The organism is Paenibacillus sp. FSL R5-0490 (genome assembly GCF_001956215.1).
GTDB lineage: Bacteria > Bacillota > Bacilli > Bacillales > Cytobacillaceae > Cytobacillus.
This window is the reverse complement of sequence record NZ_MRTQ01000004.1, coordinates 1-57,671: the sequence shown is the minus strand read 5'-3', so window position 1 is coordinate 57,671 and position 57,671 is coordinate 1. Positions and strand designations below refer to the sequence as shown.

Annotated in this window: 58 protein-coding genes (1 of these 58 running past the window's edge); 17 read left to right on the top strand and 41 right to left on the bottom strand. The window is 45.5% G+C overall.

The window, feature by feature from the left end; genetic code table 11:
• From BK139_RS04330 to BK139_RS04315, 4 genes are all read right to left on the bottom strand, one after another.
• Positions 1-247, bottom strand: the 5' end (the start) of a protein-coding gene (locus tag BK139_RS04330; RefSeq protein WP_076257077.1) for a UDP-N-acetylglucosamine 1-carboxyvinyltransferase. The gene continues 1,040 nt to the left of window position 1, outside the view; 247 of the gene's 1,287 nt are visible here — the first part of the coding sequence; the start codon lies at positions 245-247; its stop codon lies beyond the left edge, outside the window.
• Between the two features lie 963 nt (positions 248-1,210).
• Positions 1,211-1,855 (bottom strand): fructose-6-phosphate aldolase, encoded by a 645-nt coding sequence (gene fsa / locus BK139_RS04325; RefSeq protein ID WP_048009439.1) that lies wholly within the window; start codon positions 1,853-1,855, stop codon positions 1,211-1,213.
• A gap of 146 nt (positions 1,856-2,001) precedes the next feature.
• Positions 2,002-2,859 (bottom strand): class II fructose-bisphosphate aldolase, encoded by an 858-nt coding sequence (locus BK139_RS04320; RefSeq protein ID WP_048009440.1) that lies wholly within the window; start codon positions 2,857-2,859, stop codon positions 2,002-2,004.
• 257 nt (positions 2,860-3,116) lie between these two features.
• Positions 3,117-3,491, bottom strand: coding sequence for a response regulator (locus tag BK139_RS04315; RefSeq protein WP_172581936.1), 375 nt, complete (start codon positions 3,489-3,491; stop codon positions 3,117-3,119).
• A 211-nt stretch (positions 3,492-3,702) separates the two neighbouring features.
• On the opposite strand from BK139_RS04315, the gene BK139_RS04310 reads away from it, so the two are divergent.
• The gene (locus tag BK139_RS04310) at positions 3,703-4,224 is read left to right on the top strand and encodes a DUF2529 domain-containing protein (protein ID WP_076257076.1); all 522 of its coding nucleotides are present in this window, start codon (positions 3,703-3,705) and stop codon (positions 4,222-4,224) included.
• Positions 4,225-4,301: 77 nt separating this feature from the next.
• Here the strand turns inward: BK139_RS04310 and BK139_RS04305 are convergent, their stop codons facing one another.
• The 10 genes from BK139_RS04305 to BK139_RS04265 form a co-directional block, all read right to left on the bottom strand.
• Positions 4,302-5,909 carry a CTP synthase gene (locus BK139_RS04305; RefSeq protein ID WP_076257074.1) on the bottom strand — a complete coding sequence of 536 codons (1,608 nt, stop codon included), beginning with the start codon at positions 5,907-5,909 and terminating at the stop codon, positions 4,302-4,304.
• 275 nt (positions 5,910-6,184) lie between these two features.
• Positions 6,185-6,769, bottom strand: a complete 585-nt coding sequence (rpoE, locus tag BK139_RS04300; protein WP_076257073.1) for a DNA-directed RNA polymerase subunit delta — start codon at positions 6,767-6,769, stop codon at positions 6,185-6,187.
• 242 nt (positions 6,770-7,011) lie between these two features.
• A complete protein-coding gene (locus tag BK139_RS23835; RefSeq protein ID WP_175609058.1) occupies positions 7,012-7,188 on the bottom strand; it encodes a hypothetical protein in 177 nt (58 codons plus the stop codon).
• Between the two features lie 135 nt (positions 7,189-7,323).
• Positions 7,324-10,590 carry a fused isobutyryl-CoA mutase/GTPase IcmF gene (gene icmF, locus BK139_RS04295; protein ID WP_076257072.1) on the bottom strand — a complete coding sequence of 1,089 codons (3,267 nt, stop codon included), beginning with the start codon at positions 10,588-10,590 and terminating at the stop codon, positions 7,324-7,326.
• 72 nt (positions 10,591-10,662) lie between these two features.
• The gene (locus BK139_RS04290) at positions 10,663-11,283 is read right to left on the bottom strand and encodes a TetR/AcrR family transcriptional regulator (protein WP_076257070.1); all 621 of its coding nucleotides are present in this window, start codon (positions 11,281-11,283) and stop codon (positions 10,663-10,665) included.
• Between the two features lie 31 nt (positions 11,284-11,314).
• Complete coding sequence (locus tag BK139_RS04285; RefSeq protein WP_076257068.1) at positions 11,315-12,454, bottom strand: acyl-CoA dehydrogenase; 1,140 nt, start codon at positions 12,452-12,454, stop codon at positions 11,315-11,317.
• A gap of 53 nt (positions 12,455-12,507) precedes the next feature.
• On the bottom strand, positions 12,508-13,638 hold the full coding sequence (locus BK139_RS04280) for an acyl-CoA dehydrogenase (protein WP_076257066.1): 1,131 nt from the start codon (positions 13,636-13,638) through the stop codon (positions 12,508-12,510).
• Between the two features lie 48 nt (positions 13,639-13,686).
• Complete coding sequence (locus BK139_RS04275) at positions 13,687-14,538, bottom strand: 3-hydroxybutyryl-CoA dehydrogenase (RefSeq protein WP_076257064.1); 852 nt, start codon at positions 14,536-14,538, stop codon at positions 13,687-13,689.
• Between the two features lie 99 nt (positions 14,539-14,637).
• Complete coding sequence (locus BK139_RS04270; protein WP_076257062.1) at positions 14,638-15,828, bottom strand: acetyl-CoA C-acetyltransferase; 1,191 nt, start codon at positions 15,826-15,828, stop codon at positions 14,638-14,640.
• A 324-nt stretch (positions 15,829-16,152) separates the two neighbouring features.
• Positions 16,153-18,264, bottom strand: a complete 2,112-nt coding sequence (locus BK139_RS04265) for a (Fe-S)-binding protein (protein ID WP_076257060.1) — start codon at positions 18,262-18,264, stop codon at positions 16,153-16,155.
• A gap of 278 nt (positions 18,265-18,542) precedes the next feature.
• Between BK139_RS04265 and cls the strand changes: the two genes are divergently transcribed.
• On the top strand, positions 18,543-19,724 hold the full coding sequence (gene cls / locus BK139_RS04260; protein ID WP_076257279.1) for a cardiolipin synthase: 1,182 nt from the start codon (positions 18,543-18,545) through the stop codon (positions 19,722-19,724).
• Positions 19,725-19,910: 186 nt separating this feature from the next.
• The gene (gene uvsE / locus BK139_RS04255; protein WP_076257058.1) at positions 19,911-20,867 is read left to right on the top strand and encodes a UV DNA damage repair endonuclease UvsE; all 957 of its coding nucleotides are present in this window, start codon (positions 19,911-19,913) and stop codon (positions 20,865-20,867) included.
• A gap of 28 nt (positions 20,868-20,895) precedes the next feature.
• Here the strand turns inward: uvsE and BK139_RS04250 are convergent, their stop codons facing one another.
• From BK139_RS04250 to speE, 7 genes are all read right to left on the bottom strand, one after another.
• A complete protein-coding gene (locus tag BK139_RS04250) occupies positions 20,896-21,438 on the bottom strand; it encodes a cysteine dioxygenase (RefSeq protein ID WP_076257056.1) in 543 nt (180 codons plus the stop codon).
• A 26-nt stretch (positions 21,439-21,464) separates the two neighbouring features.
• Entirely contained in the window at positions 21,465-22,367 is a 903-nt protein-coding gene (locus tag BK139_RS04245) for a DMT family transporter (RefSeq protein ID WP_076257278.1), read from the bottom strand.
• 371 nt (positions 22,368-22,738) lie between these two features.
• Complete coding sequence (locus BK139_RS04240; protein ID WP_035328032.1) at positions 22,739-22,918, bottom strand: XapX domain-containing protein; 180 nt, start codon at positions 22,916-22,918, stop codon at positions 22,739-22,741.
• A 128-nt stretch (positions 22,919-23,046) separates the two neighbouring features.
• Positions 23,047-24,714: an arginine--tRNA ligase gene (argS, locus tag BK139_RS04235; RefSeq protein WP_076257055.1), complete on the bottom strand. Its 1,668-nt coding sequence runs from the start codon at positions 24,712-24,714 to the stop codon at positions 23,047-23,049.
• Entirely contained in the window at positions 24,701-25,153 is a 453-nt protein-coding gene (locus tag BK139_RS04230; RefSeq protein WP_076257053.1) for a YwiB family protein, read from the bottom strand. Before BK139_RS04230 ends, argS begins: the two co-directional genes overlap by 14 nt.
• 435 nt (positions 25,154-25,588) lie before the next feature.
• Entirely contained in the window at positions 25,589-26,467 is an 879-nt protein-coding gene (gene speB, locus BK139_RS04225) for an agmatinase (protein WP_076257277.1), read from the bottom strand.
• Positions 26,468-26,527: 60 nt separating this feature from the next.
• Entirely contained in the window at positions 26,528-27,355 is an 828-nt protein-coding gene (speE, locus tag BK139_RS04220; protein ID WP_009332318.1) for a spermidine synthase, read from the bottom strand.
• A gap of 258 nt (positions 27,356-27,613) precedes the next feature.
• Here speE and BK139_RS04215 point away from each other — a divergent pair, with 258 nt between their 5' ends.
• A complete protein-coding gene (locus BK139_RS04215) occupies positions 27,614-29,677 on the top strand; it encodes a transglycosylase domain-containing protein (protein ID WP_076257051.1) in 2,064 nt (687 codons plus the stop codon).
• 224 nt (positions 29,678-29,901) lie between these two features.
• Here the strand turns inward: BK139_RS04215 and BK139_RS04210 are convergent, their stop codons facing one another.
• Together BK139_RS04210 and BK139_RS04205 are read right to left on the bottom strand one after the other, a co-directional pair.
• Positions 29,902-30,414 (bottom strand): YwhD family protein, encoded by a 513-nt coding sequence (locus tag BK139_RS04210; RefSeq protein WP_076257049.1) that lies wholly within the window; start codon positions 30,412-30,414, stop codon positions 29,902-29,904.
• Between the two features lie 37 nt (positions 30,415-30,451).
• Complete coding sequence (locus BK139_RS04205) at positions 30,452-31,111, bottom strand: site-2 protease family protein (protein ID WP_048009457.1); 660 nt, start codon at positions 31,109-31,111, stop codon at positions 30,452-30,454.
• Positions 31,112-31,293: 182 nt separating this feature from the next.
• Between BK139_RS04205 and BK139_RS04200 the strand changes: the two genes are divergently transcribed.
• Positions 31,294-31,479 carry a 2-hydroxymuconate tautomerase gene (locus BK139_RS04200; protein ID WP_009332324.1) on the top strand — a complete coding sequence of 62 codons (186 nt, stop codon included), beginning with the start codon at positions 31,294-31,296 and terminating at the stop codon, positions 31,477-31,479.
• 198 nt (positions 31,480-31,677) lie between these two features.
• On the opposite strand, the gene BK139_RS04195 is transcribed toward BK139_RS04200, so the two are convergent.
• The 3 genes from BK139_RS04195 to BK139_RS04185 all read right to left on the bottom strand — a co-directional run bounded on the left by BK139_RS04195 (position 31,678) and on the right by BK139_RS04185 (position 34,038).
• Positions 31,678-32,187, bottom strand: a complete 510-nt coding sequence (locus BK139_RS04195; protein ID WP_076257047.1) for a YwgA family protein — start codon at positions 32,185-32,187, stop codon at positions 31,678-31,680.
• A gap of 41 nt (positions 32,188-32,228) precedes the next feature.
• On the bottom strand, positions 32,229-33,530 hold the full coding sequence (locus tag BK139_RS04190) for an HD domain-containing protein (RefSeq protein ID WP_048009459.1): 1,302 nt from the start codon (positions 33,528-33,530) through the stop codon (positions 32,229-32,231).
• 283 nt (positions 33,531-33,813) lie between these two features.
• The gene (locus BK139_RS04185) at positions 33,814-34,038 is read right to left on the bottom strand and encodes a YuzB family protein (protein WP_048009460.1); all 225 of its coding nucleotides are present in this window, start codon (positions 34,036-34,038) and stop codon (positions 33,814-33,816) included.
• A 357-nt stretch (positions 34,039-34,395) separates the two neighbouring features.
• On the opposite strand from BK139_RS04185, the gene BK139_RS04180 reads away from it, so the two are divergent.
• Positions 34,396-35,148, top strand: a complete 753-nt coding sequence (locus BK139_RS04180; RefSeq protein ID WP_076257046.1) for an RsfA family transcriptional regulator — start codon at positions 34,396-34,398, stop codon at positions 35,146-35,148.
• A gap of 326 nt (positions 35,149-35,474) precedes the next feature.
• Here BK139_RS04180 and lipL read toward each other — a convergent pair whose 3' ends face one another.
• Both lipL and pta read right to left on the bottom strand, forming a co-directional pair.
• A complete protein-coding gene (lipL, locus tag BK139_RS04175; protein WP_076257044.1) occupies positions 35,475-36,317 on the bottom strand; it encodes an octanoyl-[GcvH]:protein N-octanoyltransferase in 843 nt (280 codons plus the stop codon).
• 185 nt (positions 36,318-36,502) lie between these two features.
• Positions 36,503-37,480: a phosphate acetyltransferase gene (pta, locus tag BK139_RS04170; protein WP_076257042.1), complete on the bottom strand. Its 978-nt coding sequence runs from the start codon at positions 37,478-37,480 to the stop codon at positions 36,503-36,505.
• Between the two features lie 350 nt (positions 37,481-37,830).
• On the opposite strand from pta, the gene hemQ reads away from it, so the two are divergent.
• Positions 37,831-38,574: a hydrogen peroxide-dependent heme synthase gene (gene hemQ, locus BK139_RS04165; protein WP_035328069.1), complete on the top strand. Its 744-nt coding sequence runs from the start codon at positions 37,831-37,833 to the stop codon at positions 38,572-38,574.
• A 183-nt stretch (positions 38,575-38,757) separates the two neighbouring features.
• Complete coding sequence (gene gerQ, locus BK139_RS04160) at positions 38,758-39,267, top strand: spore coat protein GerQ (protein WP_076257040.1); 510 nt, start codon at positions 38,758-38,760, stop codon at positions 39,265-39,267.
• A gap of 96 nt (positions 39,268-39,363) precedes the next feature.
• On the opposite strand, the gene BK139_RS04155 is transcribed toward gerQ, so the two are convergent.
• From BK139_RS04155 to BK139_RS04140, 3 genes are all read right to left on the bottom strand, one after another.
• Positions 39,364-39,735, bottom strand: coding sequence for a DUF423 domain-containing protein (locus tag BK139_RS04155; protein WP_035328075.1), 372 nt, complete (start codon positions 39,733-39,735; stop codon positions 39,364-39,366).
• Between the two features lie 26 nt (positions 39,736-39,761).
• A complete protein-coding gene (locus tag BK139_RS04150) occupies positions 39,762-40,037 on the bottom strand; it encodes a YwdI family protein (protein WP_076257038.1) in 276 nt (91 codons plus the stop codon).
• Positions 40,038-40,399: 362 nt separating this feature from the next.
• Entirely contained in the window at positions 40,400-41,077 is a 678-nt protein-coding gene (locus tag BK139_RS04140) for a uracil-DNA glycosylase (RefSeq protein WP_076257034.1), read from the bottom strand.
• Positions 41,078-41,260: 183 nt separating this feature from the next.
• Between BK139_RS04140 and BK139_RS04135 the strand changes: the two genes are divergently transcribed.
• Positions 41,261-41,590, top strand: coding sequence for a YflT domain-containing protein (locus tag BK139_RS04135; RefSeq protein ID WP_076257032.1), 330 nt, complete (start codon positions 41,261-41,263; stop codon positions 41,588-41,590).
• A 110-nt stretch (positions 41,591-41,700) separates the two neighbouring features.
• On the opposite strand, the gene BK139_RS04130 is transcribed toward BK139_RS04135, so the two are convergent.
• The 5 genes from BK139_RS04130 to mobA all read right to left on the bottom strand — a co-directional run bounded on the left by BK139_RS04130 (position 41,701) and on the right by mobA (position 44,651).
• Positions 41,701-42,099 (bottom strand): hypothetical protein, encoded by a 399-nt coding sequence (locus tag BK139_RS04130; protein ID WP_076257029.1) that lies wholly within the window; start codon positions 42,097-42,099, stop codon positions 41,701-41,703.
• A 106-nt stretch (positions 42,100-42,205) separates the two neighbouring features.
• Positions 42,206-43,225, bottom strand: a complete 1,020-nt coding sequence (locus BK139_RS04125; protein ID WP_076257027.1) for a thiazole biosynthesis adenylyltransferase ThiF — start codon at positions 43,223-43,225, stop codon at positions 42,206-42,208.
• A 34-nt stretch (positions 43,226-43,259) separates the two neighbouring features.
• Positions 43,260-43,490: a molybdopterin converting factor subunit 1 gene (moaD, locus tag BK139_RS04120; protein WP_076257025.1), complete on the bottom strand. Its 231-nt coding sequence runs from the start codon at positions 43,488-43,490 to the stop codon at positions 43,260-43,262.
• Entirely contained in the window at positions 43,483-43,947 is a 465-nt protein-coding gene (locus BK139_RS04115; RefSeq protein ID WP_035328092.1) for a molybdenum cofactor biosynthesis protein MoaE, read from the bottom strand. The genes moaD and BK139_RS04115 overlap by 8 nt, the downstream gene beginning before the upstream one ends.
• A gap of 92 nt (positions 43,948-44,039) precedes the next feature.
• Positions 44,040-44,651: a molybdenum cofactor guanylyltransferase gene (mobA, locus tag BK139_RS04110; protein ID WP_076257023.1), complete on the bottom strand. Its 612-nt coding sequence runs from the start codon at positions 44,649-44,651 to the stop codon at positions 44,040-44,042.
• 277 nt (positions 44,652-44,928) lie between these two features.
• Between mobA and BK139_RS04105 the strand changes: the two genes are divergently transcribed.
• The 4 genes from BK139_RS04105 (at position 44,929) to bshB2 (ending at position 49,065) form a co-directional block, all read left to right on the top strand.
• Complete coding sequence (locus BK139_RS04105; RefSeq protein ID WP_286147870.1) at positions 44,929-46,827, top strand: N-acetylmuramoyl-L-alanine amidase; 1,899 nt, start codon at positions 44,929-44,931, stop codon at positions 46,825-46,827.
• 190 nt (positions 46,828-47,017) lie between these two features.
• Complete coding sequence (pdxK, locus tag BK139_RS04100) at positions 47,018-47,845, top strand: pyridoxine/pyridoxal/pyridoxamine kinase (protein ID WP_076257018.1); 828 nt, start codon at positions 47,018-47,020, stop codon at positions 47,843-47,845.
• A 176-nt stretch (positions 47,846-48,021) separates the two neighbouring features.
• Positions 48,022-48,369, top strand: coding sequence for a YojF family protein (locus tag BK139_RS04095; RefSeq protein ID WP_076257016.1), 348 nt, complete (start codon positions 48,022-48,024; stop codon positions 48,367-48,369).
• 30 nt (positions 48,370-48,399) lie between these two features.
• A complete protein-coding gene (bshB2, locus tag BK139_RS04090) occupies positions 48,400-49,065 on the top strand; it encodes a bacillithiol biosynthesis deacetylase BshB2 (RefSeq protein ID WP_076257276.1) in 666 nt (221 codons plus the stop codon).
• 31 nt (positions 49,066-49,096) lie between these two features.
• On the opposite strand, the gene BK139_RS04085 is transcribed toward bshB2, so the two are convergent.
• Positions 49,097-49,531, bottom strand: a complete 435-nt coding sequence (locus tag BK139_RS04085; RefSeq protein WP_076257014.1) for an SRPBCC family protein — start codon at positions 49,529-49,531, stop codon at positions 49,097-49,099.
• A gap of 74 nt (positions 49,532-49,605) precedes the next feature.
• Positions 49,606-50,328 (bottom strand): Crp/Fnr family transcriptional regulator, encoded by a 723-nt coding sequence (locus BK139_RS04080; protein WP_076257012.1) that lies wholly within the window; start codon positions 50,326-50,328, stop codon positions 49,606-49,608.
• 195 nt (positions 50,329-50,523) lie between these two features.
• Between BK139_RS04080 and BK139_RS04075 the strand changes: the two genes are divergently transcribed.
• The 3 genes from BK139_RS04075 (at position 50,524) to BK139_RS04065 (ending at position 52,992) form a co-directional block, all read left to right on the top strand.
• A complete protein-coding gene (locus BK139_RS04075; RefSeq protein WP_076257010.1) occupies positions 50,524-51,243 on the top strand; it encodes an ABC transporter ATP-binding protein in 720 nt (239 codons plus the stop codon).
• Position 51,244: 1 nt separating this feature from the next.
• Positions 51,245-52,273: an ABC transporter permease gene (locus BK139_RS04070; RefSeq protein WP_076257008.1), complete on the top strand. Its 1,029-nt coding sequence runs from the start codon at positions 51,245-51,247 to the stop codon at positions 52,271-52,273.
• Positions 52,274-52,341: 68 nt separating this feature from the next.
• Positions 52,342-52,992, top strand: a complete 651-nt coding sequence (locus BK139_RS04065) for a TetR/AcrR family transcriptional regulator (protein ID WP_076257006.1) — start codon at positions 52,342-52,344, stop codon at positions 52,990-52,992.
• A gap of 25 nt (positions 52,993-53,017) precedes the next feature.
• Here the strand turns inward: BK139_RS04065 and BK139_RS04060 are convergent, their stop codons facing one another.
• The 3 genes from BK139_RS04060 to BK139_RS04050 form a co-directional block, all read right to left on the bottom strand.
• Complete coding sequence (locus tag BK139_RS04060; RefSeq protein WP_076257004.1) at positions 53,018-54,103, bottom strand: PQQ-dependent sugar dehydrogenase; 1,086 nt, start codon at positions 54,101-54,103, stop codon at positions 53,018-53,020.
• A gap of 25 nt (positions 54,104-54,128) precedes the next feature.
• Complete coding sequence (locus BK139_RS04055) at positions 54,129-54,986, bottom strand: Cof-type HAD-IIB family hydrolase (RefSeq protein WP_076257002.1); 858 nt, start codon at positions 54,984-54,986, stop codon at positions 54,129-54,131.
• 89 nt (positions 54,987-55,075) lie between these two features.
• Positions 55,076-55,738, bottom strand: a complete 663-nt coding sequence (locus BK139_RS04050) for a DNA alkylation repair protein (protein WP_076257000.1) — start codon at positions 55,736-55,738, stop codon at positions 55,076-55,078.
• 210 nt (positions 55,739-55,948) lie between these two features.
• Between BK139_RS04050 and BK139_RS04045 the strand changes: the two genes are divergently transcribed.
• Complete coding sequence (locus BK139_RS04045; protein ID WP_076256997.1) at positions 55,949-57,463, top strand: BCCT family transporter; 1,515 nt, start codon at positions 55,949-55,951, stop codon at positions 57,461-57,463.
• Positions 57,464-57,671: the final 208 nt, after the last annotated feature.

Here is a 57,671-nt window from a genome sequence, read left to right as displayed (position 1 = left end):
AAGGCATGGAAATCATGGAAGAGGGATCCACTGTCATATCATTTTCAGAGAATTCGACAGTGCCCCCTATTTCTTCAAGCAAATCTTTTAGAATTTGTACATCCGAAATATCCGGCAAACCTTCAATTGTTACAGGCGATTCCGCTAAAATGGTAGCTGGAATCAGTGCGACGGCACTATTCTTCGCTCCGCTGATCCGGACAGTGCCTTTTAAAGGATATCCACCTGCAATCATTAGCTTTTCCATTTGTAACTCCCTTCTAAGCCGTTGTTAAACACATATGCTGGAATTTGACTTCAATATTTAAAAAATTGATAGCCCTTACAGCAAAAGCTACACACTACTTTTCTAACCAACTTTGGCAGGAAATAGCCATAGCTTCTATAAGAAACCCAATAGGCTTGTCTTTTTTTAATATCGGAAAAATATAGTCTTTGGGAAAATATGCACTTACATATTATCATGTATCTGCATTTTGCAACATTGCAAGTTGCATAAGGAACAATTTTCCATATGTTTTTTACAGAATCCGACATTATCTTTATCTTATAGTTTACACGAAAAATCAAATCTCATGTATTGTAATCAAAAAAAGTTAAAATTAGGCTCTTTTCAAATAAAATTATTTTTCACCTATCAATCTTGTCCGTTGATTTCCGCTCCAGGATGCTCAGCGAACCGCTTAGCAGACGGTGAGCCTCCTCGACGCCGCGCGTCTGCGGGGTCTCACCTGTCCCGCTACTCCCGCAGGACATTGAATAAGCTCCCTTGAGTAAACACCGCACGAAGAAAATGCGAATGCATTTTCGAGGATCTCGCACCTTCCGCTCCAATCAACTCAGTAAATAAGATACAAAAAGCAACAAACCTTGCTAAAACTGCCTAAAATTAAGAAAGAAGCACTAAAAAACCGAGGTACAAGTATTGGGGCTGGCTTGATCCGATTCAGCACCGAAACAAAGCCAGTTTTCTAGAGTATTTTTCCGAAGAACGCTTATCACAGTCTAACGTGCAGTAAGAACCCCCCACTTCAAGACTCAAAGAAATCATTGGAGGATAAGAGGGGGCAAACTGCCCGTAAAGGCCCGAAAAGAAGAACAAAGACTAATAACGCCATATCCTGTGGCAACGTCTTTGTGACCCACTCCTGTGGGCCTCAACTAACAATCAGCAGGGAGAAAAGCACTCCCAACTGATTGAGGTTTCACTTTATCCTCTTGAGTTCCAGTCTGCAAGGAACGCTTCGATTCCCTTATCTGTCAGAGGATGGTTGAATAATTGCTGGATGACTTTATAAGGAATTGTCGCGATATGAGCTCCTCTTAATGCTGCATCCGTCACATGCTGAGGATGTCTGATGGAAGCCGCGATGATTTCTGTATCAATGTCATGAATCGCAAAGATCTCTGCAATTGTGGAGATTAGATCAAGACCGTTGTGGCCAATATCGTCCAAACGTCCAAGGAATGGAGAAACGTATGTAGCACCTGCTCTTGCAGCAAGCAGCGCCTGGTTTGCACTGAAGATCAGCGTTACATTTGTTTTAATGCCTTCTTTTGAAAAAGCGCTTACGGCTTTCAGGCCATCCGGTGTCATTGGCACCTTGATTGTGATGTTTGGTGCAATCGCTGCAAGCTCTCTTCCTTCTTTAATCATGCCTTCAGCATCTAGAGCGATGACTTCGGCGCTGACTGAGCCTGGCACTAACTCCGTGATTTCGCGAAGGCGGTCAGGGAAGGATACATTCTTTTCCTTTGCGACCAATGATGGGTTCGTTGTTACTCCTGCAACCACCCCAAGGGCATATGCTTCTTTAATTTCGTCCATGTTCGCTGTATCGATGAAAAACTTCATATAAAATCCCACCTTATAAAATATTCTGATATCTATGTATTATTAAATAAAGCTGCGATTCTGTAAAGCCTTACATGCTAATTCGCCTCAATAAATAAGGCAAACCGCCCCTAATTCTAGAAGCGGTTTTTCGTGCAGTTATTTTATTATGCTTTGTTTGAAGAACCAAATTCGCGCATTTTGCCGATTACTGTTTCTTTAATCGCTTCGCGTGCCGGTCCTAAGTATTTGCGCGGATCGTATACTTCTGTATCTGCTGCCAATACTTCACGAACGCGTTTTGCGGAAGCAATTTGGTTTTCAGTGTTTACATTGATTTTAGCAGTTCCTAAAGAAACGGATTTTTGGATATCCTTTGTCGGGATTCCAGTACCGCCATGAAGAACCAGAGGAACACCTGTAAGGTTTCCGATCTCTTCCATTTCAGCAAAGCCAAGGTTAGGCTCACCTTTGTATGGTCCATGAACAGAACCCAGTGCCGGAGCAAGGCAGTCGATGCCTGTACGCTTAACCAGCTCTTCACATTCTTTTGCATCAGCATAAATAACGCCATCAGCAATAACATCGTCTTCCTGTCCGCCGACAGTTCCTAACTCTGCTTCTACTGAAACGCCTTTTGAATGTGCATATTCAACTACTTTTGAAGTAGTCTCCACGTTTTGTTCGAATGGATCATGGGAAGCATCGATCATAACAGATGTGAATCCGGCATCGATTGCTTCTTTACATTTATCAAAACTTGAACCGTGGTCTAAGTGAATAGCCACAGGAACGGTAATTTTGTAATCTTCAAGCAGTCCTTCAACCATTTTTACAACCGTTTTAAAACCGCCCATGTAGCGTGCAGCACCTTCGGAAACACCAAGGATAACCGGTGATTTTTCTTCTTCTGCCGCCTGCAGGATCGCTTGAGTGAACTCAAGGTTGTTTAAGTTAAATTGACCTACTGCATAGCCTTCTGATTTTGCTTTATTAAGCATTTCAGTCATAGAAACTAAAGGCATTTTTCTTCCTCCTTATTGATAATCGTTTAAGTTCAACAGACTAAATACTGTTAAAGTTTTCCCCTTAACACTATCGAATATGTACCCTTAAAATAGTCCGCTAAACTGAGACGACCCTTTGGAATTCATCTGTTATCATACCAAAAAGGACTTAGAAAAGCCATTATTCCAGCGCGTTTTTATGAATTGTCATAAAGCAAACGCTATCATTTTTATCGTGTTGGAATTTCAGGTTAAAAACGGATATTTTTGGCTTATTACGAGTTAGGGACCAGCAAATATTTCTTTACTGCCGCCCTGATATCATCAATATCGAATGGCTTCGCAAAGTGAGTAAGAGCACCCAGATCCTTTGCTTCCTGAATCATATCGAGTTCACCGTAAGCCGTCATGATAATAACGCGGATATCTTTATCCACTACTCTCATTCTTTTTAAAATTTCAATCCCGTCCATTCCCGGTATTTTCATATCAAGAAGAACAAGATCAGGCGAATGCTTGGAAACAATGTCGAGAGCCTGGACTCCATTGGCAGCCTGGTATGTGTCGTACCCTTCCTTCTGCAGTACCTCATTAAGTAAAATACGGATTCCGAACTGATCATCTACGATTAAAATTTTCCCTTTCATCAAGCCACCTCTTTCTGTCGTATTAAAAGCACTTAGGTTTAAAACCATACTGAATTATGACTGCAGGTCACTTAACTATACATTCTCCTACAGCTATTTTCTCTGTGAAACATGATTATTCCTTCTTATTTTAGCAATTACCTTTGAATATTTTACCTTTCTTTCTCTATTCTCTATAATAGAACCGCAGGAAGAGATGAAGGAGTGAACGGATTTGCTGAAGATGTTTTCTACCCAGCTGACAGGATTATTTAAAAGACTTCAGGAAAAAGAGGAATTTTCCATAGAGGACAGCGCCCGCCTTTTGGCCCAGGCTGCTGCCGGTGATGGAAAAATATATATTTACGGAACTAAAGAAATGGCTGCAATCGGCTATGAAGCCGTTCAAAGCCAGGAACCGCTTAGAGATGCAGCGATTTTGGAGAAAGATTCCGAAGTCTCTGAAACAGACCGGGTTATCATCTTTTCAAGATATTCGGATGACGAAGACGCAGCCGCTCTGGCAAAATCTTTGTCCGAAAAAGGGATCCCATTTGTGGCAGTAAGCACTTTAAGAACTGAAAGTGGCGGCAGTCTGGCTGATTTGGCTGATGTTCATGTAGATTTAAAGCTTGCGAAAGGCCTTCTGCCTGACGAGGAGGGCAATCGCTTCGGCTATCCGGCCTCCATGGCTGCTTTGTTTGTGTATTATGGAATCAAGTTTACAATTGATGAGATTTTGGCGGAGTTTGAGTAGATTTTGGGGTTTCATCTGTAAAAAGGTTCGAAGCAAAAACAAAAAATCCCTCCGCATCCGGAGGGATTTTTCACATATTATAGTTTCTCGCTAACCTTCAATGATGCCCCGACAAATTCACGGAATAATGGCTGAGGGCGGGTTGGTCTTGAGATAAATTCAGGATGGAACTGGGAAGCGACGAACCAAGGGTGATCCTTGACTTCGATGATTTCCACCAGTCGGCCGTCCGGGCTTGTACCGGAGAAGACAAAGCCTGCTTTTTCCATATCCTGACGGTAGTGGTTGTTGAACTCATAGCGATGGCGATGACGCTCATATACCACTTCATCCTGGTATGCGTCAAAGGCTTTTGTATCCTCATTCAATTTACAAGCTTGTAAACCAAGTCTTAGAGTTCCGCCTAAATCCTCTATATCCTTTTGCTCAGGCAGAAGGTCGATAATTGGATGCGGTGTTTCAGGAGCAATTTCTGCTGAGTGCGCCCCTTCAAGACCCAGTACGTTTCTTGCAAATTCAATCGAAGCCAGCTGCATGCCCAGGCATATGCCAAGGAATGGCTTTTTGTTTTCTCGCGCATATTGAATGGCAAGGATTTTCCCTTCAATGCCGCGGTCGCCAAATCCGCCCGGAACCAGGATTCCGTCCACGTCCTGAAGCAGTTCATTCACGTTCGTGCTGTCCACTTCTTCAGAGTTGATCCATTTGATTTCAATATCAGAATCGTAGGCATAACCTGCATGTTTTAGGGCTTCCACAACAGAAATGTAAGCATCCTGCAATTCAACATATTTACCGACAAGGCCAATCTTGGTTTTCCTTGAAAGGTTTAGAACCTTGTCAACCAGCTGTTTCCACTCAGTCATCTCTGCTTCTCCGCAATCCAGCTTCAAATGCTTGCAGACGATTTCATCAAGCTTCTGATCTTGAAGAGATAGCGGGATAGAATATAAAGTATCCGCATCTGTTGCTTCAATAACTGCTTCTTTATCGATATCACAGAATAGCGCAATTTTGTCCTTCATATCCTGGGAAATTGGCATTTCTGTACGGAGAACGATGACGTTTGGCTGAATGCCAAGGCTTCTTAGTTCTTTAACACTGTGCTGTGTCGGCTTTGTTTTCATTTCGCCTGCTGCCTTGATGTAAGGAACCAGTGTACAGTGAATATACATGACATTATCGCGGCCGATATCGCTCTTGATCTGGCGAATCGCTTCAAGGAATGGAAGTGACTCAATATCCCCTACTGTTCCGCCGATTTCTGTGATGACCACATCAGAATTCGTTTCATGGCCTGCACGGAAAACTTTATCCTTGATTTCATTTGTGATATGCGGAATAACCTGTACCGTTCCGCCGTTATAGTCGCCGCGGCGCTCTTTTCTAAGGACAGTGGAGTAAATTTTACCAGTCGTTACACTGCTGTACTTTGTCAGGTTAATATCAACAAAGCGCTCGTAGTGGCCTAAGTCCAGGTCCGTCTCTGCGCCGTCACCTGTTACAAACACCTCACCATGCTGGTACGGGCTCATGGTTCCCGGATCCACATTTATGTAAGGATCGAATTTCTGAATCGTAACCGTTAACCCTCTGTTTTTCAGCAGGCGGCCAAGCGATGCTGCCGTGATTCCTTTTCCCAGTGACGAAACAACTCCGCCCGTAACAAAAATATACTTAGTCATGAAAAATTCCCCCTTGATATCAGTTTGTGCATAATGATGCCGGTTTAAAGACTTGATGAAAAAAATTCTATTGTTCAGCCTCCGTTTTTTTCAGCGGAAGCTTATCGCAAAGGGATGGTTTAGCTCTTCTTGAAAAGGCACATGGCCTGTAAAAAAAAATAAAAAGCGCTCCTCTTACTTAAGTAAGTAAGGGAGCGCTATTAGCGTCTAAACGAATCGTCCTTTTTTAAGGAGCCCAAAAAGTATTCTACAAGCCCTGAAACGAAAAGTCAAGGTTATAAATCTTCTTCCTCTTCATCAGCTTCGAGGTCATCTTCCTCAAGCTCTTCGTCATCATCGCCAAGGTCGAATTCTTCATCTTTTTCTACGATATCATCATCGTCTTCGAAATCATCATCATCATCTTCAAGATCATCGTCATCGTCGAGAAGATCTTCATCATCGTCATCAGTCAGATCATCATCATCGAATCCGTCGATATCATCGTAGTCGATATCCTCTTCATCCAGTTCATCATAATCTTCAAGATCGAGATCGTCGTCGTCCTTTTTCTTCGCCTTTTTCTTCTTAGGCTTGATTACCGTTACGACTTCTTCTTCATATTGGTCAACCGGATACCATGAACGAAGACCCCAGCGGTTATCACCTAATCCGATGAAATGGCCATCTATATTTAAATCTGTATAGAACTGTGCAATTTTCCCCTTGACTTGTTCCCCTGAAAGGTTCATAAGTTTAGCTACTTCATTCATGATGTCATTAAAGGCCATTGGTTCTTTTTTGCTTGTCAGAAGTTCATAAGCCACTTCGATTAATGACATTTCCTGCAATTCTTCTTTTGAGAACTGTTCCAAACTCAATATCAGCACTTCCTTTCCCTATGTAAACGCTCATACACGCGCAAATTATAAACTATAAAAGTTGAATTTCCGCAGGGCCCTGCAAATGCATGCGGACAGCCTGCAAGAAGGCATATTCTTCATTATAAACAAATTTTTACGGTTTATGCCAGTTATATCTGCTGTTCCGTACATTTTTATGGAGATTATTTTTCGTTCAGCATCTAAGGCCAGCAGGTAAAATCCATATGTGTCCGATTTACCTAATCTGCCCTTCTCCGCCTCCTGCCCCTCAGCGGCCGGTCCCATTTTTTATAGGCGAGCCAGGTGAAGTAGATGGAGAGCAGGAAGAATGCTATGGCTCCCAGCTGTTTTCCATATAAAAAGTTAACACCTGCAGCAGCGGCAAGTATGGCTGCGTAGAGCAAGATTTTTTTCATATTTTCACATCCCAGGTTTCCCGAAGTGCATTGCTATGTATTGATTCCATTATATAGGATATGGATGTATTTTATATTAATTCTATGTTAAAAAATAGTGCAGAAAACAAGGGCCTGCTGCTGCAGGCCCTGTTTTTACATATTCCGCCGGTACTGCCCGCCCACTTCGTATAATGCACGGGTAATCTGGCCGAGGCTTGCCACTTTGACGGTTTCCATCAGCTCGGCGAAGATGTTTCCGCCGCTGACTGCTGCTTCCTTCAATTGGTTCAGTGCCTCTTCCGATTTGTCTTTGTTGCGTTCCTGGAAGCTGCGCAGATTGCGGATTTGCGTTTCTTTTTCTTCCTTCGTTGCCCTTGCAAGCTCCATGTTGTTCATTTCATCCTCTGATGGAGGATTAGGGTTCAAGTAAGTGTTAACCCCGATGATCGGAAGCTCGCCGGTATGCTTTTTCATTTCATAGTACATGGACTCATCCTGGATTTTGCCGCGCTGATATTGAGTTTCCATGGCGCCGAGAACGCCGCCCCGGTCATTGATGCGTTCGAACTCTCTCAGCACCTGCTCTTCCACAAGATCTGTCAGCTCATCCACGATAAATGCGCCCTGAAGCGGATTTTCATTTTTCGACAAGCCATGCTCTTTTGTAATGATCATCTGGATGGCCATTGCCCGGCGGACAGACTCTTCCGTCGGTGTCGTGATGGCTTCATCATACGCATTGGTATGAAGCGAGTTGCAGTTATCCTGAAGCGCCATTAACGCCTGCAGCGTTGTGCGGATATCGTTAAAATCGATTTCCTGTGCATGCAGGGAACGTCCTGAAGTCTGGATATGGTACTTCAGCTTCTGGCTTCTCTCGTTCGCACCATATTTATCTCTCATAACCGTTGCCCAAATGCGGCGCGCCACACGGCCGAGCACGGTATACTCCGGATCCAGTCCATTCGAGAAGAAGAATGAAAGGTTTGGTGCAAAATCATTGATGTTCATGCCTCTGCTCAAATAGTACTCTACATACGTAAAGCCATTTGCCAGTGTAAAGGCAAGCTGTGAAATCGGGTTAGCGCCCGCTTCCGCGATATGGTAGCCGGAAATCGATACAGAGTAGTAATTGCGGACCTTGTGGTCAATGAAGTACTGTTGAATATCCCCCATCATTCTTAAAGCGAACTCTGTCGAGAAGATACAAGTATTTTGTCCCTGGTCCTCTTTTAAAATATCAGCCTGAACCGTCCCGCGGACAGTCTGCAGCGTTTGCGCCCTTACTTCGGTGAACTCTTCAAGTGTCAGCACATGGCCAAGCTCCTGCTCTTTTGCCTCAATCTGCTGTTCAATCGCCGTGTTCATGAACATGGCCAAAATAATCGGCGCCGGCCCATTAATCGTCATCGAAACAGATGTAGATGGATGGCACAAATCAAAACCGGCATACAGCTTCTTCATATCATCAAGCGTACAGATGCTGACGCCGCTTTCCCCGACTTTTCCGTAAATATCCGGGCGGTAGTCAGGATCTTCTCCGTAGAGGGTTACAGAATCAAAGGCTGTGCTTAAGCGCTTTGCGGCATCGTCTTTGGATAGATAATGGAAGCGGCGGTTTGTCCGTTCAGGCGTACCCTCTCCGGCAAACTGTCTTTTCGGATCTTCACCCTCGCGTTTGAATGGGAACACACCGGCTGTATAAGGGAAGGAACCCGGCACGTTTTCTCTGTATACCCAGCGGATGATTTCTCCGTAATCCTTGTACTTAGGCAGTGCCACTTTGGGAATAGACAGCCCGGATAAGCTCTTTGTTTTTAAAACCGTCACGATGTCTTTATCGCGGATTTTTGTTACAAATTGCTCGCCTGAGTACTTTTCCTTCAGATCTTCCCAGCCTGCCAGAATGTTCTTTGTTTCAGCCGTCAGCTTTTCTTCTGCTGCTGATTTAATGGCTTCAAGAGAAGCAATCACTTCTTCGTTTCCTTCTTGTTCTTTTACAGCAAGCATTGCCCCCTCAAGCTGGAACAGTTTGCGGGCAAGATCGGCCTGCTCTTCGGCTTTCTTATGGAAGCCGCGGACTGCTTCAGATACTTCGCGGAGATAATAGCGCTGTTCATTCGGGATAATGACATTCTGCTTTTCAACTTTTGCGTTCTTTGTAAAACTTGTTTTCCAGTCAGTTCCTGCTTTTTCATTAATCGTTTCCACCAGTGCCGCAAACACCGCATTTGTACCCGGGTCATTGAACTGGCTCGCAATGGTTCCGTAGACAGGCATGTCTTCAAGCTCTTTTTCAAAAAGCATCCGGCTGCGCTGGTACTGCTTTTGCACCTGGCGCATCGCATCCTCTGAGCCTTTGCGCTCAAATTTATTAATGACGATCAAATCTGCATAATCGATCATATCAATTTTTTCAAGCTGGGATGGCGCACCGAATTCACTTGTCATGACATACATCGAAGCATCACAAATTTCCGTAATGCCGGCATCCCCCTGCCCGATTCCGCTTGTTTCCACAATAATCAAATCAAAGCCGGCTGCTTTGACAACTGAAATCGCATCCTGAATCGCAAGCGACAGCTCACTGCGGGAATTTCTTGTTGCCAGGCTTCGCATATAGACTCGCGGATTAAAGATGGCGTTCATGCGGATTCGGTCGCCAAGAAGCGCACCGCCCGTTTTTTGCTTTGTCGGATCAACTGAAAGAATCGCGACCTTTTTCTCCGGAATTTCATTAATGAAACGGCGGATCAGCTCATCTGTCAGCGAGCTTTTTCCGGCACCGCCTGTTCCTGTAATCCCTACAACCGGAACCTGCTTTTCCAGGGATTTTACTTTCTCCATAACCGGCTCAAGCGCAGCTGCCGCTTCCTTGCCTACTGTTACCTGGTGCTCAGCCAGTGTAATGAGCTTCGCAATGGCATTTGTTTCCCCGTCCTGAAGCTTTTCGATCTGCTCGGATGCTTCAGCTGTGAACGTAGGGAAATCACACTCCTTGATCATTCGGTCAATCATTCCTTGGAGGCCGTATTGGCGGCCATCTTCCGGAGAAAAAATCCTCGCGATTCCGTAGTCATGTAATTCTTTGATTTCCTTCGGGATAATAACACCGCCCCCTCCGCCATAAATGCGGATGTGGGATGCGCCTCTTTCCTTCAGAAGATCATACATATATTTGAAATATTCTACATGTCCTCCCTGATAAGAGGAAATGGCGATTCCCTGCACATCTTCCTGAATCGCAGCATTTACGACTTCCTCCACAGAACGGTTATGCCCGAGGTGGATGACCTCTGCCCCGCTTGCCTGGATGATGCGTCGCATAATGTTGATGGAAGCATCATGCCCGTCAAATAGACTGGAAGCCGTTACAAAACGAATATGATTTTTCGGCTTATAGACTTCTGGATTGCTCATCGTTCTCCCCCTTGTCCGTAAACGCAAGGCTAATCCCTGCGCACTATTCTTAAGCTTTTTCCGAGACCTTGCCTAATCCTTTATTCCCTGAAAAAGAAGATTGGTCTGCAGCTGGATATATTCCTCGATGCTGTACATTTTCTGCAGGGACCAGCGGCGGAATGCCCACATTTGCCCCTGAACAAAAATGTTATGGGCGATCATTTTGATTTTTTCCTCCGGCAGGTCCAGTTCCCCGTTTTCCACGCAAAGGGTTATGACATGCTCGAACATGCCAACCATTTCTATTTCTTTCTTGAGCACATATGGAAGGGCGTCCTTTGTCAGCGCCTTTACTTCCTGGTACATGACTAGCACTTCATCCTGCATTTCGTCGACCACTTTGAAGTAATCGGCGATGCCCTGCTTCAGGCTTTCAAGTGTGCCCTGTTTTGTATCAAGGCCTTTTTGAAGCCGCTCGGCGACCTGGTCGTAAATGCTGTCGCAAACCAGGTACAGCACGTCTTCCTTTGTCCGGATGTATTCATAAAGCGTTCCAATACTAAAACCAGATGCCTTTGCGATCTCTCTAGTTGTTGTACGATGGAACCCTTTTTGGATAAAAAGGGTGACGGCACCTTTAATCATCTGATCGCGTCTTTTTTTGACAAGACGCTCATCTTTAACAGAAGCCTGCACTTCCCGTTTTTTCATTGTTACCTACCGCCTCCCCCAGTCAGACATATTATTTCGTTACCATACGAGAGATTACAAGACGCTGGATTTCCTGTGTTCCCTCGTAAATCTGTGTGATTTTGGCATCGCGCATGTAGCGTTCTACCGGGTAGTCCTTTGTATATCCGTAGCCGCCAAAGATTTGAACGGCGTCAGTTGTCACTTTCATGGCCGTGTCACCGGCAAGAAGTTTGGACATGGCAGATTCTTTTCCGTATGGAAGTCCTTCTGATTCCAGCCATGCTGCCTGGTACGTTAATAGTCTTGAAGCTTCAATGCTTGTGGCCATGTCAGCCAGCTTAAAGCCGATTCCCTGCTGGGCAGCTATCGGCTTGCCGAACTGCTGGCGCTCTTTTGCATATTCAACCGAAGCATCCAGTGCGCCCTGAGCGATTCCGACCGCCTGGGCAGCGATGCCGTTGCGGCCGCCATCAAGTGTCATCATGGCAACTTTGAAGCCTTCGCCTACATTGCCCAGCACGTTCTCAACCGGAACCTTGCACTCTTCGAAAATAATCTCAGTTGTAGGTGAGGAGCGGATCCCCAATTTCTTTTCCTTCTTGCCGACAGAGAAGCCTTCAAAGCCTGCTTCCACGATGAACGCTGTTGTGCCTTTATGCTTGGATGATGGATCTGTCAGGGCAAACACGACATAGATATCTGCGATACCGCCGTTTGTGATGAATATTTTGCTGCCGTTTAAGACGTAATGATCGCCTTCAAGACGTGCTGTCGTTCTCATTCCGCCGGCATCAGATCCGCTGCCCGGCTCTGTAAGGCCGTATGCGCCGATTTTTTCACCTTGTGCCATTGGCTTTAAGTACTTTTGCTTTTGCTCTTCGTTTCCGAACTTGAAGATCGGCCAGCCTGCAAGGGACGTATGGGCAGAAAGAGTTACACCTGTAGAAGCACATACTCTGGAAAGCTCTTCAACTGCGATGCAATATGCCAGGTAATCACTGCCGATTCCGCCGTACTCTTCAGGCCACGGAATCCCTGTTAATCCAAGCTCCGCCATTTTGTCAAAAATCTCTCTGTCAAAGCGTTCTTCTTCGTCACGTTCAGCAGCAGTCGGTGCCACTTCATTCCTGGCAAAATCGCGCACCATTTTTCTGATCATTTCATGCTCTTCACTTAATTGGAAATTCATTGTTGGTCCCTCGCTTTATATGGATTCGTTGATTTTTTTATTAAAAGGCAGCTTTACAGCTGTTTGCTGATGACTATCCGCTGAATTTCGCTTGTGCCTTCATAGATTTCGGTAATTTTTGCATCGCGGAAGTAGCGCTCAACCGGGTAATCCTCTGTGTATCCATAGCCTCCGAATACCTGGATGGCCTCTGTTGTCACGTCTACTGCTGTTTTGGATGCAAACAGCTTTGCCATGGAGGCTTCTAGTCCGCACTTGATGCCGCGCTGGCGCATGTCTGCTGCGCGATAGATTAATAGTTTTGAAGCTTCAACGCTTGTCGCCATGTCTGCAAGCTTAAAACCGACACCCTGCTGAGCGGCGATCGGCTTGCCGAACTGTACGCGTTCCTTTGCATAACCTGCTGCTGCTTCAAAAGCTGCCTCTGCGATTCCAAGTGCCTGTGAAGCAATCCCGATCCGTCCGGCATCCAGATTAGCCATCGCAATCTTGAAGCCTTCTCCTTCATTGCCGAGGAGATTTTCAGCCGGAACCCGCATATCTTCAAATGTCAGCTGCAGAGTTCTGGAGCCATGCAGACCCATTTTGTGCTCATCTTTACCAAAGACAAGGCCTGGCGTATCCTTCTCGACAATGAAAGCGGAGATGCCTTTGCTGCCAAGCTCCGGATTTGTGGAAGCGAATACGATATATACGTCGGCTTCACCGGCATTCGTGATGAACACTTTTGAGCCATTAATGACATAATGATTTCCGTCTTTTACCGCGCGGGACTTTAAGCTTCCCGCATCCGAGCCTGCGCTCGGTTCCGTGAGGCAAAAAGCACCGAGATACTCGCCTGAAGCAAGCTTCGGAATATATTTCTGCTTTTGCTCTTCCGTACCGAAATAAAGGATTGGGTTTGTTCCAACCGATGTGTGAACCGATAAAATGACACCAACCGTCGCACTTACGCGGGACAGTTCATGGATGGCGATAATATACGAAGTAAAGTCCATTTCCGATCCGCCGTATTTTTCAGGAATGGGAATTCCCATCAGGCCAAGCTCGCCCATTTTGCGGAGAATCTCCCTTGGAAACTCGCCCTGCTCCATTTTTTCAACAAAAGGGGCGATTTCTGCCTGAGCAAAATCGCGCACCATTTTTCTCATCATTTCCTGCTCTTCTGTAAATCTCAGGTTCATTTGTATACCCTCCGATGCTGCCCGGGTCTGGTGGCCAAGGCTAATGGTTTATTCGTAAACGTAAAAGCCTCTGCCTGTCTTCTTGCCAAGCCAGCCTGCTTTTACATATTTTCTTAACAGCGGGCATGGGCGGTATTTATCATCGCCAAAGCCTTCATGCAGGGTTTCCATAATATACAGGCATGTATCTAGACCAATAAAGTCGGCCAAAGTGAGCGGCCCCATTGGATGGTTCATGCCAAGCTTCATCACTTCATCAATGGCCTCTTTTGTCGCGACCCCTTCGTAAAGCGTGAAGATTGCTTCATTGATCATCGGCATCAGGATGCGGTTGGATACAAACCCTGGGAAATCATTTACTTCTACTGGCACTTTTTTGAGTGTCTTCGTGATGTCTTCAATCGTTTGGTACACTTCGTCAGCAGTCGCAAGGCCGCGGATGATTTCCACTAGCTTCATCACCGGCACCGGGTTCATAAAATGCATGCCGATTACTTTTTCGGGACGTCTTGTTGCTGCTGCGATTTCTGTAATCGGAAGGGATGACGTGTTGCTTGCCAGAATCGCATGCTCTGGTGCAATTTCATCCAGCTGGCTGAAGATCTTCGTTTTAATCTCCATGTTTTCAACCGCTGCTTCGATGACGAGCTCTACGTTTTTGGCGTCCTGAAGATCGCTTGAAGCGGTTACATTTTTCAGGACTGCTTCCATCTCGTCCGCTGTCATGCGCTCTTTTTCCACCTGGCGGGAAAGATTCTTTTTAATCACAGCAAGGCCGCGTTCCACAAACTCCGGCTTTAAGTCATTTAAGATGACGCTATAGCCTGCCTGTGCACAAACCTGTGCTATTCCTGAACCCATTTGTCCAGCACCGATTACCATAATGTTTTTTACGTTCATTTTTGTATCCTCCGTTCTTGGGTTTGGCCGGTTGTTCTATATTTACTTTTATGGCCGCTGAACCGTTTTGGCTCGAATCGTGTTATCGCTAATCCCTATTCACTGCTGCTTTGGAACCTCAATCATCACCGCATCGCCCTGGCCGCCGCCGCTGCAGATGGCTGCGATGCCGATTCCGCCTCCGCGGCGCTTCAGTTCGTGCATCAGGGTCAGAATGATTCTTGCTCCGCTCGCTCCAATTGGGTGGCCAAGTGCCACAGCCCCGCCGTTGACGTTTACTTTTTCTGCATCAAGACCGGCAATTTTTCCGCTTGTAAGAGCAACGGCCGCAAATGCCTCATTTATTTCGAATAGATCAATCTCTTCCAGGGTTTTTCCTGTCTTTTTCAATAGAGCATTAATGACAAGGCCCGGTGTCTGCGGGAAGTCTTTGGCTTCCACCGCAAGGGCTGTATGGCCGAGAATATAAGCTTCCGGTTTTTTGCCTTCTCGTTCTGCACGTTCTTCGCTCATCAATACCAATGCTGCGGCCCCGTCGTTGACGCCAGGCGCATTCCCGGCAGTAATCGTTCCGTCAGAGTTAAAAACAGATCCGAGCCTGGCGAGCTTTTCCAAAGAAGTATCTTTACGAGGTGACTCATCCTGAGAAACAACGACCGGTTCCCCTTTTCGCTGCGGAACTTCCACCGGAACGATTTCTTCTGCCAGTTTGCCGGATTCGATTGCAGCAAGTGCACGTTCATGGCTTCTCAGAGCCCAATTGTCCTGCTCTTCACGGCTGATTTCGAATTCTTTCGCTGTGGAGTTTCCGTACGTTCCCATATGGACGCCTGTGAAGCTGCAGCTTAAACCGTCGTGGACCATTAAATCCTTGACCGTGGAATCACCCATGCGCAGGCCCCAGCGTGCTTTTGGCAAAATGTATGGCGCGTTGCTCATGGACTCCATGCCGCCTGCTACGATGACTTCCTCATCACCCGCACGAATAATCTGATCCCCTAATGTGACGCTTCGCATGCCGGAAGCACACACTTTATTGATCGTTTCCGTTTTCACTTCCCATGGCAAGCCTGCTTTTCTGGCAGCCTGGCGTGAAGGGATTTGCCCCTGTCCTCCCTGGAGAACGGTTCCGAGAATCACTTCGTCAACATCCTCCGGGTTAACGCCGGCACGGTTCAGCGCTTCTTTAACTGCAAATCCGCCAAGATCAGAAGCTGTAAAGCTGCTGAGACCTCCTGCAAATTTTCCAAAAGGTGTTCTTACTCCGCTAAGAATTACGGTTTTCCCCATAAAGAATCGCTCCTTTGTACTATCAATTTAAAATGTTCGAAAAATTATTTAGAAAAAAATAGAGTCTTTGCTGCAGATCTAGTTGAAGTTAACTGTTTGTGAAGGTGCTGGTCATTGACTGAACGCTCGCTCGAAAGGACCGCGTTAAAAAAGGATTTACCCGATCTTCAGTCACCCGGTAAAATTGTAAGCGCTTTATCATTTTCTATTTTACTAGAAAAATAGCAGAAATTGAAACACTTTACACAAAATTCAGGCAAAAACATTTTTCGTCAAAATGCATTACATGAATTTTGCTGTGCTTCAATTTCCACTTTCAATATATTAGGATGCTACACTCCGGCTTTCACCTATAACGGACTTTTCCAGAATTTCAGCAACATCGTACGTATGAACCTGTTCTTCCACTTCTTTCGCTTTTGTTCCATCAGACAGCATGGTTAAGCAGTATGGACATCCTGAACTGATCACGGATGGATTTACTGCCAGTGCCTGCTCTGTACGTGATACGTTGATGCGGTGTCCGGTTTCTTCTTCCATCCACATCAGGCCGCCGCCCGCTCCGCAGCACATGCCGGTTTCGCGGTTTCTTTCCATTTCCACAAGCTTGACGCCCGGGATGCTCTTAAGGATTTCACGCGGAGGATCATATACCTCGTTGTAGCGTCCCAGATAGCAGGAATCATGGAAGGTAATCGTTTCTTCCACTGCATATTGCGGCTTCAGCTTGCCTTCTTCCACAAGCTGGGCAAGAACTTCAGTATGGTGATAAACCTCTGCCTCTAATCCGAAATCCGGATACTCATTTTTGAAAATGTTATAGGCATGAGGATCAATCGTGACAATCTTCTTCACTTCATTCTTCTCAAACTCTTCAATGTTCTTAGTGGCAAGCTCTTGGAACAGGAACTCGTTTCCAAGACGTCTTGGCGTGTCACCAGAGTTCTTTTCCTTGTTGCCAAGGATGGCGAACTTGACGCCCGCCTCATTCATTAGTTTCGCAAAGGAAAGCGCGATCTTCTGGCTGCGGTTGTCATAAGAGCCCATCGAACCAACCCAGAATAAGTATTCGAACTCTTCGCCCGCCTTTTTCATTTCCTTCACTGTCGGCACATGAACATCTTCACGTGCTTCTCTCCAGTCTTCACGCTCCTTGCGGTTCAGTCCCCAAGGATTGCCCTGGCGCTCGATATTAGTCATGGCGCGCTGTGCGTCAGCGTCCATTTTACCTTCAGTTAAAACAAGGTAGCGGCGCAGGTCGATAATTTTATCAACATGTTCATTCATTACCGGACATTGGTCTTCACAGTTTCGGCAAGTTGTACAAGCCCAGATTTCTTCTTCTGTAATGACTTCACCAATCAGGCTTGGGCTGTATGCAAGACCAGCCGCAGCTTCTTCTGCACCCTGGCCGGCAGCTGCAAGGGCAAGCTGATTGCCTTTCGTGCTGGAAAAAGCGAATGTCGGCACCCACGGCTGCTTCGACGTGACAACAGCGCCGTGATTTGTTAAATGATCACGCAATTTCAGGATTAAATCCATCGGCGAAAGCATCTTTCCAGTGCCGGTTGCCGGACACATATTGGTACAGCGTCCGCATTCTACACACGCATAGAAGTCAATCATCTGATGCTGTGTAAAATCTTCAATCTTTCCGACACCAAAGCTTTCCTGTGATTCATCTTCAAAGTCGATTGCCTTTAATTTCCCCGGATTGTCCAGACGGTTGAAATATACGTTGGCCGGTCCGGCGATTAAGTGAGCGTGCTTGGATTGAGGCACATACACCAGGAAGGCAAGCAGGAATAATAAATGAATCCACCATGCGATATAAAAGACAGCAATTGAGGCTGTCTCACCCATCCATGAGAATCCGCCGGCAATCAGGGAAGCAACCGGTTCTGTCCAGGTTCCTTCATGGCCATGCCAGATCATGCTCATGCCATTGCCAAGCAGGACGGAAAGCATGAGCCCTCCGATAAAAATAAGGACGAGACCTGATTTGAATCCGCGCTTTAAGCGGACAAGCTTTTCCACATAACGGCGGTAGAAAGCCCAGATTACCGCAACAAGGATCGTAAGGGTCACAATTTCCTGGAAAAAGGTGAACCCGGGATATAAAGGTCCAAGCGGCAGGTGTGCACCTGGCTTAATTCCTTTGATAATAAAATCAATCGCTCCGAATTGGACAAGAATGAAGCCGTAGAAAAACATCACGTGAATGATGCCGCTTTTCTTATCCTTTAAAAGCTTTTTCTGGCCAAAAACATTGACCCAGATCTTTTCAAGGCGCTCTTTCACCTTGCCGTCAAACTCCACCTTTTTGCCAAGCTTAATATATTCAATCCGCGTCTTCACAACATAGACAAACAGGCTGATAGCGTAAGCGGTTACAAGAAGGAATGCAATTAAGTTGATCCATAATAAACCGTTCATGGGCATGGTGCTCCTTTCCTCATCTTAGAAAATTTAAAAAACAGTATAATTTTCTGAATTTACTCTTACTCCCATTATATTATGAATGAGCATTCAGTCAACCACTTTTCTTAAAACTTGTTCGAAAAATTTTATTATTTCCATTTATTAATTTCTTTTTTAAAGCGGAAAAGTCCTTCCTGTTTGGAAATAATCCCTGATAGAAATGGAACGGCAGGAAATACTAACGGGAAAATCCTGTCGAGAGGAAGATTGCATTGACTGTCTGGAATATCCTTATGGCCGTTTTACTCGTCATATTCCTGTGGCTCTATATCGATTTTACATGGGGCCGGAAAAGCCATATGAAAAAGCTTGAGCGGACCGCCTTACCCATCCGGCAGTCTGATATGGAATTGTTTGCAGATGGGCCTTCATTATTTGATGATCTTTTCTCTGAGCTTAAGAAAGCCCAAAAGCACATTCATGTTTTATTTTATATTGTGAAGGATGATAAAATCAGCAAGGAGTTTTTATCCATTTTAATGGGTAAAGCAAAAGAAGGAGTGGAAGTCCGTCTTCTCTTGGATTGGGCAGGAAGTTTTCCTGTCAAAAGAAAAACCGTTAAGGAACTGAAAAGCAGCGGCATCAAATTTTCGTTTGCGCATGTGCCAAAGCTGCCTTTTCTCTTTTATTCATTTCAGGCCCGGAACCATCGGAAAATTACTGTTATTGATGGGAAGATCGGTTACAGCGGCGGTTTTAATATTGGCAAAGAATACATCAATCAGGACAAAAAGCTGAACCCGTGGCGTGACTACCATTTAAAATTTTTTGGGGAAGGCGTGCAGGATCTGCAAAGAGAGTTTCTGACTGACTGGTATAAGGCAACGAAGACCGACCTGCTCGCAAACAGCGTCTATTTCCCTGAGCTTCATGCAGGTAAATACCGCCATCAATTTGCGGCTTATAAAGGGGCTTTTCTGGAAGAAAGCTTCTCATCATTAATAAGGAATGCGAAAACGAGCATTACGATTGGGACCCCCTATTTTATTCCGGGCAAAAGACTTTTTAAGGATCTGCTCCATGCCCTGAAACGCGGCGTCACGGTCAAGATTCTCGTCCCATGCGTGACAGATCATATTCTTGTAAAAGAAGCCTCTTATTTTTATCTGAGAACCTTGATAAAAGAAGGCGCTTATGTGTATGAGTACAAAAAGGGCTTTTACCATGCAAAGGCGATTATAATCGATGATGAGATTAGTGATATCGGAACAGCCAATTTCGATAAGCGGAGCCTGTTCTTAAATTATGAAATCAATTGCTTTATTTATGACAAAGAGTTCATAGAGCAAATCCAGGCTGTTGTAGACAAAGACATACTAAATGCAAAGAGATTGACCCTAAAAGAATTAAACCGTCTGGATCCTTTACGGACATTTAAAGAGATGCTTGCCCGGTCTGTGGCAAGTTTTCTGTAAGAAAAGCGGAAGCGCCTTGCCCACCCCCGACAAGCACAAGACGAGCCTTCCGGAAAGGCGTTCTTTGCCTTTATGGAAGGTTTGGCTTGTGACCTCGAGGGGTAGGCGCTGGAGCTAGACAGCTCTCGAAATACAAAGATTTACATTCTGTCAGAATATAAATCGGCATAAAGAAGGTGCTGCAAATTGAAAATCAGACTGGGGTATGTTTCCCATGCGATCAGCCTGTGGGAGGCATCTCCTGCAAGAACATTAACATTTACACGCTATCAGCAGCTGCCTGAAGAGGAAAGGCTGGACAAGCTGAAGGCCGTCACAGCGGTGAATCTGCAAAATACGCTGCGAATGCTTTATTTTAATATCGCCCATGAAATTCAGCTGTATCGGCTCTCAAGCTCCATCGTGCCTTTGGCCACCCATCCGGAGGTTTTATGGGATTTTGTCACCCCCTTTAAAGAAAAATGGCTTGAGATTGGCGATTTGATTAAAAAACATGACCTCCGCGTGAGCTTTCATCCCAATCAATTCACCCTGTTCACTTCTCCGCGCGATGATGTGACCCGGAATGCAGTTAAAGATATGGAATACCATTATCGAATGTTCGAGGCCATGGGTGTTGAAAAGAAAAGCGTCATCAACATCCATATTGGCGGGGCTTACGGTGACAAGCTCTCGACCATTGACAGGTTCCATGAAAATCTGAAGACACTGCCGTCTCATATTAAAGAGCAGATGACACTTGAGAATGATGATAAAACCTATAATGCGGATGAAACCCTCCTGGCCTGCCAGAAGGAAAACATCCCTCTTGTATTCGATTATCATCACCATATGGCGAACCTCAGCACCCGCCCGCTGGAAGAAATTCTCCCGGAGATTTTTCAGACATGGGACAAAACAGGACTCAAGCCGAAAATTCATATTTCCTCGCCCAAATCGGAAAAGGCCTTTCGATCCCATGCCGACTATGTTGACCTGGATTTTATCCGGCCCCTTCTCGACGTGCTGAAGACCTTTAATCAGGATGTCGATTTTATGATCGAGGCGAAAGCCAAGGACAAGGCTGCACTTAAGCTGACAGAGGATATCAGCAGTATCCGCGGGGTGAAAAGGATCGGCGGAGCGGAAGTAGAGTGGAAATAATGAAGGCGTTCCATGTGCGGAACGCCTTTTATTTTAACTGAATCTCCCTCACCTTCTGTCTCTGCTCCTCCGGCCACCAGGCTCCGCAGTCTTCAGAGACTACACAGGCTGCACATTTTCCCAGGTCGTACACCCTCATTCCCGTAATCGGAGGCGAATAGAGGTGCAGTGTGACAAGGTTTTCCCTGCCTGCGCTCTTCATTTTGTGCACACCTTTTTTTGGCGCAAAAAAGAAGGAGCCTTGGGACTTAACCTCTGCAAAAAGCTCAATTGGGACATCTTCCTTCACTTCAAAAACAGTGTTTTCCGAATCTCCATTTAACACTTGAATCCATCCCTTTGAGTTTCCATGATCATGCGGAGCGCATTCGATATCCGACCAGTTCATAACGAGCAGCTCCACTTCATCATTTTGATAAAGCAGCTTGCGGTAATAGGGTTTTCCATCTGGCGGCTGCAGGTGTGGAACCAGGTCATCAAGCCTGATATTCAGTGAGGCCAAAGCTATTTTTAGTTCATCTGCAGAGGGTGATTTTAAAGAAGCCAAAATGCTTTGAAACCGTTCAATCATTAAACGATTCCCCCTTTTCATGTGGATTATCGTTTTCTCCCTGAAAAATATTTCAGCTGACCATTCACCATGATCACTCCTATAATAATTATGATTCCGCCCATACTGCTTATGAAGAAAATTTTTTCACGAAGCAGAAGAATGGCCGCAATAAGGGTAAATAACGGCTCCATATAGATAAACATCGATACCTTGGAGGCTTCCAAAACCTCGAGTGCCTTGGACCAGTACCAATAGCCGATCCCTGAAACAAATATGCCCAGAAATATTATATGGGCCCATTCAGAACCAGATAATAGATGGAATTTCTCCCATCCCCTATCTCTCAATAAAAAGGGAATCGTCAGCATGCACCCAAGCAGACTCATATAAAATGTGACCACAAGGGAAGGCAGCTTAATGTGCAGTTTTTTTACCAGGATGGAATATACGGCCCAATTCAGTGTACTTAGAATCATTAGGAAATATCCTATATTTAAAGCAAATCCCAGCGTCTGACCGCTCCTCGCTCCCGTTACCATGAGCACGCCGGAAATCGCAGTTATAATGCCCAGTGTCTTAAGGAATGTCAATTTTTCATGAAGAAAGATCATGGAGAGAAGCACAGTAAATACAGGTGAAAAAGAAATAATCCATCCCGCAGAGGAGGCGTCTATCGTCTCTAAGGCTGTGACCTGGATGACCTGATGGATGAAAACGCCAAGTACACCGAGAACAATTAAATGGGGAATATATTCAAGCGGAATCCGGAGCGGATATCTTTTCAAGAGAAGCACAAGGAGCAGAAAAGCGGCTCCGATGGCAAACCGGAGCATGATTAAAGTATAAGGGTCCAGCTTATCCAAAACCGCTTTTGTGGAGACAAAAGAGACTCCCCAAAAACTGATCGAAATGGTTGCATAAAGTGAGGCTGCAAACTGTGGCTTCATGGGCGGGCATGTCCTTTCCGGAAGGGTTTTTACCATGATATGCTCGTCCGGAAGTAACATGCGGTGTTTTTTTGGCGGTTTTGACAGGTTAGTTCCTAAATTTATCATTTGGCTGCTGATTTGGCTGGTTTGCTGACTACTTTTTTGAGAATTGCTCCTTAGCTTTCGGTTTGCTGTCTGGATTTCGGTTTTTGCGGGGTTTGTTTGTAGTTTTCCGAATCTATTTGCTGATTTCCCAGGTTTATTTGCAAAAATCCCGGATCTATTTGCTGATTTCCTATGTTTATTTGCAGACATTCCAGATCTATTTGCAAAGTTCACATTTAAACCAAAAAGGATGCCCAAAACTCCCTCGGACATCCTTTCCCAATCTATCTCAATATCCCCTGCAGCCAGGGCAGAACCACTTCATATGCTTTAAACCCAAGATAAATGCCGACAATTCCCATAATCCCGGGAAGCGCTGGCGGTGCGGGAATCGGCAGCTTCATGAAAGCAAAGACGAATCCGACTACAAATCCTGTAAGAATAGATAATAGAACGATTTTCATGAGACCCTCCTAAAATGACCTACTATGTTTTACCAGTTTCACAATACCCTTAAACATATGGCTTTAGCTTTCCCTTTTTCGTCTAAAACATGAAAAAAGCCGGCACCAATAAGTGCCAGCTTCCATCATTACATTTTTTCCGGAGCAGATACGCCGATTAATTTCAGTGAGTTCTTTAAAGTAGTCTGAACCGCTTTGATCAGTGCCAGACGGGCTTTCGTTCTTTCCGGATTTTCCGCATCCAATACTTTTTCAGCATTATAGAAGCTGTGGAAAGAGGAAGCCAGTTCATAAATATAGTTCGTAATTCTGTGCGGCATGCGCTTTTGCGCTGCTTCGCCGACAGCCTGCGGGAATTCGCCGATTTTCTTCAGAACGTCGATTTCCTTTTCCGCAGAAATCAGGGAGTAATCTGCCGCTTCAGCAGACATGCCCTGTTCTTCACCCTGGCGCAGAATGCTGGAAATACGCGCATGTGCATACTGTGCATAGTAAACAGGGTTTTCATTGGATTGGGATACAGCCAGATCAAGGTCGAAATCAAGATGTGTATCCGCACTTCTCATCGCGAAGAAATAGCGTGTTGCGTCCAGTCCTACTTCTTCTACAAGGTCACGCATTGTTACAGCTTTGCCGGTACGTTTGCTCATCTTCATTTTTTCGCCGTTTTTGTACAGATGTACAAGCTGGATGATCTCGACTTCAAGAGCATCACGGTCATAACCAAGAGCCTGGATGGCCGCCTTCATGCGCGGAATGTAGCCATGGTGGTCAGCGCCCCAAATGTTGATCAGCTTTTCAAAGCCTCTTTCAAGTTTGTCTTTATGGTAAGCGATATCTGGAGTCAGATACGTGTAAGAGCCGTCATTTTTAATAAGGACACGGTCTTTGTCATCACCGAAAGTGGTGGAACGGAACCATGTTGCGCCCTCTTCCTCGTAAATGTGGCCGTTATCCTTTAATGCCTGAAGAGCTGTGTCGATTTTGCCATTATGATAAAGGGATGTTTCCGAATACCAGACATCGAATGGAACGCGGAAATCTTCAAGATCCTGCTTAAGCTTCGCCATTTCATATTTCAAGCCGTATTCACGGAAAAAGTCAAAACGCTCTTTTTCATCCGCATTTACATATTTATCGCCGTGCTCCTCAGCGAGCTTTTTGCCGATGCCGATGATGTCTTCGCCATGATAGCCGTCAGCAGGCATTTCTTTTTCTAAGCCAAGAGCCTGAAAATAACGGGCTTCAACTGATAGAGCCAGATTGTTGATCTGGTTTCCGGCATCATTGATATAGTACTCACGGGACACATCGTAGCCGGCTTTGTCTAAAATGTTGCATAGAGAGTCGCCGACAGCTGCTCCGCGGGCATGTCCAAGATGCAGGTCCCCTGTCGGGTTAGCGGAAACAAACTCCACCTGGATCTTCTGATTGTTGCCAACTGTTGTTTCTCCATACTGATCTCCTGCTTCCAGAACGGCCGGAATCAGGTCAGTCAGATAAGAATTATTCATGTAAAAATTGATAAAGCCAGGTCCGGCAATTTCAATTTTTTCAATGGAAGCTTTTGAGCTGTCAAAAGAAGCAATAAGCTCTTCTGCAATCATTCTTGGCGCCTTTTTGGCCACTCGCGCCAGCTGCATCGCCATATTCGTGGAATAATCGCCATGCGACTTTTCCTTCGGGATTTCAAGAATCACATCGGGAATCTGCTCTTCCGCTGCCAAACCGGCTTTTACAACCGCATCCTTAATTTCCTGCTTTAATTTGCCTTGCACCTGTTCAACTATGTTCATTGTTCTCCTCCTCAAACGTAATCGCCAAATGGTATGTACCTGCCTGGGATCCCTGCATTTTCAGGTCGTATAAAATATCAATCGAACCTTCGCCGGAGTCGCCATCATATTGATGGGCCAACCGCTTGGTCACCGTACCCATCTCAAACACTCCATACGGCGTCTCGTAGCTGCCGCGGAGCTTTTTATTCATTCTGAAAGGGAGCCTCATTTTCACGGCGCCGCTTCGTAAAATCAGCCCGTCTGCATCGGACATTTTTATAATCGTCTTAACTGTTCCCTCTTCCATCACTTCATCATACTGAAGGAAACGGGCGGAATCTTTTATATAGTATCGGCCAAAAGCAGTCAATTCAAAAGTCTCTTTGCTGCCTCCACTGCGAATATCTGTCTTCACATTAATCTTCACAGGCATTTGTTCCGCTGAGCGACTGGACAACGGCAACACATCCTTTTCATCATATATAACTATATAAGTATAAATATTTGATGGGGAAAGTGCAAGGAGCTGGTGACAGTTTGAAAAGCGGAAGCGCCTGGCCCACCCCCGACAAGCACAAGACGAGCCTCACGGAAAGGCGTCCTTTGCCTTTTTGGGAGGATTGTCTGAAAAGTGAAGGCGACTGTCCAGGGACGACAAGCATAAGACGAGCCCTGCAAGAAGGTGTTCTTTCCTTCTGGAAGGGATCGGCTTATGTCTCGAGTCCCTAGGAGCCGCAACTAGACAAGCTTGTGACCTCGAGGGGGTAGGCGCTCCTCCTAAAAACTAACGCTTTTAGTCGTGCGATGATGATGCTGTCGAAGCGTTCCTTGTGGAGCTAGACAGGCACCCCCCGAAATTTGCCGAATAAAAAAACGGAGACCGAGGTCCCCGTTATTTTTTATTCACCCATCCAAGAATCATTTCCCGGATCAGTTTGCTGGCTGTGTTGGCCGTTTGTTCAGATGGGTCATAAATTGGCGCCACCTCGACAAGGTCGGCTCCAACAACGTTAACATCTGAATGGGCAATTTCATGAATAGAAGCAAGAAGCTCTCTTGAAGTGATGCCGCCTGCATCGACTGTGCCTGTTCCCGGCGCATGGGCAGGGTCTAAAACATCAATATCAATCGTTACATAGACCGGACGGCCGGCAAGCTTCGGAAGAATCTCCTTCAATGGCTGGTGCACTTCGAATTTCGAGATGTGCATGCCGACTTCCTTCGCCCATTGGAATTCTTCTTTCATGCCGGAACGGATGCCAAAAGAATAGACATTGCCTGGCCCAATCAGGTCAGCTGCTTTGCGGATTGGAGTTGAGTGGGATAATGGCTCCCCTTCATAATCCACCCGAAGATCCGTATGGGCATCCATGTGGATAATCGCCAGATCCGGATATTTCTTGTACATCGCTTTGATGACAGGCCAGGAAACCAGATGCTCTCCTCCCATGCCAAGCGGGAATTTACCCTCAGCCAGAAGCTGATCAATAAACTCTTCAATCATATCGATGCTTTTCTGCGGATTTCCGAATGGCAGCGGAATATCGCCGGCATCATAATATTTTACCTCTTCCAGCTCACGGTCCAGGTACGGGCTGTACTCTTCAAGCCCGATGGACACTTCGCGGATGCGGGCAGGGCCGAAACGGGATCCCGGACGATAGCTGACTGTCCAGTCCATCGGCATTCCATAAATGACTGCTTCACTTTCCTCATAACTAGGATGGCTTTTAATAAACACATTGCCTGAATAGGCTTCATCAAAACGCACCAAGGTCATCCCTCACTTTTTCTGTATTCAGGAAGGCTGCTCTGAATAGCAGCCTGTCCATTACTTCACTAAGTCTGCAACAAATTTAGGCAAAACAAATGCCGCTTTATGCAATTCTTTAGTATAGTATTTTGTTTCAATCTCATGGAAGCGATCTTCGCTTACTTCTAATGGATCGTATTTTTTAGATCCGATTGTGAATGCCCACATGCCGCTTGGGTAAGTAGGGATATTCGCAGTGTAAAGACGAGTGATTGGGAAAATTTCTTTCACATCGCGCTGTACGTTGCGGATAAGGTCCGCTTTGAACCAAGGGTTGTCAGACTGGGCCACAAAGATGCCGTCTTCTTTTAAGGCTTTAGAGATTCCAGCATAGAAGCCTTTTGTGAATAGATTTACCGCAGGTCCTACCGGCTCAGTTGAGTCAACCATGATTACATCATACTCATTTTCGCTTTCAGCAATGTGCATGAAGCCATCGCCCACCTGTACATCTACGCGCGGGTCATCAAGCTTGCCTGCAATCTCAGGAAGGAATTTCTTTGAGTATTCAATTACCTTTCCGTCGATATCTACAAGAGTCGCCTTTTTCACGCTTGGGTGCTTAAGGACTTCACGGATAACGCCGCCGTCCCCTCCGCCTACTACAAGAACGTTTTCAGGGTTTGGATGTGTGAACAAAGGAATGTGCGCAACCATCTCATGGTACACAAACTCATCCTTGATTGAAGTCATAACCATGTCATCAAGAAGCAGCATATTGCCCCACTCTTCTGTTTCCACCATATCTAGCTTCTGGAATTCTGTCTGTTCTGTATGTAAAGTACGCTTCACCTTCATCGTAATGCCAAAGTTCTCTGTTTGTTTCTCTGTAAACCAAAGTCCCATTCTTTAATCATTCCTTCCATAAAAAAATGAATTATCACTAAAGAGCAGCAAAAAGCATTTTCATCTTTTATACTTCCCTAACATGCAAATAACAAACACAGAAAAAGTATAGATGAATCTAGCAAAATTGCAAGAAAAATTTCGCTTTTTAATAGAGAAGATGTTTAAAATCGGACTCTTTTTTCAATACTAAAGTTATGTACTTATGTTTATTTTATTTTTCGCATTGCACTTAGAAAGATTCAGGGGGTGCCACACTTGGAGTTAATGACCGATCAGCGTTTCAGAAAAACAATGAAATATTTGCGTGCATTTCTCATTATTAGCTTAATAGGAATGGCTTTAGCCGCTGTGATGATTGGGGGCATTCTGGTATATGCCAAAATCCTGGGACCGCCGCCGCTCGCTGTTCCGCAGTCGACTTTATTTTTCTCTGAGGATGGCACGGTGATTGGAGAAAGCCACAACGGGCAAAAGCGCTACTGGGCACCTCTTGATGATATCAGCCCGCATCTGGTTGATGCGACGGTTTCGATTGAGGATAAAAATTTCTTCGATCACAATGGCTTTGATTATAAAAGAATTGCCGGTGCCGCGCTCGCTGACCTCAAAGCAATGGCTAAGGTTCAGGGGGCCAGCACCATCAGCCAGCAGTATGCCCGCAACCTGTTTCTCGAGCACGAAAAAACCTGGAAGCGGAAGCTGCTTGAAGCTTTTTATACCATAAGGCTTGAGATGAATTATACGAAGAAGGAAATCCTTGAAGGCTATTTAAATACGATTTATTACGGCAATGGAGCTTATGGCGCACAGGCAGCAAGCCAGTTTTATTTTGGGAAGGATGCCAGTGATCTTACATTGGCTGAGGCGTCCATTTTATCCGGAATCCCTAAGGGTCCTGGCATTTATTCGCCATTTGCATCAGCGGAAAAAGCAGAACAGCGGCAGAGGGTGATTCTGCAGACGATGGTGAAGAATGGGATGGTCAGCCAAAAGGAGGCGGATCTTGCTGCGGCAGAGGAGCTTGAGCTGGTCGGAGAGCACATGCACCCGAGAGCGAAAACAGCCCCCTATTTCCAGGATGCGGTCCGCAATGCTCTTAAAACGCAGCTGAAGCTGGATGACCGGACCATTGAATTGGGCGGATTGAAGGTTTATACCACTTTGGATCTGAAGGAACAGGAAATCGCGGAAGAAACAGTAGATAAGATGATTTCACAAGACTCGGAGATTCAGGTCGGAGTTGTGGCCATGAATCCGAAAAACGGCTACGTCAAGGCGATGGTCGGCGGCCGGGATTATGAGGAGAGTCCCTTTAACCGGGCAGTCCAGGCCGTCAGGCAGCCGGGATCGACGATCAAGCCGCTGCTTTATTACGCAGCATTGGAGCAGGGATTCACCCCATCCACTCCAATCCGAAGCGAGCAGACGACATTCCGCTTCGAAGACGGCACACCGGACTATACGCCGCATAACTTCAACAGCAAATATGCGGATGACGATATTACCATGGCCCAGGCCCTGGCTTTATCTGACAATGTGTATGCAGTGAAGACCCACTTATTTTTAGGAGAAGAGACGCTTGTCAATACAGCTAAGAAATTTGGCATCACTTCTAAAATGGCGAAGGTTCCTTCTTTGGCACTCGGCACATCGGGTATGAGAGTCATTGAGCTGGCTAATGCCTACAGCATGTTTGCCAACGGCGGGAAGAAGGTATCGCCGGTGCTGATTAAGCGAGTGGAAAATCATAAAGGCGAAGTCATTTACGAGCAGAAGCCATTCCAGATGAAGGTTCTGAAGCCTGATCTCGCCTTCGTCATGACACATATGATGACTGGAATCTTTGACCGGAAGCTGAACGGCTATGCCCAGGTAACCGGCAGCACCGTTATCAATGATATGACCCGCCCATATGCAGGCAAGTCGGGCTCAACCGAAACGGACAGCTGGATGGCAGGCTTTACACCTCAGCTGGTTACCGCAGTATGGACCGGCTATGATAAAGGCCAGGTCATTACAAAAACCGTTGAAAAAACGTATGCCAAGAACATTTGGATCCGGTTCATGGAAGAAGCCCATAAAGGGAAGCCGGCCAAGGAATTCAAGGCACCTAAAGGTACAGCCGGCGTCTACATCGACCCGGCCAACGGAAAAATAGCCGGGGAAAACTGCCCCGTCAAGCGCCTTACCTACTTCGCAGAAGGCACAGAACCTGCGGAATACTGTACAGACCACCTGAACCACAAAAAAGAGGAAAAACCAGAGCAGCCTGAAAAGAAGCCGGAGACACCTTGGTATAAGAAACTGTTCCGGTGGTGACAGGTACCTATACCACTTCCTTCAACTGGTATAGGTACCTGTCACCTTAATGAATAAAAAATGAAAAACCCCGGGGTCCGAATCCCGGGGTTTTTCGTGTCCTAGTGCTATACTGTGCCTTCACACTGTTAATTAGTTTACTTTTTTTACGGGAATTGTACAAGTAGTTAGAAAATCACGTCAAAAAAATGTCACAATTTCGTCACAAAATTAGACTTTTTTTTCTAAATGGCTTGTAAATCTGTTTTTAGCTGTTCCGCCGACCTTTCCCACATGCCTGCGTCATGGTTTTTCAGGAAATCGGCCAGCACTTTCTTGGACTTCTCGTCCATATGATCCACGATGATATGTCTTTTAATCGATTTATCCATGCGGTTCACATGCTCGGGAAGCGATTTATAGCCCCGGCGAATCTCCCTGTCGACCGTCATTTCGCAGGCCGTAACGCCTGCATAGTAGGCGCCTCCCTCTTTGCGGTCAATGGTAATCCAAATCAGCCAGTACGGTTTTCCGTTGGGCACTTCCTCTTTGCTTTTCAAAAACTTGATGCCTTTTTCCACTGGACTGCGCGCATGCATGGCACCCACTTCAATAGACGCCTCCCCGGCATCCACATCAATGATGACCGGTGTCACATTATCAAGGCTCAGGGTACCGACCCCGAATCCGCCATGTCCATCTGTCGGGTCGCTCTTGATAATATTAAAATCGACTTTCTTTTTCTTTTTTTCTTCCATCTTCACGTCCTCCTATGCAAGTACTGGGTTCTTATTATTATGTCATAAATAATTCATAGAAAAAATCATTTAGGCCGCTCGCGAGAACCGGCAATACGGTGTTAAATATCGGCTGGATGGTGTATTGATCCAGCGGGGTAATGACAAGAATCAGGAAAATTACGGAGCCATATGCCTCAAACCGGGTCATTTTCGGGCGAATATGGGCCGGCGCCAAATCCTCAATAATTCTGTAGCCATCGAGCGGCGGAAACGGCAGCAGGTTGAATACAAACAGCACTAAATTCAGCTGAATAAAGATATTCAGGAAATCTGCCACAAACGCTGGAAACGAAGCTGCGAGTCCGGTTCCGGCAAGGGCATACCAGATGAAAAAGCCCAGAACAGCCATCACCAGATTGGATATCGGCCCCGCAATGGAGACAGAGATCCCGGCAAGCCTCGGATTTTTGAAAAAGAAGCGGTTGACCGGTACAGGCCTGGCCCATCCGAAACCTGCAATAAAAATCAGGATCGTCCCAATCGGATCCAGATGCTGCATGGGATTTAACGTTAACCTTCCCTGGTTTTTTGCAGTGGAATCCCCAAACTTATAAGCCATATAGGCGTGGGCAAATTCATGAACCGTAAAGGCAATCATCAATGTTACCGCCACATAGGGAATCTCCCTGAGAGAAAACGCCAAAAATTGTTCCAAAAGCCAAAACTCCCTCTCCTGCCGGCTAAATGCCAGGCTTTATTTATACATACTATGTAGGAAAAGCCGCTGCTATTTACCTAAAAGTATACATGAACGCCTGGTCAAAGGGAATCAGGCTTGCACATTGCAGGAAAAAGTGGAAAAATACAAACAAGCATACATAATGAGGAGGAAAAGAAATGCCATATGTAACCGTAAAAATGCTTGAAGGCCGTACTGAGGAACAGAAAAAAGCGCTCGCTGAAAAAGTAACAGCGGCCGTCAGTGAAACAACTGGAGCACCAGAAGACAAAATCGTCGTATTTATCGAAGAAATGTCCAAAAATCACTATGCTGTCGGCGGAAAACGCTTAAGCGACCAGTAGAATTGCGTAAAAAGAGGCAGTTTCCTATAACAGAGACTGCCTTTTTCTATGAGTTTTTGCATCATGAGCGGTTTTATTTGCGCATAGCACGGTTTTACTTTCGCATAAAAATTTTTCTGTGCGGTCAGCCCAATTTCAGCGCGCATAAAACTATTTATGTGCGGTAAGACTTTTTCAGCAAAAAACAAAGCCGGGCGCTCAATGCAGCCCGGCTTTTTCTCTTAAGCTTTCAATATATTGATACGCCTGTTCCACTTCTTCATCCGTGTAGCGCTGTTTGCTTTTCAGGGTAAAGACTTTTTCTTTCACTTCTTCCTTAGGCAGGTCATTGAAATAAAGGACCGTTGAGACGAGTTCAAGGAATCTGGCATTCTGGCCGTTCATATCGAGCAGGCAGTCCTGGAGGCTCGGCATCTCGACTGCGTTGATGCCCAAAAATTCCTTGCCGGTTTCAGTAAGGGTATAGCGATACTGATAGTAGCCGCCCTTTTTTTCCTTTACTTCGTTTAAGAATCCCATGTTGCAAAGTTCTTCGACCCTTAGTGTCAATTCTTCCGAATATGGCCCATAAAAGTGAAATTGAAATCTTTCCTGAAAGGGAAAGGCGATGTTCTTGGCGATATAAATCATTTTCTGCAGCTTTTTCCGTCCCACGATTTCTTCAGAGACTGCAATGGCGTGCATTAGTTTGGCGTGATCCTTTAACAAAGCTCTTCATCTCCTACTCCGTTTTTTCCCGTATCTATGTTTTAGTCGATTTCCAGCAGCATTTTAATCTGCTTTTTAATGTTTGGCTTTTTGCTGTCGTCTGCAATAAAATCAGCCGGAAAGTACAGCTTATGATCCGTTCGGCGTTTCCCGGAAATGGCATCTACAATCTCAGATTCACGGGAAAGCTCGCGGATATCCCCATTTTTCAGCAGCAGATGAATCGGCAGTCTTTCTTCTTCCTCGCCCGGACGGTAAAAATCATAAGGCAAATCCGATGAAGAATCGACAACCAGGTAATATTCAGGATCCATGCCTGCCTTTTTAAACAATGCAGACAACTCTGCCAGCTTCTTGTATTCTTTCGCCGGGTCGAATTCGACGTATTTATATAAATTCCTGTCCATAAAGCGGCAGCAGAGATCCTTCAGAATCGGATCTTCTTCCTCCTGCCACATCTGAAAATAATAAAGAATAATAGCTTCATCAAGCTTTATATAATCCTCAAGAGTGATTTCTCCATTGAATAAAGAATAAAAATGGATCGGATCATATTTAAATTTGTATTTCTGTTCATGCAGATCTTTTGCGCGATGCAGGATTTTCGTCAAGATGACCTCTGCACTCCGGGTTACCGGATGGAAATACACCTGCCAATACATTTGATAGCGGCTCATTATGTAATCCTCAACAGCATGCATCCCGCTCTGCTTGATCACGACCTGGTCTTCCCGCGGCCTCATGACGCGCAGAATCCGCTCCATGTCAAAATGGCCATAGCTGACACCGGTAAAATAAGCGTCCCGCTGCAGATAATCCATCCGGTCCGCATCAATCTGGCTGGAAATCAGGCTGACGACCAGCTTATTCTTAGACGTTTTGGCAATCACATCCGCCACTTTCTGCGGAAAATCGGCACTTACCCTTGTAAGGACATGATGAACCTCGGTGTCTCCGAGAATGATCGCCCTCGTATAATGTTCATGATCCAGGTCGAATACTTTTTCAAAAGAGTGCGAGAACGGACCGTGCCCCAAATCGTGGAGAAGTGCCGCGCATAAAGTCAGGATACGGTCTTCTTCATCCCATTCCGGCCTTCCCAAAAAGACATCGTCGGAAATGCGGCGCACAATCTCGTAAACTCCGAGCGAGTGATTAAAGCGGCTATGCTCAGCACCATGGAAGGTTAAATAAGTTGTCCCGAGCTGCTTAATTCTTCTGAGGCGCTGGAACTCTTTTGTCCCGATTAAATCCCAGATGACTCTGTCCCTGACGTGTATGTACCGATGAACGGGATCTTTGAATACTTTTTCCTCATTTAACTTTTCCGCTGAATATGCCATTCCGTACCCTCCGCTTTTCCTGTTTCCACGCACTCCGAACCTGTTGTTTCCCATTTTCTGGCGTAAACTTATTATATCCCGATTATAGTGTCAATTCATCACAAAATTCACCGTTTTTCATGGCTGTTCGACAGAAACCGCGATACATCAATCATCTGGCCAAGAAATATTTTTCGACTTTTCTAAAAACAATATTGCCTCCTAAGTCTATTTACCAATCAGGATTAAATCATAAACTCAGGCAAAAAATAAAATCACCTCAGAACAGGAGTCAGGGTGATCTTTATTTTTTCAGCTTTTTATTAATTTTCTCCATCAATTCCTCTTCCGTCAGTGCGGCAAGGGGACGGTTATTGACGAAAGCAAATGTTTTTTTGCGGCCTGGTCCGCAATAGGACTGGCAGCCGACGTCAATTTTTGCTTCTGGATCTATTTCTTTTAATCGCGGTACCAATGTCTTCAGATTTACTGCCTGACAATCGTCGCAAACACGGAATTCGTTTGCCATCTTCGTACAACCCTTTCTGCGGTCAATCTTTTATATAATCCCGGCGCTATTTGGCCTGAGTATCTTCTTCGTTAAAGCATGTCCGCTGCACGGCATTCCTATTCAAAGTAAAGGACTGCCCTGCCCAACTGCTACAGGCTATTTTAAAACTAATCGATCTTCATTGCAAGCTGTAATCATTAACTTGAGTGGTGAATCTTAGTAAACTTCACAAAACTGCCATACGTATCTAGCGAAAATAAAAATTTTTAAAATAATCTACTATCCTTTTAATCACCTTTGTATAAAATCTGCAAGGTTTGTCCATCCTTTAACTAAGGCAACAGCAAAAAGTAATATTTAGGGAGTTGAGGTTATATGAAAATACGTCAGGACGCTTGGACAGATGAAAACGATTTATTGCTGGCAGAGACCGTTTTGCGGCATGTGAGGGAAGGCAGCACACAGTTAAACGCATTTGAGGAAGTTGGGGACAAGCTGAACCGCACCTCGGCGGCATGCGGATTCCGCTGGAACGCTGTGGTGAGGCATCAATATGAAAAAGCGCTAGGGCTGGCCAAAAAACAGCGCAAGCAGAGACAAAGAATGCTAGGAAAGGATCAGGGCGGCAAGAAGAAACTCTTATACTCTCCGCCAGTTCCGACGATGCAGGAGGTCTCAGCAGCGCCAGTTCAGACAAATGCGATCGTACCGCCGTCACCGGCAGACTTTTACGAGGAGCGCACAGAGGATGAAGCAATTGTGCAGACAGAAACGGTTCCATCCTACACCTATTCAGAGCCGGTTTACACGGCACCTGCACAGCTGGATATGGATACCGTTATCGCATACTTGCAAACATTGAATCATTCGGGTATTCAGGTTGATATACTAAAGAATGAGAATGAAAGATTAAAGCGCGAAAATGCGGATCTCAGAAGCCAAAATGAAGAGCTTGAGAGCAAAATCGGCAAGCTGGAGCAGAATACGGTAACCATTCAGGAAGATTACGAGACACTGATGAAAATCATGAACAGAGCCCGCAATTTTGTTCTGTTTGATGAAGAAGAAAGGCCGGCATCCAAGTTTAAAATGGACCGCAACGGCAATTTGGAGAGAGTCGCGGAATAAGAAAAGCGGAAGCGCCTTGCTCACGAAGGAACGCAGACTAAGTACGCCACGTCCTGCGGCAACGCCTGCATGACCCACATCCTGTGGGCCTCAAGCATAAGACGAGCCCTGTAAGAAGGTGCTCTTTCCTTCTGGAAGGGATTGGCTTATGTCTCGAGTCCCTAGGAGCCGCAACTAGACAAGCTTATGACCTCGAGGGGGTAGGCGCTGGAGCTAGACAGTTATCAAAGTTCAAAACTCTTTCCGGCATCGGGAGCAGGAGAAAATGGCAGCAATTCCTTTCAAGGAGGGCCGCAGATCGATATCGACTGCGGCTCTTCTTTTATTTATTCGCTGCCAAGCACTTTCTCATTCCGATCCATTACACGGCGGGAATAGCCCTCAAACAGGCCTGCCTCCTCATTTGTCAGCTGCCCTGCATAAAGGCGGCCGGATTTCTTTTTCAAGGATTGGAGAAAGCGGAGCATCACATCCTGAACCGTCAGCTCTGTCCCCAGCAATTCCGACAGTGATGCCATGACAGCCGGCTGAATTTCAGGGTATTGGAATTTCGTCTGTTCTTCTTTTTTAGCAAGAGAGTAGAATTTGCCAATCAGATCGGCACGCTCACTTCCGCTTCCATCCACACACAGATAGATTTGCACAGCTACGCCATTGCGGAGGCGCCTCTGCGAAATGCCTGCAAACTTCTGTCCCCCGATGCTTAAATCATAGCTTCCTGGGCAATAGGAGCCGACAATTTCCCGGGCTTCTATTTCTTTATGAAAATCGGAAAACATCTCCTGGATGAGCATCCACATCGCATCATAGCCGCGGTTGATATCAATTCCCTTTTCCCTTTCAGGAAAAATCAGCGAAATATTCAGGACCCCCTGATCCAGGACAACGGCCAGGCCGCCGGAGTTTCGGACAATCACTTCATACCCCCGGCTTTTTAGAAAGTGAATGCCGTCATTCAAAAAAGGCAGCTTCGTATCCTGGATGCCGAGCACGATCGTATTGTGATGCACCCATGTCCTCGCAGTGGCAGGCGCCGCACCGGCTCCGACAGAAGCACAGAGCGTATCATCCATTCCGAATGAGTGCAGGGCATTTAAGTGGATTCCCGCAGCAGACTGGTCAATAACCCGCCAGTCTTCCTGAAAAAGCAAATCTTGTTGCGAATTCATCTTTATTTGATCCCCTTTTGCCGATATTTAGAGTTAATCGGCAGAAATTATCTATTAAGTATCCATTCCAAAGTTAAATCAGCTAGTTTATCGGCCTAAACTACAGTTTTATCGGCCACTGGCCATATCCAGATACATTATAGCAAAAAAGCCAGTCACAAGGGACCGGCTTCTAAACTGCTGTATTATTGATTTAAAGCCTGAGCTGCTGTAATTAAAGCAAGCTTATAGACATCTTCCTCGTTGCAGCCGCGGGACAGGTCATTAACCGGGCGGTTCAAGCCTTGAAGAATTGGTCCCACTGCCTCGAAGTTTCCAAGGCGCTGGGCAATTTTGTAGCCGATGTTGCCGGCTTCCAGGCTAGGGAAAACAAATACATTCGCATCACCCTGAATTGGTGAATCCGGAGCTTTTTTCTCTGCTACAGATGGAACAAATGCCGCATCAAACTGGAATTCCCCATCTATGATCAATAGCGGATCACGAATCTTAGCTGCTTCAAGTGCTGCTGAAACCTTTTCCGTTTCCGGAGACTTGGCAGAGCCCTTTGTGGAGAAGCTGAGCATTGCTACACGCGGTTCGATATCGAACATCCTGGCTGTCTTGGCACTTTCAATCGCAATTTCCGCCAAGTCCTGGCTGTCAGGTGAGATGTTGATGGCACAATCGGCAAAAACATATTTCTCATCGTCACGGACCATGATGAAGACACCTGATGTTTTGCGCACGCCTTCTTTCGTTTTAATAATTTGCAGTGCCGGGCGCACTGTATCAGCTGTTGAATGCGCTGCACCGCTCACTAGGCCGTCTGCTTTGTTCGCATAGACAAGCATGGTACCGAAATAGTTTTCATCCAGAAGGATTCTGCGCGCATCTTCTTCTGTCGCTTTGCCTTTGCGTCTTTCAATAAATGCAGCCACAAGCTCATCCATCATTAAAAAGTTGCTTGGGTCATAAATTTCAGCTGAATCCAGGCTGATATCCATGTCTTTTGCTTTCGCTTCAATTTCCGCGATGTTTCCGATCAGGATTGGAGTGATGATTTTTTCTGCAGCCAATCTGCCGGCAGCCGCTAAAATACGCTCATCCTGTCCTTCCGGAAAAACGATTCGTAAATTCTGTCCTGTTACTTTTTCTTTCAATACTGTGAATAAGTCACTCATGCTAATTCCTCCTACGGCCATAATTTTTCCGTACAAATTAATAGAAATTCTCCTATATACTCCCTTAGAATACTCTTCATCCTAAGAATTTCAAGGAGTTCACCCGCTGTTAGCGTTTCCAAATAAAATGTTTTTGTTTTCGGTAAATTTCCAATAATAAATAACCTTCTGCTGGCGCATCTTCATACCTTTTTTAAGATATCCATAATGCCCTCTTTGTAAACGGGTTTTAATGCTGGTGACAGGTACATACCAGGAATTCCAACATTTCAAGTTTTGTACACATGTTAATTGGAGAAACTATGGTATAGTAGGGATGAGAATTTCAGTACATATTAGGAGTGATTATAATGAGTGAAGCAGCAGTAACGCTTGATGGCTGGTATTGTTTACATGACTTCCGCACAGTTGATTGGACAACTTGGAAAATGGTACCCAGCGAAGAGCGCCAGGCAGCGATCCACGAATTTATGGCCCTAGTGGACAAGTGGAACACAACACAAAGCGAGAAAAACGGCAGTCATGCCCTTTATACAATTGTCGGCCAAAAAGCTGATTTTATGATGATGATCTTAAGGCCTACAATGGAAGAGCTGAATGAAATTGAAAACGAATTCAACAAATCAAAATTAGCTGAATTCACGATTCCGGTTCATTCATATGTGTCTGTTGTCGAGCTGAGCAACTACCTGCCTGCAGGAGAAGATCCATACCAGAATCCGCAGATCCTGGCACGCCTTTATCCTGAATTGCCAAAAGCGAAGCATGTCTGCTTCTATCCGATGGACAAGCGCCGCCAGGGCAATGACAACTGGTACATGCTTCCTATGGAAGACCGCCGCAATATGATGCGCAGCCATGGCATGATCGGCCGCCAGTATGCCGGCAAGGTAAAACAGATCATCACAGGCTCTGTTGGCTTCGATGATTACGAATGGGGCGTTACCCTTTTCTCTGACGATGTTCTTCAATTTAAAAAGCTTGTATATGAAATGCGCTTTGATGAAGTAAGTGCCCGCTACGGCGAATTCGGCTCTTTCTTCGTTGGAAACATCCTGGAAGAGGACAAAGTAGAAAAGTTCCTTCACATATAATGATGAAAGCTCCCGGCTTCGGCCGGGAGTTTTTCTTTTTCTTCCGGTTATAAAAGAATATGCCCTTACATAGTAATGAAATAGTGAGTTTCTATTTTAAATTCAACCCGCAGGACTGTCCGGCAGTCTATTCTCAAATACGCGGATAGAACATGCTGATTTTAATACTTAGGAGGGACTAAATTGAGTCAATCAAATTATGGTCAATACCCTTATTATGGTTACCAGCAGCGTTATAGCGACGGCACTCAAATGCCGCAGAACTTTCAGGGCCAGCCGCAGTTTCAGCCGGCACAAACAGGCGGAGCCATGCCAAATGCGAGCTCAGGGGGAATGTTTCCGGGTGCAGGCGCAGGCGCTGGCGGCGGAATGGGCGGCATGGCAGCTGCTCCATCTGTTCCGGGAATGCTTCCGCTTGAACAATCCTATATCGAAAACATTCTTCGCCTGAACAAAGGGAAACTTGCGACAGTATATGCCACATTTGAGAATAATACGGAATGGAACGCCAAAATATTTAAAGGCCTCATTGAGGCGGCCGGGCGGGATCACCTGATTCTGAGCGATCCTCAAACAGGCCAGCGCATCCTCCTTCCGATGATCTACTTAGACTATGTGACGTTTGATGAAGAAATTGAATATGAGTATCCATTTGGCGGAGGACAGGGAATGTCACAATATTCGCCGAGATAACAGGAAAGGCTTTCCTTCTGACGGCTGAACACGTCTGGAACTGGTCAGCTTCCGCAACAAAAAGGAGCTTTGACCCCAAGTCAAAGCTCCTTCCTTTTACAAATATTTCACTGCCGCAATAATCAGCAGCACCCAAGCCGCAAGGAATGAGACTCCGCCAAGCGGAGTGATAGCACCAAGCACGCTGATTTTCGTTAAAGTCAGCACATATAAGCTTCCTGAGAACAGGATGATGCCGATCACCATCAGCCAGCCCGACCAGGATAATAAAGACGTTGCCGGCAGCTTGCCAAGCAGAACGCCAATGATCAAAAGTCCTGTTGCATGGAACATCTGATAGGTTACACCTGTTTGCCATGTCTCCAAGTACTTCGGCTCCACTCTTCCTTCAAGTCCGTGAGCTCCGAAAGCCCCTAATGCAACTGATAAAAAGGCATTAATTGCCCCAATAATAATAAATAGCTTCATAGTCCCCTGCACCTCTTATCTCTTTATTAAAAATCAAACAATGAATCGCCATTCGCCTCATCATCCATCTGCATTTTCTTTGGCTGCAGATTCGCTGGCTGAGCTGCTGGCGGCGCATTGTATGTATGGCTAATAGACGAAACAGCAGCCACACTGCCTGCATCCGACTCATCCAAAACCAGCTCGCATAACGACTTGATCGCCTGTACTCTTTCTCTGATTCTGGCGTCGGAAGAGCTGCTTTTCGCTTCCAGCAATTCCTTCTCCATTTTCCCTAAAAGCTTCTGAACAGAGATATTCACCCTCTACACCTCTTTCTATAAAAAAGCAGCCCTTGTCCATCCCCGGCACTCGGGGCGGGAAACTGCCTGCCTAAAAGCGGCCAGTATGACCGGCATATAAAGTTTATCAGGTTTTCTTTTCAAAACGCAAACAGGGATGGCCGGATGCCCGGAAAACTTCAAGTGAGGGCAGCTGCCTTGTTTTAAACTGAAAGGCCCTGCAGCCTTTTGGATGATTCCGGTCCCAGGTCACATAGAAATATTTGCACTTAAAACAATCGATCTTCTGTGAACTCATTTGTTTTTCTCCTTTGTGCACAGAGCATATTTCGAGCACTTCTTGCATAAAACGGTATGTTTCACGTGAAACATGGCGAAACGAATCAGAGATTAGGAATCTGCCAGTCAATTGGCTCCTCTCCAAGCTTCTGTAAGATTTCATTCGTCCTTGAAAATGGCCTGCTCCCAAAGAACCCTTTTCTGGCCGAAAACGGGCTGGGATGCGGTGATTTTATGATAAAGTGTTTGGAAGCATCAATCAGCACTTCTTTTTCCTGTGCCGGTTTTCCCCATAATATAAAAATAGCGGGCTGTTCCCGCTCATTCAATTTTTGTATAACCGTGTCGGTGAACGTTTCCCATCCTTTCCCCTTATGCGAATGCGCCTGCCCTTTGCGGACGGTCAGAACGGTATTCAGGAGCAGTACCCCTTCCTGAGCCCATTTTAATAGATATCCATTATTTGGCACATCGAAGCCCAGATCTTCCTGCATTTCCTTAAATATATTTTTCAGTGAAGGAGGCAGCTTTACATCAGGCTGAACCGAAAAGCTTAATCCATGTGCCTGCCCCGGCCCATGATAAGGATCCTGTCCCAATATCACTGCCTTTACATCTTTATAAGCTGTATATTGGAGCGCATTGAAAATATCCTCCTGCCTTGGATAAATGATCTGCTCCTCATATTCCTTTTTCAAAAATTCACGAAGATGAAGATAATAGGGTTTCTCGAATTCCTCTGCCAAAATCTCCTGCCAGTCATTTCTTAAGATACGCTTCATTTGCCAACTCTCCCTCCTCTTATTTGAACTGTTATTCTCATACCCATTGGCTATCATGCCATAATCCAGCATTCTTGCCTACATGTTTAAAAAATCTCTGAGCGGATATGTAATATATAGAACGGGCAGGAAAAGCTGCCCTTAAGAATAAATCTGCTAAATCTTTTAAGGAGGATGTTATATATGTATAAAATCGAAGTTGTCGAAAATGGTGTACAAGCTACTGATGCGATTGGAATGCTGCAAAGCCAAGGATTCAATAAGGAAAACATCTATATTTTCGCACACGACAAGGATCGCTCCGAGCACCTATCTGATGCGACAGATACAGGCGAAGTCGGCATGAAGGAACAGGGCTTATTCGATTCTGTCGGAAATGTCTTCAAAAAGCGCGGAGATGAGCTTCGTTCAAAATTTGAATCTGTTGGGTTAACAACGGTAGAAGCAGAACAATATGAAAAAGTATTGGATGAAGGCAAGTTAGTTATTGTGGGTACAGATGAAGCGAAATAATTAGAAAAGCGGAGGCGCATTGCTCACCCCCGACACCTCGAGGGGGCAGGTGCTGGAGCTAGACAGTAAGCAAAAAAGCGATGAACTTTTTCATCGCTTTTTTTGTGCCCTTAAAACATCCAAATCCATAACCCTATAAGCAGAACCGGGTACAGTACATACCACCATACTCTGGTTATATGGACTTTTGACAGGATGAAAAATACCATTTCAGGCAATACAATCAACCCTGCCTGAATCCAGATGAACGTATAAAAATGCTCCGGCGCTATCATGCCGTTCCCTGTCGCCCAATCTCCGCTATTGAATAAAAAGTAGAAGAAATTCAGGAAAGGGAGAATGATAGCGAAAAGAATCCGGCTGATATGAACTATCAAATCGGCAGGACGCTTGTTTTTATACAATGGCGTAACCGGCATGATAAAACTATATAAAATCATAACGAACCCCAAAAAATTAACTAACAGCTGATCAAATAAATACCCGATAAAATACATAAATGTAATCATTGTTATCCTCTTCTGCCCTTTTGTCTTTATTTTACAGAAAAGGCAGAGGGTTATATATGATAAATAAGCACTAGTTTAGTTCAAACTCACTGATTGAAGCTTCACCTTACCCCATAATCCGCTGGTAAATGGACTTCGCCTGTGCTAAATCCTTTGTGCCATGGATCAGGGCGCGTCCGTCTTTGAAAAGGACCATCCGCTGCTCCTCCATGTCGACGGAAAGCAGATATGGATTGCCTTTCACCTGATAGCCGAGCGATTTCAGCTGCCGGGCGATTTCCGTGAACTCGATTCCCAGTTCTTTCGGAGGGCGGATCTGAACAGTGTCCCTTCCGCAGAGAACGGTGGATTTCATCATGTTTTCCTGCTGCAGATAAGGATAGGTTCGATCTTTTCCGCAGGATAAGCAGCCTTCATCCTTCGCTTTTGACACCTTCATGCTTGTATACTGGTTTCGCCATAAATCAAAGCTAACCATCGAAGTCCGAACCGCTTCCCAGTCCTCAGCCAGAATTTTCAGTGCCTCTGCCGCCTGATGGGCCACGACCATTTGTACAGCAGGCGCAATGATCCCGCCGGTGTCACAGGTCATTCCCTGGATCGGGATTTTTTTCAATAAACAATTCATGCATGGCGTATTCCCTGGAATGATGGTCATGCTCATGCCGAAGCTGCCGACACATGCTCCATAAATCCACGGAATAGAATATTTCTGGGAGATATCATTAATAGCCATTCTGGTTTCGAAGTTGTCAGTTGAATCGAGGATCAGATCCACCCCTTCAGCAAGCTCCTCCAGCTTTTCCGGAGTAGCATCGCCAATAATTGCGCAGATCTCAACCTCGCTATTAATCTGTTTCAGCCGTTTTTCTGCAGCAGCCGCTTTTGGCATTTTTTCCGCGGCATCGCTTTCTGCAAAAAGCTGCTGACGCTGCAGATTGCTTTCCTCGACATAATCGCGGTCAATAATCGTCAGTTTGCCGGCCCCGGAACGCGCCATCAATTCCGCATTTCCCGAGCCAAGTGCGCCGGCGCCGATGATCTGCACATGCTTGGAGCGGATTTTTTCCTGCCCCTCTTTTCCAATCGGCGCAAACAGGGTCTGTCGTGAATACCTTTCAGACAATAGGGCCCCTCCTCTCTATAAAAGAAAAGCTGCATCACCCGCCGCTGACAGGAGGGATAAAAGCAACCGCATCTCCGTTCTGAATGACTTCATCATCTGAAGCGAATTCTTCATTCACAGCTGCCATGACCGAATCAAGCTTCAGCCCGAATTCTTCCTCAAGCAGCTGTTTCAGCTCAGCGACGGTTTTGCCGCTGACATCCCTTGTTACAGACTCTTCTCCAACACGGTCCCGCAAATGGGCAAAAAACATGATTTTATTCATTTAAATCTTCCCCCTCCGGTTTCCCTTTTGGATATGCCACTGTTTCCAGCTGGTTGCCGATCCACTCTTCACCGTCTTCCCAATGTTCCTTCTTCCAGATCGGCACAATTTCTTTAATTCTTTCAATCGCATAACGGTTGGCTTCATAAGCATCGGCACGGTGTGGAGTAGAAACGGCAATGACCACCGCTACATCGGTAATATCCAGCTTGCCTGTGCGGTGGGTAATGGCCACTTCTGCCCCGTTCCAGCGTTCTTTTATCTCGGTTCCAATCTGCTCCAGTTTTTTCACAGCCATGGACTCGTATGCTTCATAGATTAAGTAAAGTGTTTTTTTGCCGTGAGTCAGCTCGCGGACGGTTCCGATGAAGGTCGTAATCGCTCCGGCTTCCCGCTGTACCACTTTATCGATCACACTTTGAATATTGATCGGATCTTTTGAAATCTCAAAATTCATGGAATCACCTCATTTATTATAGAAAAAAACTCTTCTAGTCTTATTTGTTTCATTTTGACATATCCTGTGCCGGAAGTGAAATGGCGGGTTGTTTAATTTGACTTCCCTTCCTCTTCAGCTGCCATATTCAGTGCCTGCTGGTACTCATCCGGATGATTCATATTAAAAAAATAGGCATCCCTGGCTAGAAAACCTCTTTTCTTCAGTTCTTCATCCCTTAATATGGCGGTGTCTATTTCATTTAAAAACTCACGGATTCTTAATTGATTATTCATCAAAGCATGTTCAGCCGCTTCTTTAGCTTCTTTTCGGTAAGCTGCAAACAGCGGATGAAGGCGGCCTTCCATTTCCGGTACAGCGGCCTGACTGCTGTTTAGTTCTTCTAGCAGAATTCTCCCTAAATCCACAGATATGAAGGGCATATCACAGGCAACAATCAGATTTTTGGAGGTTGATGTCGCTGACAGCCCTGCTTGAATTCCTGCAAGCGGCCCTTTTTCTATCCATTTGTCACTGACTATCGGAAGCCCAAGAAACCGGTATTCTTCCTGTTTATTCGCAACGATGATCACCTGGGATGTATAAGAAGCCAATGAATCTGCGATGCGTTCAATCACTGTTTTTCCCTGTATTTTTAGCAGAGCCTTATTCTCACCCATACGGCTCGAGTGCCCTCCTGCCAAAATAATGCCTGTTGTACTCATATTCTTCACCTGACTTTGTGTGATGTGGAACAGGGACATTCTATCCTTATGGTTTTATTTTACCATCTAATCCAATGTGTTTCTTTGATAAAGGCCTGCCGGTTGTGCGGATCGCTTTGGATCCCTCCTACTTTCTTCTTATCTCTACTCCGCTACCAATTACCTTTTTTTAGAAAAACCTATAAACCGATGGAATCATTTTACATGTAATGTGCAGGTATTACCCTTCAGCTATTAGAAAGAACTTCATATATTTCTATATACGGGAGGGAGTACATTGAGATTTAAAAAGCTATCATCAGCCATTTTAACGTTGACCTTAACCGCAAGCCTCTTGGCTATCCCCGCTGACTTTACACCAAGCGCAACTTCTGCAGCCTCAACAGAAAACAGCATTGAAGCGCACCACTTGCAAAAGGCTTTTGAAAAAGCGGCGAAGGAATTTGGAGTACCTGAATCTGTCCTTCTCGCCGTCGCTTATAACCAGTCACGCTGGGAGCACCATGAAGGCCATAGTGAGGTCGGAGGCTATGGCATTATGAATCTTGCAGACTTACCAGCCGACATGAGCGCCAGGGGCAAGCACGATGATGGAATCATTGAGGCTTCAGATAATGAGAATAGCACACTTAAAACAGCCGCAAATCTTCTAAATGAAGATCCGGAAACCTTAAAAAAAGACCCTGAACAAAATATCCGGGGCGGTGCAGCTCTATTAGCAGAGTTTGCACGCCAAACGACATGGGAACTCCCTTCCGATGCAGCAGACTGGTACGGTGCCGTCGTTAAATACAGCGGAACAGATCAGGAAGTCATTGCTAAGGACTTTGCAGATCAAGTCTTTGAGACCATTCAGCAAGGTGCTGCCAGAAAAAACCTTGATGGACAAAGAGTCGTATTAAACGCCAAAGAAATTACACCAAATAAGACTACAGCGGGCTCTATCCCTCTTCGCAACACCAAATACACAAATACCGATTGTCCCAATGGCCTTGATTGCACTTTCATTCCTGCTGCTTATAAGCAATTTTCGAGCAGTGCAGGTAATTACGGCAACTACGATATCGCCAATCGGCCAAAGGACGATTTAGATATTCGCTATATTATTATCCATGATATTGAGGGCACGGCTGAATCCGCCATCAGCCACTTCCAGAATCCGTCCTACGTTAGTGCACACTATGTCATAGATTCAGAGACCGGAAAAATCACCCAGATGGTACGTCCTGAAGATGTGCCATGGCATGCAGGAAACTGGTATTTTAATATGCATTCGATCGGATTGGAGCATGAAGGGTATGCTGCAGAAGGCGCTGACTGGTACAGTGAGCAAATGTACCGCTCTACTGCAAAGCTTGTAAGATACCTTTCAGACCGATTTAACATTCCTTTGGACAGGCAGCACATTATCGGCCATGATGAGATACCAGGCTTAACAACAGCAAAACATAAGAGCATGCACTGGGATCCGGGTGCTTATTGGGATTGGGGACACTTTTTCGACCTTCTTGGAGCTTCCATTAATCCAAGCAGCGGAGACAAAGACAGTAATATCGTCACAATCCGCCCAAATTTCAATACAAATCAGCCAGACTTTACTTATAGAGGAATTAAACAGGAACCTGAGTCTTCAAGCTTGATTCATTTATACAGTGAACCCAGCTTTGAGGCACCATTGGTCAGTGATCCCCTGCTTCATCCTGGCGGCACCAGCACAAAAAATATTAATGACTGGGGCAATAAAGCTGCGATTGGACAGAGTTTCTATAAAGCCGGGCAGGAAGGCGATTGGACAGCTATTTACTACGCCGGCCAAAAAGCCTGGTTCTATAATCCGGACAATAAAAATAGCGTCCCAGGCAGCGGGACCCTTATCAAGCCAAAAGAAGGGCTTGATTCCATACCTGTATATGGTGCCGCCTATCCTGACGACGCTGCTTACGATGAGGCCGGGATTGCAGAATGGGCAAGAGGAAAAGCACAGGTTCTATACCAGATGCCGGCTGGCCAAATCTATACAGCAACAGCACCAATTCAGTCCGATTACTATCATGCGAAGTATTATAATGACCCGGCTACGAATAAGGTTGTAAAGGGAAATGATGAATACTATCAGATTTTTTACAACCATCGTCTGGGATTCGTGAAGAAAAGCGATGTAGAAGTTGTAAATTAAAAGACTGACCTGGAGTTATTCTACTTTGAGGAATAGCTCCTTTTTTGTTTCATTGATCTCTTTTGTATTTTTGAAAACAATAGCGGACAACTTAATGCTGAGAAATCATCTAATCGGTCCGTTATAGTTTTTCCCTTTTTCAATTATTGTTATAATTAGTAAAAGATATCAGCAAGGAGGAATTAGGCATATGACAATGAAAAAAGTAATGACCATTGCAGGTTCGGATACGAGCGGCGGCGCCGGCATCCAGGCTGACCTTAAGACATTCCAGGAGCTTGGCGTTTACGGGATGACTGCGCTGACTACGATCGTGACGATGGATCCTAAAAATAACTGGAGCCACAATGTATTCCCGATTTCTACAGATATTCTGGAAACACAGATCGAAACGATTATCTCGACCGGAATCGATGCAATGAAAACAGGCATGCTCGGTTCTGAAGAAGTGATTAAGATTGCCGCAAAGACCATTAAAGAGAATAGCCTGGATCACGTTGTCATCGACCCGGTCATGGTCTGCAAGGGCGAAGATGAGCCGATTCATCCTGAATTGAACGAAGCATTAAGAGATTTGCTTGTCCCGCTTGCAACAGTGGTCACACCAAACCTGTTTGAAGCATGGCAGCTGGCTAAAACTGGCCCGATCAAGACGGTTGAGGACATGAAGGAAGCAGCTGTTAAAATTCATGAACTTGGCGCAAAGTATGTATTAATCAAGGGCGGCAGCAAGCTTCAGCACGAAAAAGCCGTCGACCTTCTTTATGATGGACAAGAGTTCACTCTTTATGAGAGCGAACGCGTTGAAACGACTTACACTCATGGCGCAGGCTGCACCTACTCTTCTGCCATCACAGCAGAAATTGCAAAAGGCAAGTCTGTCAAAGAAGCGGTTCAAACCGCGAAGGACTTCATTACTGCGGCCATCAACCATGGCTTCCAATTAAATGATTATGTTGGCCCGACCATGCCGGGTGCATACCGCAAATATGGGGCAGGCCGTACTGAATCAGAATAAAAATGAGGGAACAGAGTCCGGATGGGCTCTGTTTTTTTGGCTATTGACGATTTAGCAGATAGAAGTAAATTCTCGCGATATTAATTTAGCGGTCCACGATGAGATTACTTTTTCGCTTTTCATTCCTTTTTTTAGTAAGATAAACAGAAAGATAATATGAAAGGGGGACTAATAAAATGGAACCAGCAGTAATGGAACATGTGCAAAAAGAGATCGACCGTCTTGCCGGGAAAGAGGTCTTTATTCATCTGGAAACAACAAACGGGGCATACGCTTCCCATTTTGATGAAACCTTCTTTTCTTCAGGCGCCTATATCCGCAATGCCCAATTGGTTTATGAACATGGAAAGGTCACCGGCAAGGGCCCTTACCGGGTTGGATTGAAAATGAATTTTGGCTGGGTGTATGCTGAAGGAATTACCCACTTTGAAGTGGATGAAGAAAATAGGCTCCTTTTAGCCGGCCATGATTTCAGCGGCAAGCTGGCAGTCGCCCTGCAAATTAGTGAAACTCCTTTTGAATAAGAGGACATAAATGAAAGGAGCACGACCATGATGGAAAAGGAAAGACACGTACTCGTCATCTTCCCTCATCCGGATGATGAAGCATTTGGCGTATCAGGAACGATTTCCTTACATATCGATAATGGCACACCTGTCACCTACGCATGCCTGACGCTTGGAGAAATGGGGCGCAATATGGGAAATCCCCCTTTTGCCACCAGAGAAACACTGCCGAAAATCCGCAAAGAAGAGCTGGAGGAAGCAGCCAGGGTTCTGGGAATCCGGGATTTAAGAATGCTTGGGTACCGGGATAAAACCGTCGAATTTGAAGATGAAGAAATGCTCGCGAACAGGCTCGGAGCCATCATCGGCGAGACGAATCCTTCCCTCATTATCACATTCTACCCGGGATACGCTGTGCACCCGGACCATGACGCGACAGGAGCGGCCGTCATCCGTGCGGTAAAAGAGCTGCCTGCTGACAAGCGTCCGAAGGTTCACTGTGTGGCATTCTCCAATAACTGTGAGGAAGAAATCGGCCAGGCTGATGTGGTCAATGATGTAAGTGCGGTTATCGACCGGAAAATCGCAGCCATTAAGGCGCATGCCTCCCAGACACAGATGATGGCAGCAAACATGGAAGAAAGCATTAAAAATCAGGATCCGGAAGTACTGGCAAGAATGTATAAAGAGCGCTTTTGGACTTATAAAATATAGAAAAAAGGGAGCCTCCCGCTCCCTTTACTTGTTATTTCTCCATCATTTCCTTCAAATACTGAAGCTGGCTTCCGTCTTCCTGCTTCACAATATTCACGATGAAACGCCTCGTCAATCTGGCAACAATCCCGCTGGTTTTGACGGTTGCTTCCATCTCCACCTGGGTTCCTTCTTCTATTTCATGAAAATCATATTTATATTCGGTGATCAGTCCATTGGCATTGCTGCGGGTGGTATAGGTTCTGTCCTGTTCAAAATCAATGATTTCAACTTCTGCGCTGATCTTTTTTCCTCTGACCATGCGTGTTTCAACAAACTTTGTTCCTTTTCCGGTCTCACCCTCGGTCTGTTTTTCCACTTTCACGACAAACGGCATAAGTTCAGGAACATTTTCCATCTTAATCATATAATCAAATACTTCATGTACAGGTTTTTTGATAATCTCACTCGAACGAAAATCAGCCATGCTTTGCACCTCAGAGTCATAAGTCTATGACTCTATTATATAACAAAAAAGCAGGCTGGAGTAAAGACGATCCCCTACAGCTTCTGGCGGTAAAGAGAGCAAAATTTGCACCAGTCCACAATAACGATTTTCCTTCCTGTAATTTCGATGATTCCTTCTTTTTTCAGTCTGGAAAAAACACGGCTGACACTTTCCCGGGATGTTCCGACAAGGGTGGAGAATTCCTGAACGGTTATCGGAAGCTCAAGATGCATCCGGTTGCAGTAGTTGGCGCCGAACTTCTCCGCAAGCCTTTCCAAAGTCCGGACTGTTTTCGTATACACATCAAGCAGCGCAATATCCCTCATAATGGAGGTCATATCACGCAGAGATTCACTCATAAAGCGGATAATCTGTACGGCCATTTCCGGCGAATACAGAAGCTCCTGCTCCAGTTCATCGGTATTCAGAAAATAAATTTCACCATCTTGCACCATTGTACCTGTCGCAGGATACGTATGGCCCTCCTGGTTAAAGAGGTTGGCTTCAGCAAAAATCTCGCCCTTTTTCTTAATGCAGACAATCAGTTCATTTCCATGTTCATCCTGCTTCGTCAGCTTCACAATGCCGGAGTGCACAAAGTAAACTCCTTTGGCAACCTCATATTCAGACATAATTCTTTCGCCTTTTAAATAAGCTTTCTTAATAATTCGATTATCAATCCGCTCTAGAGATTCAATGGGGAGCTCTTTAAAAATCTCAATCTTGCCTAAAAATTCGTTGATTAACGGCCTATGATCCTGCTTTTCATATTCCATTCCCATCCCCCGCTTTTACCATTCTTAAGAAATATTTTAGCTGAGACCCGCTTGAGAAGAAGTGACTTAACTCACAAAACGATCATCTCATGCAGAATATTGGATAAAGTAAGTGATTACTCACTTTACAAACTGCTAGCGGTTCATTTATGATTATAATGAGTGATTACTCACTTTTTAAAAAGGAGTGAACAAATGAAAAGTCCAATCGTTTCCATTCAACATGTATCCAAAAATTACGGAAAGCAACAAGTTCTAAAAGACATCAGCCTTGAAATTTATGAAGGGGAGATTTTCGGCCTGCTCGGCCCATCCGGAGCAGGCAAGACAACGCTTGTTAAACAGCTGGCAGGCCTTGAGGAACCAGCACAGGGTGAAAATTATATTTTTAGCGAAAAAATGCCCAGGCTGGACCTGATCAAACGAATCGGCTACATGGCCCAATCCGATGCTCTGTACACCGACTTAACAGCAAAGGAAAATCTGGATTTCTTTGCATCGCTGTATGGGTTAAGCGGCAAAGAAAAAAGGCAGCGGATGAATGAGGTGATGGAATTGGTTTCATTAACAGACCACCTTCATAAAATGGTTTCCGACTATTCAGGGGGAATGAAGAGAAGACTTTCCCTTGCCATTTCCCTTCTGCATAGTCCCGGTCTCCTCATTCTCGATGAACCTACTGTTGGAATTGATCCCGTCCTCAGAAAAAGCATCTGGGAATCGTTTAAACGCCTGAAGGAGAAAGGGACCACCATCCTGGTGACAACTCATGTCATGGATGAAGCAGGAAAGTGCGACAGGCTGGGCATGATTAGAGACGGACAGCTCATTGCAGCAGGGACACCGGAAGAATTAATGCAGCAGGCAGGCGCAGCCAATATAGAAGATGCCTTCCTGGCATATGGAGGTGCCTAAGATGAGGATTATGGCTCTGGTTATTCGAATACTGCGCCAGATTGTCAGAGATAAACGGACAATGGCTCTATTGATCCTCGCCCCGATTCTGGTCATGACCATGCTTCATCTTGTGTTTAACGGAGATGAATATACGCCAAAAATCGGCCTCGTGAATCTGCCTGAAAAAATAGAGGCTCAGCTTAACCTGGAACAAGCCAAACTCGAACACTATGAAACAGAGAAACTCGCGGAAAAGGACTTATCAGCCAAGAAGCTGGATGCGTATCTGGTGTTTGATCAAATGCCGCCGTCAGTGGTTCTCGAAGGCAGTGACCCAAGTGTAAACGGAGCTGTGATGAGATGGGTTCAGGGTGCATTGAAGCCACTGGAGCCAAATGGCGGGAATCAGGAAGTAAAAGCCGATTATTTATTCGGCTCCGGGGACATGGGGCAGTTTGATTATTTCGGGCCGGTGCTGCTGGGATTCTTTGTCTTTTTCTTTGTATTCCTGATTGCCGGGGTATCCTTTTTAAGGGAACGGACAACCGGAACACTCGAACGGCTTTTGACCAGTCCGCTCAGGAAGTGGGAAATTGTTACAGGGTATATTATTGGATTTGGAATTTTCACGATGATCCAGGCAGCCATCATCGCCTGGTATACGATCTATGTGCTCGGCATGGTGATGGAAGGCTCTTTTGGCTATGTCCTTCTGATCACACTTCTCCTTTCGCTGACAGCATTGACTCTGGGAATCCTGCTGTCTTCGTTCGCCAACAATGAGCTGCAGATGATCCAATTCATTCCCATTATAGTGGTTCCGCAGATCTTTTTCTCGGGGCTTTTCAATCTTGAGACCATTTCAGAGTGGCTCAGCTGGGTCGGCCCTTTCACACCTTTATATTATGCGGCTGAAGCATTAAGAAATGTAATGGTGAGAGGCTTTGGGTGGGATATGATTTATAAAGATCTGCTGATGCTGCTCGCTTTCTCCCTGCTCTTTATGGCTCTTAATATCGCTGCTTTAAGAAGGTACCGGAAAATATAAAATTTCTTTTTATAATTTCATTCCTTTATAATAAAGCTATAGATTTTGCACGTATAAAGGAGTTTACCATGCCAGAGCAGGATTCCATTTTAGAAGAGTTATTTCAGGAAGAAGAAAAGCTTACGGAGAAGCAGAAGAAAATTATCACGGCTGCGATTGAATCGTTTTCTGAAAAGGGCTATGCCGCCACTTCGACAAGCGAAATCGCCAAGAAGGCAGGAGTAGCCGAAGGAACGATCTTCAGGCACTATAAAACCAAAAAGGATTTGCTGATGGGGATCGTTTCGCCGATGATGGCAAAGCTGATTGCTCCATTCGTCATTAAAGATTTATATAAAGTCATCAATCACGAATATGAACACTTTGAAGATTTCTTAAGAGCCATGATGGAAAACCGGATCGAGTTCCTTAAAAACAATATGCCTCTTATCAAGATCCTGATCCAGGAAATTCCGTTCCACCCCGAACTCAAGGAACAGTTTAAAGAGCATATTGCCATGAAAGTATTCGATCGTTTTGCCAGTTTGGCTGAATACTATCAGAAAAAAGGGCAGATTATTGATATCCCGCCCTACAGTGCTGTCCGAATGACTTTTACATCCATCTTCGGCTTTCTTATCGCGAGGTATTTAATCTTGCCTGAAGCCGACTGGGATGATGAAAAAGAAATCGAGCTGACCATTCAATTCATCATGCATGGACTTTCAGCTAAAAACTAAAGCCTGGCACTGCTGCCAGGCTTTTTTATATATCGGAAAGCTGAATTTTATAAAGCTTGTCATCCTTCTCAAGCGGATTGCCGCGTCCGTCTGTATTGTTGCTGATAAAATAAAGCACATCTCCTTCAATGAAGACGTCACGGATTCTGCCTAAATTAGACACAATCTTCCTGACATTCTTTGTTTCCAGATCAAACTCCAGAACAGCACTGCCTCTTAAGGCGGCGGTGTAAAGCTTGCCCTTATAATAGGCCATCCCGGACGGAGCCCAGGTTTCGTCATCACCGGAGGTAAACAGCGGCGATTCCATGCCTTCTTTCTTCTCGGTCCCTTTTATGACGGGCCATCCGTAATTTTTCCCGGGAAGGATCCTATTAATTTCATCATTGGCAGATGGTCCGTGTTCACTTTCATACAAAGTCCCATCCTCCGCCCAGGCAAGCCCCTGCGGATTGCGGTGACCGTAGCTATAGACATACGAGCCGCTGAACGGATTATCCTCCGGTACGCTCCCGTCCAGATTCATTCTAAGGATTTTTCCTCCGAGGGAATTCACATCCTGGGCAATTTCAGGATCGGTCGCAGCATCGCCTGCCGTCGCATAAAGCTTTCCGTCAGGGCCTATTTCAAGCCGGCCGCCATGATGGTACTGCCCGCTTGGAATTTTGTCAAGCAAAAGCTTGTCCTCTTTCCAGGTTCCATCCTGATGCTGGAGAATGACAATCCGGTTAAACTGTCCTGAGATGTTTTCATAGGTGTAATAGGCATACGCTTCGTTTGATTGTGAAAAATCGGGTGCCAGCACAAAGCCGAGCAAGCCGGCTTCAGAAGCTGTTGAAAGCTTTTTTGCAAGCTCTACCTTCTGGCGTTCTTTCTTGCCGTCCTCGACCTTCACAATGCTTCCTTGTCTTTCGGTCATGTAAAAGGTTTCGCCTGCTTTGGCAATGGACCAGGGAATATCGAGTTCATCTGCCAGTATTTCCGGCTCAGCACCCGCAGGAAGACTGGCCTCCTGATCCTCGACTTGCTTCCTGCTATCATCCTCGCCTGCACTTGAGCACCCGGCCAGCAGACCCAACACAAGCAGCCCTAAACCTAACACCTTCTTCATCCAGCTTTCAGCCTCCCTTGAAATTCTATTTCAGGACTTCCCAGATTGCCTTGGCAACACCGCTGTCTTCATTTGCGGATGTCACCACATCGCATTGTGCTTTAATGATGTCATCAGCATTTCCCATGGCAACCGATCTTCCTGCGCGTTTGAACATGGACAAATCATTATAATTATCGCCAATGGCCATGGTTTCCAAAAGTGAGATTCCTTTTTCTTTCACAAAAGCTTCAAGGGCAATTCCCTTTTGGGCGTTCACACTTGTCAGTTCCAGGTTTTCATCCCCTGATGAACTAACGGCCATGCCTTCAAGCTTCAGCAGGTCTTCTTTCGCAGAAACAAGAAAATCCGGTTCAAAAGAGAAGGCAAGCAGCTTGTAAATTTGATGCTCGTCACTGTTGAAAAGCTCATCATAGCTGTTCACTTTATGGACAAGCCCCTTTGTAAAACGCTCTTCCGCCGCTTTGGTCACTTCATCAATATCCGCTTCAGGATTTCCGCTTAAAAAGATGTCGACAATAATGGACACGCCGCGGTCTTCATCAATGGTATATGTACCCTGGTTGGTGTATACCTCGAAATAAACATTGTTCTGCACAAGGATATAGGCTGCTTTTTTGGCCAGGTCCTTATCGAGCGGGCTGGAGGACACGACTTTCCCGTCTGGGGCTCTTACTTCTGCCCCATTTGCGCAAATAATCGGGCAGGAAATGCCGGCTTCATCGAGGACGAAGCTTGCTTCGAAGTAGGAGCGCCCGGTCGCGATGACCACTTCAACTCCTTTTTCCTGTGCGGCTTTAATGGCTTCTAAATTTTCAGGCGTAATTTTCTGTGTGGCGGTTAAAAGCGTTCCGTCCATATCACTGGCAATGCATTTGATCATTAGATTCACCTTCTGGCTGTAGTATTTTTCTGAAAAACTTATTTGCCATTCTATCATGTTCTTAGGGTTATTTTAAATAATTGCTCTTCTCAGCCTACATACTTGCTCCCTTCCCTGATGCTCAATTTTGCAAGTGTGTTTGATTCAATAAACCTTTTTACTGACTCGGGATTGGTTTTCGAGTATTCCCTGAGAGCCCAGCCGATGGCTTTTTGGATGAAGAATTCTTTACTGTCATTGTTCAGGAGGATGTAGCGGTATAGCAGCTCTTCGTCTGTGCTTGTTTTGTATTTCAGCTGGAATAGGATGGCCGTTCTGCGGAGCCACATGTTTTCGCTGGTCGCCCATTCCTCTATTCTTCCGGGGATGACTTCCGGGTTTTTGGCCGCAATGGCACCAACTGCATGGGTGGCCAGCATATCAACAGTGTCCCACCAGGATTTTGTTGTAATCAGCTTTTCGACTAATGTCAGATGGTTTTTGTCCAGCTTCCTGGTGAATTTCCCTATGTAGTCAAGGGCGGCAGCCTGGTATTCACGCTCCTCCATGTCCCATAAGGTCTTCACAAATTCTGGATTAAACTCCTGCTTTAACAGGCCTGTTTTATTGAAGTATTCCTTTAACAGGACTCTTCTTTCAGGTGTCTTGATTCCCAGGAAGGGAAAGTGGTTTTTCATATAGTTTTGCATGGGGACCGCTTTTTCTGTGTCCCGGTTTTCTTCAAAAAGCTCGGTTAATAATTGGATGTCCATATGAGCACTCCTTTTTACATCAATACGGGTTTATGTCATCATGTTAAGGGTAAGGTATGGTAGAGATTTGTTGCTTTCTCCGTTTTTGGACAGCTTTTTTCCTCTTCTATTTAATCCCATTTTACCTGCATTTTACAAATCCCAATGAATGATTAGACAGAAAAGAAGGCCAAAATACAAATGTGATTCACATATTTAGGGGGGATTTTATTGAATGATAAATCCGGCAGTATAAACAGTGTATTTTGGGTTTCAGCCGTAGTAATAACATTCTTAGTATTACTGGGGGCCCTGGCTCCAGATCTGTTCGCCAGTGCGGCAACAAAAGCTTTCGATTTTACTACATACGCATTTGGCTGGTTTTACTTAATTTCGGTCTTGTTTTTTGTCTTATTCTGTATCTTTCTGGCTATCAGCAAATATGGCCGCCTCAAGCTGGGGAATGATGAAGATAAAGCGGATTATCCATTTTTCACATGGATTGGGATGTTATTCAGTGCAGGGTTTGGGATTGGATTGGTGTTCTGGGGAATTGCCGAGCCGATGAGCCATTATTTCACTCCGCCAAGGGAAGGCATGGATCCTTTAACAGCAGAAGCGGCCCGCGAAGCGATGGGCTACTCGTTTTTCCACTGGGGAGTCAGCCAATGGTCCGTGTTTACGATCGTGGGACTGGCCATGGGGTATTTCCAATTCAGAAGGAGAGAGAACGGGCTGATCTCTACCACCTTAACTCCTTTGTTCAGCAAGAAAAAAGATCCTGTCCTGCTGAAAAAGGTCATTGATATCCTGGCTGTTATTGCAACAGTCATGGGGGTTGCTACCTCGCTTGGACTGGGCATTCTGCAGATTAACGGCGGCCTTGACGCAGTATTTGGCATAGAGCAGAGCACTATGACGCAAATTCTGATTATTGCGGTAATGACTTCTTTGTTTCTGCTGTCCTCCTCGACTGGTCTTGATAAAGGAATCAAATACTTGAGCAACATCAATCTGGGACTGGCATTGGCTTTGATGATTTTTGTACTGGTTACCGGCCCGACTGTGTTTATTTTAAATACTTTTACACTTGGAATCGGCGACTATATCTCAAGTTTTATTAAGCTGAGCCTGCGCTTGACCCCCTATAAGGGAGGCACATGGATCCGCGACTGGACCATTTTTTATTGGGCATGGGCCATTGCCTGGTCCCCTTTTGTCGGCGCCTTTATTGCCCGTGTTTCCAGGGGGAGAACGATCCGCGAATTTGTTGTCGGGGTCCTGATCGTTCCTCCGTTCATCGCACTTGTGTGGATTGCCGTATTTGGCGGCACTGCCCTGCACTTTGATTTATTCGGCGGCACACAGATTGCAGAGGCCGTAAACAATGATGTGACTTCAGCGCTGTTCCAGACCTATAACCATTTGCCTTTCAGCTTTTTGGTTTCGGTGCTGTCCATTCTGCTGATTTTGACGTTCTTAATTACATCAGCTGACTCGGCAACGTATATCCTGGGCGTTATGACCGCTAACGGCACCATGAACCCTCCGCTAATCCCGCGGATTGTCTGGGGCCTGCTAATGGGAGCCATTGCCGCGGTCCTGCTGTTAAGCAGCGGACTCGAAGGCCTGCAGACAGCCTCGCTGGTATCGGCGCTTCCATTCACCATTATCCTTATTTTCATGTGCATATCGCTATTGAAAATGCTGCGCAGGGAAACGATACCTGTCAGGCAGAAAAAATAACCGGGCAGACCTCTGGGAGGAGGTCTGTTTTTTTGGTTTTGTTGGCGGAGGTTGGCAGGGAGGTGGCGGTTCGGACTCTGGGGTGCGGATTTCTTCTTTTTGTGTCTGAAGCTGGGCTGGGTTCTGACACTGGAGCGCCGATTTTCTCTTTTTGTGTCCGAAGTTGGGCTGGGTTCTGACTCTAGAGCGCCGATTATCGCTTTTTGTG

What these genes read in the sequence shown, in the direction of transcription:
- BK139_RS23835 (WP_175609058.1), bottom strand. Translation starts at nt 7,188, where the DNA reads ATGAAAAAAATCTTGCTCTACGCAGCCATACTTGCCGCTGCTGCAGGT.
- BK139_RS04270 (WP_076257062.1), bottom strand. Translation starts at nt 15,828, where the DNA reads ATGGGGAAAACCGTAATTCTTAGCGGAGTAAGAACACCTTTTGGAAAA.
- argS (WP_076257055.1), bottom strand. Translation starts at nt 24,714, where the DNA reads ATGAACATAGTTGAACAGGTGCAAGGCAAATTAAAGCAGGAAATTAAG.
- BK139_RS04075 (WP_076257010.1), top strand. Translation starts at nt 50,524, where the DNA reads ATGAAAAGTCCAATCGTTTCCATTCAACATGTATCCAAAAATTACGGA.
- BK139_RS04185 (WP_048009460.1), bottom strand. Translation starts at nt 34,038, where the DNA reads ATGGCAAACGAATTCCGTGTTTGCGACGATTGTCAGGCAGTAAATCTG.
- BK139_RS04200 (WP_009332324.1), top strand. Translation starts at nt 31,294, where the DNA reads ATGCCATATGTAACCGTAAAAATGCTTGAAGGCCGTACTGAGGAACAG.
- pta (WP_076257042.1), bottom strand. Translation starts at nt 37,480, where the DNA reads ATGAGTGACTTATTCACAGTATTGAAAGAAAAAGTAACAGGACAGAAT.
- BK139_RS04280 (WP_076257066.1), bottom strand. Translation starts at nt 13,638, where the DNA reads ATGAACCTGAGATTTACAGAAGAGCAGGAAATGATGAGAAAAATGGTG.
- BK139_RS04210 (WP_076257049.1), bottom strand. Translation starts at nt 30,414, where the DNA reads ATGGAAGAAAAAAAGAAAAAGAAAGTCGATTTTAATATTATCAAGAGC.
- BK139_RS04305 (WP_076257074.1), bottom strand. Translation starts at nt 5,909, where the DNA reads ATGACTAAGTATATTTTTGTTACGGGCGGAGTTGTTTCGTCACTGGGA.
- BK139_RS04130 (WP_076257029.1), bottom strand. Translation starts at nt 42,099, where the DNA reads ATGATTACATTTATGTATTTTATCGGGTATTTATTTGATCAGCTGTTA.
- BK139_RS04115 (WP_035328092.1), bottom strand. Translation starts at nt 43,947, where the DNA reads ATGAATTTTGAGATTTCAAAAGATCCGATCAATATTCAAAGTGTGATC.
- cls (WP_076257279.1), top strand. Translation starts at nt 18,543, where the DNA reads ATGGCCGTTTTACTCGTCATATTCCTGTGGCTCTATATCGATTTTACA.
- BK139_RS04320 (WP_048009440.1), bottom strand. Translation starts at nt 2,859, where the DNA reads ATGCCTTTAGTTTCTATGACTGAAATGCTTAATAAAGCAAAATCAGAA.
- BK139_RS04060 (WP_076257004.1), bottom strand. Translation starts at nt 54,103, where the DNA reads ATGAAGAAGGTGTTAGGTTTAGGGCTGCTTGTGTTGGGTCTGCTGGCC.
- lipL (WP_076257044.1), bottom strand. Translation starts at nt 36,317, where the DNA reads ATGAATTCGCAACAAGATTTGCTTTTTCAGGAAGACTGGCGGGTTATT.
- moaD (WP_076257025.1), bottom strand. Translation starts at nt 43,490, where the DNA reads ATGAATAAAATCATGTTTTTTGCCCATTTGCGGGACCGTGTTGGAGAA.
- mobA (WP_076257023.1), bottom strand. Translation starts at nt 44,651, where the DNA reads ATGAGTACAACAGGCATTATTTTGGCAGGAGGGCACTCGAGCCGTATG.
- fsa (WP_048009439.1), bottom strand. Translation starts at nt 1,855, where the DNA reads ATGAAGTTTTTCATCGATACAGCGAACATGGACGAAATTAAAGAAGCA.
- BK139_RS04190 (WP_048009459.1), bottom strand. Translation starts at nt 33,530, where the DNA reads ATGGCATATTCAGCGGAAAAGTTAAATGAGGAAAAAGTATTCAAAGAT.
- BK139_RS04070 (WP_076257008.1), top strand. Translation starts at nt 51,245, where the DNA reads ATGAGGATTATGGCTCTGGTTATTCGAATACTGCGCCAGATTGTCAGA.
- BK139_RS04275 (WP_076257064.1), bottom strand. Translation starts at nt 14,538, where the DNA reads ATGAACGTAAAAAACATTATGGTAATCGGTGCTGGACAAATGGGTTCA.
- icmF (WP_076257072.1), bottom strand. Translation starts at nt 10,590, where the DNA reads ATGAGCAATCCAGAAGTCTATAAGCCGAAAAATCATATTCGTTTTGTA.
- BK139_RS04085 (WP_076257014.1), bottom strand. Translation starts at nt 49,531, where the DNA reads ATGGCTGATTTTCGTTCGAGTGAGATTATCAAAAAACCTGTACATGAA.
- BK139_RS04240 (WP_035328032.1), bottom strand. Translation starts at nt 22,918, where the DNA reads ATGAAAATCGTTCTATTATCTATTCTTACAGGATTTGTAGTCGGATTC.
- BK139_RS04095 (WP_076257016.1), top strand. Translation starts at nt 48,022, where the DNA reads ATGGAACCAGCAGTAATGGAACATGTGCAAAAAGAGATCGACCGTCTT.
- hemQ (WP_035328069.1), top strand. Translation starts at nt 37,831, where the DNA reads ATGAGTGAAGCAGCAGTAACGCTTGATGGCTGGTATTGTTTACATGAC.
- BK139_RS04250 (WP_076257056.1), bottom strand. Translation starts at nt 21,438, where the DNA reads ATGATTGAACGGTTTCAAAGCATTTTGGCTTCTTTAAAATCACCCTCT.
- BK139_RS04140 (WP_076257034.1), bottom strand. Translation starts at nt 41,077, where the DNA reads ATGAAGCGTATCTTAAGAAATGACTGGCAGGAGATTTTGGCAGAGGAA.
- BK139_RS04265 (WP_076257060.1), bottom strand. Translation starts at nt 18,264, where the DNA reads ATGAACGGTTTATTATGGATCAACTTAATTGCATTCCTTCTTGTAACC.
- speE (WP_009332318.1), bottom strand. Translation starts at nt 27,355, where the DNA reads ATGGGACTTTGGTTTACAGAGAAACAAACAGAGAACTTTGGCATTACG.
- BK139_RS04290 (WP_076257070.1), bottom strand. Translation starts at nt 11,283, where the DNA reads ATGAAAAAACGGGAAGTGCAGGCTTCTGTTAAAGATGAGCGTCTTGTC.
- BK139_RS04080 (WP_076257012.1), bottom strand. Translation starts at nt 50,328, where the DNA reads ATGGAATATGAAAAGCAGGATCATAGGCCGTTAATCAACGAATTTTTA.
- BK139_RS04065 (WP_076257006.1), top strand. Translation starts at nt 52,342, where the DNA reads ATGCCAGAGCAGGATTCCATTTTAGAAGAGTTATTTCAGGAAGAAGAA.
- BK139_RS04055 (WP_076257002.1), bottom strand. Translation starts at nt 54,986, where the DNA reads ATGATCAAATGCATTGCCAGTGATATGGACGGAACGCTTTTAACCGCC.
- pdxK (WP_076257018.1), top strand. Translation starts at nt 47,018, where the DNA reads ATGACAATGAAAAAAGTAATGACCATTGCAGGTTCGGATACGAGCGGC.
- BK139_RS04050 (WP_076257000.1), bottom strand. Translation starts at nt 55,738, where the DNA reads ATGGACATCCAATTATTAACCGAGCTTTTTGAAGAAAACCGGGACACA.
- BK139_RS04135 (WP_076257032.1), top strand. Translation starts at nt 41,261, where the DNA reads ATGTATAAAATCGAAGTTGTCGAAAATGGTGTACAAGCTACTGATGCG.
- BK139_RS04180 (WP_076257046.1), top strand. Translation starts at nt 34,396, where the DNA reads ATGAAAATACGTCAGGACGCTTGGACAGATGAAAACGATTTATTGCTG.
- bshB2 (WP_076257276.1), top strand. Translation starts at nt 48,400, where the DNA reads ATGGAAAAGGAAAGACACGTACTCGTCATCTTCCCTCATCCGGATGAT.
- BK139_RS04155 (WP_035328075.1), bottom strand. Translation starts at nt 39,735, where the DNA reads ATGAAGCTATTTATTATTATTGGGGCAATTAATGCCTTTTTATCAGTT.
- BK139_RS04245 (WP_076257278.1), bottom strand. Translation starts at nt 22,367, where the DNA reads ATGAAGCCACAGTTTGCAGCCTCACTTTATGCAACCATTTCGATCAGT.
- BK139_RS04285 (WP_076257068.1), bottom strand. Translation starts at nt 12,454, where the DNA reads ATGAATTTCCAATTAAGTGAAGAGCATGAAATGATCAGAAAAATGGTG.